Below are 52291 nucleotides of genomic sequence, written 5' to 3' on the forward strand. Positions count from 1 at the left end.
GAGAAAAAGCAAGAAATCCAAAGAATAAGCTAAAAGAGATAAAAGTATCGCCATACGGATGGCGTAGTCGGCACAGACCTTGCCCACTGGAAAGGATCATCCAGTGTTGTTCGCCCAAGTTTCCCCTCTGCACCCTCCCTGGAGGTTTGTAAGGGAAATGTTTGCGAAAAAGAATCCCATGTTCTTTAGACATGGGAGTGGTCAATCTAGGTAAATTGGAGGTGTCGTAAATGATCCCTTCTCCAACCGGCACTTCCCCAAATATCACTTGTGTTTTCTTTACAATGAGTGAGATAATGAATCATATTCCTAAGCTAGAGGATAAGAAATGAGTGTAATAAACAATGGCTAAAAATTCTAGCTCAAGCAAGTAAAGTTTATCGCATGGTCGCTCGAAAATAGTGATTTTAAAGAATGTACTTTTCAAAAATGACAATTTGATAAATGCAAGATCAATGAAGCTAACTTTGCAAATACATCTTTAAAAGGAATCGATTTGAGCAATAGTATCTTTGAACAGTTAAACGTTAAAGCAATAGATCTAAAAGGATGCGAAGTTTCATCTGATCAAGCGCTTGGCTTTTCTCGTTAATTGGGTTTGATTATTAAAGAATAACTTATAAAGGAGTGCATCCTATGAAGCAGCCCACCCGTTTTATTAGATTCCTTGGTGGACGCGATCTTATTTTCGCCTTAGTTATCTTAATCTTCATTGGAATTACTATTTTTATTTACAACAAGATTTCCTTTATTTTTCATCCAGTGATTGTCATATTGTCAACAATCTCGGCGCCGATTATTCTTGCCTTTATTGCTTACTATATAATGAATCCGATTGTAAATCTTCTAGAAAGACTACATATTAAGCGGATATGGGGAATTGTCATTATTATTTTGGGGATCGGCGGACTAATAACCGGTCTTGTTTTTCTCATCGCCCCATCTATAGAAAAACAGATTAATGATTTGATTGTCGACATTCCAATCTATTTGAAGCAGATGGGAGAAGAAATAAATGATTTGGTCGACCATTCTTTTTTTGGACCTTATTATGATGAAGGATACAAATGGGTTACATCGACCTTAAGTGATTTGCCAAATAAAATCAGTGGGTATTTAGGTGGTGCTTACGAAGGTATCTTGAGTGTAGCCAGTACACTGACACATGTGTTTGTTGCACTGTTTACCTTCCCATTTGTTCTGTTCTTCCTATTAAAGGACAGCGCGAAATTCAAGTCCTATTTCTTGCAGTTGCTTCCGCCGAAATATAGGGGGGATGCGGAACAGGTACTTAAAAATATGGATGTACAAGTAGGGTCTTATGTACGTGGTCAAATTATCGTCGCCACTTGCATTGGTATCCTATTGTACATTGGCTATTTGATCATCGGTTTGGATTATGCAATCACATTAGCCATTGTAGCTGCTGTAACAAGTGTTGTTCCTTATCTTGGGCCAATGATTGCTGTTTCCCCAGCCATCATTATCGCTTTGGTGGACTCGCCATTTATGCTTGTAAAACTAGCAATCGTATGGGCGGCAGTTCAGTTTTTGGAGGGTCACTTTATTTCACCTAATATTATGGGACATACGATGAAAATCCATCCGATTACCATCATGTTCATATTACTCGTCGGAGGAAATCTATTTGGGATTGTTGGTGTCATTCTCGGTATTCCTGGTTATGCAATCTTAAAAGTAATTGTCGTCCATTTTTTTGGTAAGTTTAAACAACGATATAACAAATATTATGGAGAAGATGCTGGAGCTTATCAAATGGATGAACAAGTTCATAAATAACAAGTATTTTTCAATTCCTTTGATTAAAAAAAACTCGCTCATCTCCAGATAACATGAATTGAATCAAACGTTTGATTAAGAGGAATAGAAAAAATCCGCCAGATCACCTTTCTAGCGGATTTTTCTTTTTTTCATTAAAAATTAAAATCAACCTCTTTTTGTTCTTGTTCCTCCACGCCTTTCATATAGTTAATCCGGCGCTGGGCAGCAGCTTGGCTTACTTGCTCATCTGCATGATAGGAAGAACGGACAAGCGGCCCGGATTCGCAATGGCTAAAGCCTTTCGAAAGTGCAATTTCTTTTAGTTCCATAAACTCGTCAGGATGATAGTACCGAACCACATTCAAATGTTTTTTCGTTGGTTGTAGGTATTGACCAATCGTCATAATATCGACATTGTGAGCTAGCAAATCATCCATTGCTTGAATAATTTCTTCTTTCGTTTCACCAAGTCCGACCATGATGCTCGATTTTGTCGGTGTATTAGGGGAAATCTCTTTCACCCGTTGTAAAAGCTGTAAAGAGCGGCGGTATGTTGCCTTTGCACGAACCCTTGGCGTTAAGCGCTCCACCGTTTCAATATTATGGTTAAAAATATCGGGTCCACTCGACATTAAGGTATGTAGGCTTTCATAGTCACCTTTCATATCAGATGGCAAAATTTCGATCGTACAACCTGGGTTTTTGCGGCGAATCGCACGAACCGTTTCAGCAAAAACAGCGGCCCCGCCATCATTGAGATCATCGCGGGCAACAGCCGTAACTACGACATGTTTGAGTCCCATAATCTTTACGGAATCAGCAACCCTTTCCGGCTCTCCCCAATCTAATTCATTAGGAAGCCCTGTCTTGACGGCACAGAAACGGCAGCCCCTTGTACATGTATCCCCAAGGATCATAAAGGTGGCAGTTTTTCTTTCACTCCAGCATTCGTGGATATTAGGGCAACGCGCTTCCTCACAGACTGTATTTAATCGTTGCCCGCGCATTAATTTCTTTAAGCCCATATACGATTCATTCGTATTAATTTTCGTTTTCAACCATTCTGGTTTTCTGATGTATTCTTGTTTATCGATTGCCATTATGCGTGCACCTTCTTTTGAAATTTTAAATTCCATTCATCTGACCGATATTTTGATTCTGCCAACTTCCGTACTTCTTCCCATTGCGAAGGGGTAAGCTCGAATCGGGTAAATTCGAGATTTAATCCTATTTCAAAACCCTTTGTAAAAGCAGCAACGGCTTGGTCATACGTAATGGCTCTTCCGGCAGCCTCATTCATAGAGATGGCTTTGTTTGAAAAAGCTTGCCGTTTTCGCGCTCGCATTTCTTCACTTGAAAAAGCAAATAAATCAAACAGCATCTCTTGATTCATCGTAAAGGGAAGCGAGCCATGTTGCAATAAAACGCCCATCTTTCTCGTTTGCGCATGTCCGGAAATCTTTTTCCCATCGACAAGCATCTCATAATCAGATGGTCTTTCAAAACAAACGGCAGAACGCTCTTTGATAAAATGCTCTTCAGGCATGGAAAATTGTGCATCAATCCCTAATTCCTTGAAGCCAGCAAAAATCCCCTGGGCAAGTGTATGGTACGCTTTGCGTATGGAATCCTCTATGTATGGTTTTTGTTCGGAAACGACGAGGCTGTAAGTCAATTCATCATCATGGAGGACAGCACTGCCTCCGGTAAGTCGCCGGACAAATTGACACCCATGCTGCTCTATTCCTGGAAAATAAATCGTTCTTTCTTTTTGAAAATGGCCAATGGAAAGAGTGGGGGTTGCCCAACCATAAAAACGGAGAACAGGCGGAATCTTCTCCGCACTATGCCAAAGGAGTAAGCATTCATCCAATGCCATATTTATGGCAGCATCCTGATGTCCTGTATCGATAAGTCCCCAAGTGTCTTTCATTCTTTTCAACTCCTAGGATGAAATTAGAAAAGCGGAAGGTGTTCAAAAAAAGGATGAACGGCTAAGTTGCCACGTCGCATGTATTCACCGTCCCTGCCCCGTATCCTGCGGGTCTGCCAATATCTGGAGCTAGGCTTAAAAAAATTGCACCCTATGTAGGAGTGCAGTTTAATTATTGAAAATTCAGGGTAACCACACTTTTCATAATTGAACATCGAGTATGTAAAGTACAATATTCACTAAAAGTATGGTACCAAACGCCAATATAAAAGTACAGCTTTGTGATCGGGATGACAGGAATTGGTGGCTTTTTAACTATAGAGTAATCGCTCCGCTTATGGGGAAAACGATCAGATCAGAATTTAGAAATAATATTCATTTTCTTTATTCTTTTCCTTTGAAAATTTTGTTTTATACAGGAACAGGAATGAATCTTTGTTTTTATAGATCAAAATGGTCAACTTATTATACAATATCTAAGCGAATACAAATCAGTATCCTTTGCATAAATCGAAAAAATGTGTTTATTCATCATATGCCTATGCCTTATATGCCGACTCAATGAGAATATAATCGCTATTTCCAGCCAAAAATAAACCGCAAAACCCTATACGAATTAAAAGTGGCTTCATCTGCACCAATATAAAAAGCGCCATCCCCTTGATATAAAAGGGCTAGGCGCTTTTCTGTTAGATCGGGATGACAGGAATTGAACCTGCGACCCCTTGCACCCCATGCAAGTGCTCTACCAAGCTGAGCTACATCCCGAAAACGATTCACTAGCTATTAGTATAATGGATGTGCTCGCCGAAAACAATCCCCAAATGCTCAAGATTCACCTTCAATGCTTTTCCTATACTGATTCAGGACCTTTGGCAGGATGTTAGCAATGACGTCCTCTTCCAATAGAGACAATACGCCGTCTTCTTCATTTTCCTTTTTGATCGAAGCAACTTCTTTATGCAATTTCTCCATTTTTTTATCGAGTTCTGCTGCAATAAAAGCGGTACTTTGAAGCTCCTTCGCCATATGGGCAGGAATTTCTCTATCATATTTATAATAGATTTTATGCTCTAGGCTTGCCCAAAAGTCCATGGCAATGGTGCGAATTTGAATTTCAACATACGTATGTTCCGTACGATCTGTCATAAAAATTGGAACTTGCACGATCAAATGCAGGCTTTGGTAGCCATTTGGCTTGGGATTTTGAATATAATCCTTGTACTCCACCACCGTAATATCTTTTTGTTTTCTAAGCATTTCGGCTATGACATAAATATCGGAAAGAAAAGAACAGGTAATCCGAACACCGGCAATATCACGGATATTTTCCTTAATCGAGGCAAGCGAAAATTCATATCCCTTTCGTTTAATTTTACTAAAAATACTTTCCGGTGATTTCACTCGCGATTTCACATGTTCAATTGGATTATAGTCATGAAGATAATTAAATTCATCTGATAATATATTTATTTTTGTATTTATTTCGTCACAAGCAAATTGATAGGCCATCATAAAGCGAGTAAGCTCGACTTTCATTTCTTTCAACAGTTGAATATCCAGTATTTGATCATTTTTCATTGAAGGGTCTTCCTTTCTGGCTGAACATCACAGGGCAATAGTTTTGTGAGCCTATGGATGTGTTACAAAAGAGCGAATAAAACCATTTATACAATCATAACATAATTGCTGTTCTTTTTTTAATGAAGAAATTTTGTCACTTGTTCATTTTTAAAATATAATATATACTACATTACAACACTAATGCACTAATTTTGAAGGGGGGTCCCTGGATGCTTCTCCATCATGATGGCTCCAAACCGATTTATGTGCAGATTGCGGAGTGGCTTGAAAATGAGATCATTGCTGAAGTCTTTAAAAATGATGAAAAAGTTTATTCGCAATATCAGTTGGCTGAGATGTTTAATATTAATCCGGCTACAGCCGCAAAGGGGTTGAATCTTTTGGCAGATGAGCAAATTCTTTATAAAAAACGCGGGCTTGGGATGTTTGTGTCAAAGGGGGCAAAGGAAAAAATATGGAATAAACGGAAGAGTGAGACATTAACGGGACTCGTTCGCGAGCTTGTCTTAGAAGCTAAGCGGTTAGAAGTAGCGGAAATAGATTTGATACAAATGATTAAAGAGGCAATCAGGGAAGAGGGGAGGGAACAGAAATGAACGTGATTGAGTGCCAAAACTTGGTCAAAAATTATGGGAGAAAACAAGTTTTAGAGGATCTATCATTTAATGTAACTGAAAATAAAATAACCGGGTTAATCGGCAGAAATGGAGTAGGAAAAACGACCCTATTAAAAATCATTGCAGGCTTTATTCGGGAAACGGATGGGGAGATAAAGGTGTTTTCTCAGAAGCCATTTAACAGTTTGTTTGTTTCTGCAAATAGCGTCATGATTGATGACCATATGACCTTCCCGCCATCTTTTAATCTGGCGGATATTTTAAAAGAAGCTGAACAATTTTACGAAAACTTTAATATCGAGTTAGCAAGAGATTTGCTGAATTATTTTTCACTATCGAATCATTTAAACCATGACAAACTTTCAAAAGGGATGAAAAGCACATTCAATATGATTCTCGGTCTTTCTTCTAGATGTGCTTTGACGATTTATGATGAGCCCACAACAGGAATGGATGCGGCGGTGCGCAAGGATTTTTATCGTGCCTTATTGAAGGATTATTTGGCTCACCCAAGGTCGATCCTTCTTTCCAGTCATCATTTACAAGAAATCGAGGATTTATTAGAGGATGTGCTGCTCATTCATGAGGGGAAGGTAAAGCTTCATCTATCGATTTCCGATTTCAAAGAATGGGCGATCGGTCTCCAAGGGAAAAAGTCGGCTGTTTCTCGTTGGACAGATGGGCAGCAAGTGATTTATGAAAAAGAAATTGGTCCAGGGCTTCTATATACTGTTATTCGAAATGAAGGGATAGAAGGGATGCTCCACGAGGCGAGGCAGGAAGGGATCGATGTCATACCTGTTTCCGCCAATGATCTTTGTATTTATTTGACCGATAGACAGAAGGGAGGAATTGATGATGTCTTTAACAGAAACCACTCTCTTTGATGTTGTAATGAAACAATACGCTTTTAAACGGCGAGCTTTTTTTACGACATTTGGGACATTGGCGCTTCTACAATTATTGGGGCTATTGTTTTCGATAGGTGGGAGTGGGGGATCTGGATTTCTTAGTGAGAATATGTCGATCGATCTTACTTACTATTCTGGGGATATTGTCATTGTTTTCACCATTTTATGGACCTTTATTGCGGCGATATTTATGACAACAAAGGCAGCAAGATATGATGATTATACCTTTGTCGCTAATCTCCTGAGCAGCCATTTGGCCAATCTGCTATTTCTTCTGACCGCCTGCATCATTGGAGGGATTTCCGCTGTTTTATGTGGGTATCTTGTTCGAATCTTTGGTTATTTTTCTGATGGGCTTACGATGGGAGTTGGATTGTTTTCCGCCCCATTAGAATTTGTTCTCTCTGTGTCCGCTGTGACATTGTACGGATTGCTTTTCGCAACATTAGGCTATCTGTTTGGCACGACCATTCAATTGCATAGAAGCTTTATGTTTTTATTGCCCGCACTCTTTGTGGGAGCGATGATTGCCGGAGTAGTGAGTGGTCATGATGATAAGGTGAAGGCCATTTTTGATTTTATTTTTCTAGAATCTCATTTTTGGCTCTTTTTTGTGAAAGTGATTCTTGTTTCTGGGGTGTTCTTTACAGTAGCGGTTGGACTTTCGAATAAAATGGAGGTGAGGAAATGAGTAATGTCGGCCTACTAGTGCTCCTTATCCCTCTTTTTATCATTGGCTTTTTATATTGGCTGATGGTGAAAAAGTCATTATCAGGGAGAGGGGGACCTTTCCAAAACAAAAGGATCGTAAAAGCCTTACTTCCCCTCTATGCGGTTGTTCTCATTCTCTCTCCATTTGTCTATGAACTGTTGCCAAAGGGGAATGATGATCTTCCACTAGCGAACGAGAAAGACCTTGAGCGAAAAACAATGGAGCTTGAGCAGGCGATATACGATGGACGGCTTAAAGATATTGATCCTCAAGTTATTCGAGAAGAATGGGAAGAATCGTATGATGGTACGGAGCTATCCTTTCGGCAAGAGGAAGGGGAGCCACTGCCCATTGTCGTTGAGCGAAAGCCGGAAAATGATGGAGTCGTTGAAGGGAAATACATTGCCAGTGTCATCTATCACGGAATAGATTTCTCCGACCAATTAAGTAAGGTACGATTTCAGTTGGAGGATGATGCGCTCCAATTTGCGGAGATAGGTAATCCTCTGGTTTACAGAGGGGTTGTATATAAAAGCGATTTCGTCCTTGCTCAATTTAGAGAAGAAAGAAATTCAATCTTTGAACCTTCATTTGTCAGTAATGCCCGTTATATTTACTTGCGCATACCGAAAGATTTAGAAATTCAAGAAAAAGATGAGGTTTATTTCAATTATACAGGTGAAGTGCAAATCGACTGGAATTCGGATAACGAATGATAATAGCTGACCTCCTGTTTTAAAATTCTCTTGTATGGCAATCATACTAAGGATTTTAACTACGAGGAGGTTTTAACTTGAAAAAATTGTGGTTTTTGTTGTTGGTTACTGGGATGATGATGGGGGCTTGCGGCAGCGGAGAAGAAGCGATTCCCCAAGTAGATGAAGAAGCAATTCCCGTTAGTGGCCAGGCAGATGTCCATGTAAAGATGATGAATACAGAAGAAAAGGAAGTTGGCAAAGCAACCTTAAAGGAAACAGAAGAAGGGGTTAAAATCCATTTACAAGCTGAAGGGTTAGAGCCTGGAACGAAGGCGATTCATATTCATGAAACCGGCGTGTGTGAGGCACCTGATTTCCAATCGGCTGGAGGACATTTTAACCCTGGCGGAAAAGAACATGGCTTTCAAAATCCAAAAGGCTTTCATGCGGGAGACCTGCCCAATATTGAAATCGAAGAAGATGGGACTATAAACGTCGTGATCACGGCTCCTAATCTGACTTTGAAGCAAGGAGAAAAGAATTCCTTACTTGATGAAGATGGAAGCGCCCTCGTCATCCATGAAAAGGCGGATGATTATAAAACAGATCCAGCGGGGAATGCAGGAGACAGGATTGTATGTGGCGTGATTAGTGGAGAATAAAAAAGGAATGTTGAAAGACAATCAGCACATTTTTTCAGTCAATCGCCATGATTGAATCGGAAAAATGTGCTGATTTTAAATACAAAGAACAAAACAAATCACAAATCTTTGGGATTTTTACTTTAAAATTATAACTTATATGTTATAATTTAATTATGAAATGGGAAACAATCGAGTATACTAAACCAAATGGAGTTGCGCCAGTAATTGAGTATTTGCAGTCCCTTTCCCCAAAACATGAAACGAAAGTGCTCCGATCGATTCAATTATTAGAGGAGTTTGGCCCTGAGATTGGAATGCCTCATGTGAGACATTTGAACGATGGAATTTATGAATTAAGAACAAGTTTCAGTTCTAACATCTTTAGAACTTTATTTTTCCATTGGCATGAAAATAAACTTGTCCTTACTCATGGGTTTACAAAGAAAACTCAAAAAACTCCTGCTCGTGAAATTAGACGTGCTGAAATGTATCGACGTGATTATCTTGAAAGAAAGGGTGACAAAGAATGAGTTTTTTAAACAGATATGTATCTGACCGCATGAAGGATTCGGAGTTCAAGAGAGAATGGGAAAATAGCCAAGTGGAATATGAAATCGCCCGCCAAATTATTAAAATCAGAAAAGAAAAAGGTCTCACCCAAGCAGGATTAGCCGAGTTAATCCATTCGAAACAAAGCGCCATTTCGCGAATTGAAAATGGGGATCAAAATGTTACACTGGGAACTTTAAAAAAGATTGCGAGTGTCTTAAACACAAAAATTCAACTTGAAATAGATCCAGACTTTCATGAACCGATGAATCAATCTGATCTAATAAAAAATTAAACTTTTGGGACAAGTAAATGGGGGACTATTTTCTCCATCAAACCAAAGCTAGATACACCCCTTCCAGTTTATTTGGGAAGGGGGGATCAATGTTACTCACTAAACATATTAAACAATCCCTCGATTCCAGATCCTTTGACACCATAATTTATCATATAAAATTACTAACTTTCTGATGGTGCTAAATTTATGAATATGAAAAGTCTCGCTTTAATTTATGCTCGTAGCGTTCTTGATATTTTCTCCACCTGATGAGGATTTCTCGTTTTTCCTTCATCTTCATCCGAGCTTGAAGAGGGGGTAACGAATAACCGAAGCCTTGCTGGTTAAGAGGTTCCTTTCAACTCAATATGGATCAGCGGATACCTATTAGGTTGAAAGTATCATAGCTTTCATGATTTTGATTGTTGACAAAAACCAGCTAATATCATGACAAGATATTAGCTGGTGTAGTTGAATTAGACGTGTAGCTTTGAAATAAAGTTTGATTAAAATGATGCTAATAACCTTGATAAAAGGACATAAGTAAGAATTTGAAAAAAGATTGATCAAAACACGTTTTTTCTATATTCAATTGAATCATCCTCTTATAAAAAAGTTTGATCATTTTTGTAATCCTTGTTGGATTAACAATTACCTTGAAAAGTGTAAGGTGATGAAGAGTTTAATAAGCTTTCTACCCCACCTGGATGATATGGCATTAAATTATTGGCAGTATCTATGTCCACCCATTTTACTTCAGAGATTTCATTATTATCTTTAATTGTAATTTCTCCATCAATAACACTTGCTCCAATTGTAATGATTAAACCATGATGTCCCTGTTTTGAGAAAAACGCTTCATTAACTGCAATAATACTTCCTATTTCAATTACTAAGCCCGTTTCTTCTTTTGTTTCGCGAATAACTGCCTGTTCCAAGGTCTCAAGTAGGTGAGTATGTAAAGCAACACTTGATGAGTGCCGGAGCGCAAAGAGACATTTTTACGGAGGTGGCTATTGATGAAATCTATCAATTTTCCAATGGGACTGCAAGATTGATTAATAAAGTTTGTACACATTCCCTGATCTATGGATTTCAAAATGAACAACGTATCATTGATGATCATATGGTCAAAAGGGTTATTGATGGAGAATTGTCATGAGGAGCCATGTAGAAATGATATATGATGTTGCAAGACCGTTGGATCATTATTTAAACGAGCGTATTTATGGTCTTCATTGTGGGAAAGGGGTTAAGTTGCACATTGATTCAATGTGCATTCCTCGGCGAATTGAATTGGATAGCCATGGTATATTGTGATTGATTGAGAAAGCGCGTTTGTATTTACGTCCTCAGTATACCTTCACAGTGATCATTTAACAGAATAGAAACCTAATAACCTCGTCATCAAGTGATGGAAAAGCTTTTCCTCCATCACTTGATGACGAGGCAACCAAGCGATAGCGCGGTAGCTTTAGTACGACTATACCTAGTAAAATATTTATCAAAAACAAGAAGGGATAGCTTAGCTAGTCATTATTCCTTCTTTTCATTTTTGTTATTACGGTCAATAAAACTGTCAATTGAGGGACATTATAGATTGTCAATCTTAGGTCTGTTTAAAGTATCAGTAACAGGATGTGCAAAAACACCCAAAATAAAGTTGACCAAAACGATTAAATAAACTATTTCACTTTAATTAGCACGTCTTCACTCTTATTATCCCAATTAATGGTTATATGAATCGGCATGTTCTTATAAATGGGCTCAGTATCACCATGAGCAAACAAAGACATTTCATCTTGGTTCTCCAATGATCCTTCATCTACAGAAGAAGCAGGAGAATTAGGATCTATTTCGTAATAAAAAACTTTTGGTTTAATACCTTCTCCAATATAAGAAAACGTGTATACTAAACTACTTCCAGGAGTTTCAAGTTGTTCTACTTCTAATACAACACGCCAATTTTCACTTTCTCCTTTAAAAATAAGCTCATCTGTACCCTCTGTATCCTCATTATTCGTACAAGCTACAGAAGAAAAAATAAAGATAATTAAAGTGGATAATAAATAAATTTTAAGTTTAATCACAATCACCACCACAAAAAATTTTAAAGTATAAAAAATCTTCAAAAAAAATGAAGGTTTTTTCTCCCCTTTGTCTAATATTATAATATGACAACACACAAAAAAGGAGGAATTATTTATGAATGTAAGCGTCAAATAGACCCCACCTATATTTTTAGATGGGGTCTATTTGACGCTTACAATGCTAAGACTCGATCTTAGCATTTACTTATTCAACTAGGGGGATTACTAAATGTTAAGATTTAATTTAATTCCAATCCTTTTATCTTTAATTATTTTTATTATATTATCTTTTTATTTATATAAAAGAAAAAATAAAACACTAACATATTTATTATTTTGGAGTATTTTTTATTTTTATTTAGTTAATGTAGTTAGGATAACGCAATTTCCACTTTTTATACTTGAATATCCATTTGAATATAACTTTTCAGATTATATTAATCTCATACCTACTAATCCTTTTAGGAATGGTTTGTATACCAGTGTCCTAAATGTAATACTTACAATACCATTTGGTTTTGGTCTTCCTTTTTTAATTAAAATGAATTGGAAAAAAACTATTCTATTAACAATGCTTTTTTCACTTTTATTGGAATCACTACAATTAACTGCTCATTTAATATTGCCAGGTCACAATAGAATGGTAGATATTAATGATATTATTTTTAATACACTTGGTGGAATAATAGGTTATGTACTATATAAACTATTCGCTAAAGTGGTTAAAATCATAATTTCTAAATATGATATAGAGATGAACCCTATTTTATCATATATACAAAAAACTGTTTCAACAGATTAATTTTAAATTTTATACCAAAGGGATATTAAAAAACGATGCCTATAAAATGGAGGGCCTTCCCTTTTTTGACAACTATTATTTTCGATCTACTGTCTAAAGGGCTATTCAAAGTAGTTCACAGGGCATTATTCAATAAACGACTAAGACAGAGGGAATACAATGCTTGTCATCATGTACAACAGAACCACTAAATTCTTCGTTTATAGAGTAGACGCAATGCAGGCTACAACAAAGGTTTTGTGGACATCAATTCCACAACAGATAGGATAAACAATTTTCAGACCCATAGGGATCTCCTTTCCAAGATATATAGGGGGACTGATTACCCAGCTATAAACGAGTTTTGTTTATACAAAGTAAGTCTGCGTGCTCAAAATCACACTTAAAAATACCAACAATTGCAATGATGCCCATAGCTGCGGCCAAAACAAATCCATTCACATTCGGGTTACGAAAAATAAAAAAAGACAAAAATATTAATCGCCATTGCTGCTATTGATAGAAAGTCATATTTATTCATTTGTCAAAAAGATGTAGTGTAAACCAGTCTAAAGTTTCTTCTCAATATTTTCAATGGAATTCCTACCTGTCTTAACCAATTCTGTTATTAGTTTCTATCATAACAACCTTCACAAACATACCTAAAAAGTTCCCTTTTCCCTTCATAATCGGCAATCCTTGTCTCCCTAACTTCTGCCGAATTTGCCGATCGGGGCTTTTTGCTGAAGAGATTGAACATTATGGTTGGTTTCATATGGGAAAAGTTTTAACCTATATTTGACATATTTAGAGCAATTTGAGTCAATAATAGTATGGATTTGGGCATGTGGAGGTAATGAAAATGGATCAAAAATCTTTATTATATAAGGTAAGCCCTTTCAACATGCGAGGTGGAAAGATGGAAAAATGGTTAAGACCGGATTATCGGATGAAATCATTAGGGGAACAGGACTTTGCTTTTCATTCTCATGCACAATATGAAATATACTTTTTTCATCGAGGAGATTGTAAATACCTTATTCACCATTCCATTTACGAACTGCAGCCAGGGGATATCATCATAATGGATGGTTTAACAGCGCATCGAGCCAATCCCTCCAAATGCGAAATATATGAACGCAGTGTTGTTCATTTTTCGCCGGATTGGATTAAGCCTGTCATTGAGGAGTTGCGAATGCCAGAACTGCTTTCACCTTTCAAAGAAATGAGTAATTGTCTGCTTCGTGGGGAAGATGAAGGGGAAAGGGAGCTGATTTTACAATCGATCAAAGCGATGGATCGACTTAAAAATGATGCCCTTTCTTTTCATAGCAAACCTGTGCATGAGGCAGAATTGAAGATTTTGCTGTTAACGATCTTAATGCAAATTTACAAGTTGAGTAAAAAGGAAAATCAACAATTGGCAATGCCGAAAAGTGAAAAGGTTTTACATGTAGAAAATATTGCTCATTTTATTCAGGATCATTTTAAAAATAGTATGAGTTTAGAAGATATTTCAGCTGAATTAAATTTGAGTAAGTTTTATCTTTCGCGGATTTTTAAAGAAGTGACAGGCACAACTGTAATGGATTACGTCATGACCTGTCGCTTAAATCAAGTGAAATTTGATCTGGAAATGTATCCGGATCGAACCTTAATGGAATTGGCAACAGAATCAGGTTTTGAAAGCCCGGCTCATTTCAGTCGCTTTTTCAAACAAAGGGTAGGAATGACACCTTCTGAATATCGCAAACAAAAACTAAAATCATAGAGTAGGAGAGTGGCAAAATGGAAGAGAAGTTTGCAGCACAATTATTCACAGTACGAGAAGAATTGGCTAAAGGGATAGCACCTGTTTTTCGGGAGATTAAAAAGATGGGGTGGGCAGGTGTGCAAATTTCTGCTCTTCCTCAAGGATATGATCCTCAAGAGGTGGCAGACGCTTTACAGGAAAATCAGCTTAGAACCGCTGGTATGCATATTTCATTAGATCGTTTGGAAAATGATTTAGACAATGTCGTGAAGGAAGCGGACTTATACGGAACAAAGGATATCGTCTGCCCCTATCTACCAGGAGAATATCAAACAGAAGAAGGGTATAAAAAGGTTCGACAAAAATTAAATGAGATTGCAAGCAAAGTCCCCGATTACCGGATTAGCTATCATAATCATGCCTTTGAATTTGAGACAGAAATAAATGGTGTTTCTGCACTAGAATATTTATTAGAACCAGTGGAGGATAACAAAGTTTTAGCAGAAGTGGACGTGTACTGGGTGAAAAAAGGCGGCCAGGATCCACTGACCTTTATTCAGCCGTATGCGAACCGAATGCCGATCATCCACTTGAAGGATATGACAGATGATGCAGAGGAAAAGTTCGCCGAAATCGGAACCGGGAAAATTGATTTCATTCCTATTTTGCAATGGGGGGAGAAATCAGGTGTGGAATGGTATGCGGTCGAACAGGATGTCTGTCCAGGAAATCCGCTTGATAGTTTGAGCTTGAGTTTAGAGAATTTGCTTAAGTTAAAAGAAAAATTATAAACCAAAGGACATAGAATGAGATTTTAAAAATATATATGACTCGATATAGAAGAAAGGAAGGTTTTCGAAATGACGATTGTGAAAGTAGGCATTATCGGATTAGGAAATATGGGGACAAGCCATGCCAAGCGTTTGTACAATCGAGAAATCGAGGATGCGATTTTAACAGCGGTTTGTGATGTGCGTGAAGAAAGAATGGTAAAGGCAAGGGAAGAATTTGGAGATCGAGTAAAACGGTACTTATCGATTGATGATTTTTTTGAGCATGCAGAGGTGGATGGCATTATTATTGCGACTCCTCATTATGAACACCCAGATGTAGCAATTCGGGCATTTGCAAAGGGCTGGCATGTGCTCTGCGAAAAGCCTGCAGGGGTTTATACAAAGAATGTTCGCTTGATGAATGAAGCGGCGGCGAAAAGTGGAAAAGTGTTCAGTATGATGTTTAATCAGCGAACCAATCCCCTGTATCAAAAAATGCGCGAACTGATCCAATCAGGAGAATTAGGGGAAATAAAACGAACAAACTGGATTATAACAGACTGGTATCGTCCTCAAAGTTATTATGATTCAGGTGGCTGGCGAGCAACTTGGAAAGGGGAAGGTGGCGGTGTGATGCTGAATCAATCCCCCCATCAGCTCGATTTATGGCAATGGATCACGGGGATGATGCCAACAAGAATTCGTTCTTTCTGTGGGTTTGGAAAATACCATGATATTGAGGTCGAAGATGATGTCACCGCTTATGTTGAATATGAAAATGGGGCAACAGGTCTATTTGTCACTTCGACTGGAGAAGCACCTGGAACGAACCGCTTTGAAGTGGCAGGAAATCGTGGGAAGCTTGTGATCGAGAACGGAAAATTGACTTTCTGGAGATTACGGCAATCAGAGCGTGAATTTAATCAAACCTTCAAAGGGGGATTCGGTGCACCAGAATGTTGGAAAATCGATATTCCGGTGAGGGGTCGTAATGACCAACATACAGGAATTTTAAAAAATTGGGTAGACGCCATTGTAAATGATGCGGAGCTTTTAGCGCCAGGTGAGGAAGGGATTAAAAGTCTGGCGATCGCAAACGGGGTCTATTTATCAAGTTGGTTGGATGATTGGGTAGATATGCCATTGGATGAGGATCTCTTTTATGAAAAATTACAGGAGGAAATTGCTGCCTCCACATTTCGGAAGACAGAAACGGAGGATGTCACACTGGACGTAAGTGGCACACATTAAAATGATAAGAGACTTTGAGAAAGGAGAAATACAGTGGGAAAAGACGGAATGAATTATGCTCCAAAGGGCAAAGCGAATCGTGTTGTGGCAGAAGGTGAATTTGTGATCGCTGCGATGGCGCTTGATCATGGTCATATTTATGGGATGTGTAATGGGCTTGTGGAAGCAGGAGCAACATTAAAATGGGTATATGATCCTGATCCTAAAAAGGTTGAGAAGTTTTTGGAAAGCTATCCGAATGTTCGAGCGGCTGCTAGCGAGGAAGAGATTTTTCAGGATCCTGAGGTGAAACTTGTGGCCGCAGCAGCCATCCCTTGTGAGCGCGGACCGCTTGGTGTGCGGGTGATGGAAAACGGTAAGGATTATTTTACAGACAAGACACCTTTTACAACCTTGGAACAATTGGAAGAGGCGAAGCGAACCGTTGAGAAAACGGGTCGTAAATATATGGTGTATTATTCAGAACGGATTCATGTGGAGAGTGCGGTGTTTGCTGGGGATCTGATCGAACAAGGAGCGATTGGCCGCGTATTACAGGTGACGAATTTGGCACCGCATCGTCTCAATGCCCCTTCAAGACCGGATTGGTTTTTTGAAAAAGAAAAGTATGGTGGTATTCTTTGCGATATCGGCAGCCATCAAATTGAACAGTTTTTATTTTATACAGGCAATAAGGATGCGAAGGTTGTACGGAGTCAAGTTGGTAACTATGCGAATAAAGACTATCCTGAATTAGAGGACTTTGGGGATTGCATGATTGTGGGTGAAAATGGGGCGAGTCATTACTTCCGTGTAGATTGGCTCACACCGGACGGTTCGGATGTCTGGGGAGATGGTCGCGCCATCATTCTTGGTACAGATGGATATATCGAAATCCGCAAATATATTGATGTAGGTCGTGAACGTGAAGGAAATCAAGTATATCTTGTCAACCAAGAAGGGACTTTCCATTATTCGGTACAAGGGAAGGTCGGTTATCCTTTCTTCGGTGAATTGATTTTGGATTGCTTAAATCGAACCGAAAATGCGATGACACAGGCACACGCCTTTAAAGCGGCGGAGCTTTGTTTACTAGCTCAGAAACAGGCCGTGCGGTTAGAATAGAAAAATGAAAACTCTGTTGGCGAAATGCTGACAGGGTTTTTTTATTTGCATTTAATAATGTTAAACATTTAATTAATTTTATTAATACAACTTGAATAAATTATTAATATATACTATTATAATATTGATAAATTTAAAAAGGAGGAAAGTATGAGTTATCCAGTCATTACATCCTGTCCGGTCTGCTCACAAAAATTAAAGGTTACAAAGCTTCAATGCAGCCATTGTCATACAACGATTGAAAATGATTTTGAGTTATCGAGCTGGGCTACGCTTACTTCAGAACAATTGCATTTTATTGAAATTTTTTTAAAAAGCCGCGGAAATATTAAAGAAGTTGAGAAAGAGCTAGGCATTTCTTACCCAACCGTCCGTGGAAAATTGAATGATGTGATTTCAGCCCTTGGTTATACCGAAAAGAAAGAAATGAAAAGCAAAACAGAGGAGAAACAAGTGATCTCCATGCTGGAAAAAGGCGAAATCACAGCAGACGAGGCTTTACGCTTACTAAAGGATGAATAAAGGGAGGAAGGTTAGTATGAAAGAAGAAATCAAAAAAATCTTAGCGATGATGGAAGAAGGAAAATTGGATTCGGAGGAGGCGACGGCTTTGATCCAAGCCTTACAAGAAAAAGAAGTGGTGGAAGAGAAAGTAGAGGGTAAGGAGTATTTAAATAAATTTCTTAAGATCCGCATCATGGACCAGGAGGAGAAAGTGAATGTAAACTTGCCATTGCGATTGGTGAAGGTAGCTTTACAGTCCGGATTAAGTATTGCTTCTAAAATCCCAGGGTCAGCGAAATATGTAGATGGGATCGACAAAGTAGACGTAGACCTCATTTTAGAGGCGATTGAGCATGAAGCGGAAGGTCAAATTGTGGATATCACGGGTAAAAGTGGCGAGACGGTTTCGATTGTTATTGAGTGAGATTACCTATGTTGAAAATGACGATTAGACAAGAAAACCAAAAACCAAGGACAATCCGGTTGCCCTATTTTTTTATAGGATCTGCTGGTCGAATCGCTACATTTAAATCTTTTTGGAAAATAATCGGTTCTAGAAGAAAACAGAACCAGGAGGAAGTAGAATATAACGAAAAGCTTTCCTTTGAACAAATTGATTGGCGAGACATCAAGCCCGTATTAAAAGAAATAAAAAAGTATAAAGGGTTGACCATCGTAGAGGTGCATGACAAAAATGGGCAAAATGTGAAAATTGAACTTTGAATCCCTCACCCTTTTTTTAAAAAGAGGGGAGAAGGATAGTGGCTAATAGCTAACAGTGTAGTATCGAAGTGGCACGGTCCATATTGAGGTGAAATGGCCTATTTAGCTTAGCGTTTCGCCAATAGGAAACACAAGAAAAAGAGCCTCTATTTGGGATAGCTCTTTTTCTTTCATATTTATTCTGCTTTATTTTGCGATAAGGATAACGGGTATTTTCCTTACGACCACTTTCACAACGCTGTATAGGATGTACCCAATCACGGCACCCGATGTATTAAAAACTAAATCATCAAGAGTTCCTCTTCTTGTCATGGTCAAAAATGTTTGGGTTAATTCAATCATTAGGGAAGAAGCAAAACCCAGTAGGAGGACTATCCATAAACGTCTACAATGTTGAAACAAAAGCGGGATAAATAGTCCAAAGGGAATGAATAGAGCAATGTTTCCAACGGAATACAGCATTTGCAGTTTGGGATTGGACATATTTTTCAATTCATAAAAGAGGTGAAAATCGAAATGATACGTCGATTTTCCACCCCATAGGCCAAAAGGGAGATTCCATTCGAATGGTTGCATGGTCAGGAATATGACAGATACGATATAGACAAAAAAGAGATTGAGGATGCCTTCTCTATATGGATTCACAATTTTTTTCTTGTATCTGCTATTCCGGTACATGATCCAAAAAATGCTAAAGATACCGAAAATGATGATTCCCTGCCACACTTCTTACCGCTCCCTTACAGCATGATGTCTTTTTTCTTTTCCTGTTTCCATAATAGCATAATCAACGTGATACTGGCTACTAGAAAAAAGCTATAACAAAGAGGGACAAGCCACTGCGGTAAGTAGAAGCTTGTGATCCAATTGAGTAAATAGCGTATACCGAAAGCAAGTAATCCAAAGATAATCGGGACTTGGACACCAATAAGCGAAATATAGCTGGGTACAATATGTGAAACAGATAGGCTAATCAGTACCAAAATAAATCCCAATACATAAATGGCGATGACTGTGAGAATGATATAATGAAAGAATGTAAGTTCGTACCATTGGTGTTCAATGACATTAAAGATGTTTAATTTACAACAAGGTTGTTTTCAAAAAGCACACTTATCGATTACAACTAAAGTAAACAAACGTGTACTTTTTGTCGCGATTAAGAATACAAATACGAATATGGAAAATTGAAACTCTTTGGTTAATAAATCGTAAACAAATTGAGATTTAAAATGGATGCGGTTTCATGTGTAAAGGTAGGGTATTTACCTGTTACGAAGCGTACCAAAAAAAGCCGCCGAATTTTCGGCAGCTTTTGTGGGGTCTTACTTTTCTAGCATCCAAAGATGTTGACGATCTCTTACTTTTTCCTCGCCTTTATGCTCGATGGTGACTGTATAAGTTTTAAGATCAGGGAGTTTATCTCCTTGCTGAAGCTCTACTCGTTCAGGGTTCTTCACTTTACCGCCGCCGTGTCCGACTTCAACATAAGTGCCTGTAACGGGTGCTGCGTCACCTGATTTGTAAAATTGGTTCATAATGGATTTACCTCACTTTAGATAGATTACACAATATAAAGTCATTATAACAAAGATTGGATGTAAAATGCTAATCCAATGAAAAGATTAAATTTTACAAAAAGTATGGCTTCCATTTTCTTTTTTCATTGTAGATCGACTAAATCTTTATAGGATCTTACTCAAAAATTCCTGGGTTCGTTCATTTTGCGGATGATCAAAAATCTGTTCAGGGTCACCTTGTTCCATAATAATCCCTTCGTCCATAAAAACGACTCGATCGCCGACTTCACGGGCAAATCCCATTTCATGGGTTACAACGACCATAGTCATCCCGTCGTCAGCCAAATCCTTCATTACCTGCAGGACATCGCCAACAAGCTCAGGATCTAGCGCAGAAGTAGGTTCGTCAAAAAGCATTACTTTAGGGTTCATGGCAAGTGATCGAGCAATCGCCACCCGTTGTTTTTGGCCGCCAGATAAGCTCTGAGGATAGACGTGGGCTTTATCAGAAAGTCCTACCTTATCCAATAAAGGAAGTGCCACCTTCTCGGCATCTGATTCGGACAATCCCTTCACTTTTTGCGGACCCAAAGTGATATTTTCTAAGACCGATTTATGAGGAAAGAGATTGAAATGTTGAAACACCATTCCTACTTGGGAACGAAGCTCATTGATGTCCACTGCAGGATAGACGATATTATCGCCATCAATGATCACATCACCTGAGGTGATATCCTCTAATAAATTTAGGCAACGAAGAAAGGTGCTTTTTCCAGAACCAGACGGTCCAATCACACAAACGACCTCATTTTCTTTCACTTCCATATCAATGCCTTTTAATACTTCCAATTCACCAAAACGTTTATGCAAATTATTCACCGTAATCATATTAGACATCCAACTTCCTTTCTAGTTTTTGTAGGTAATAGGAGGTAGGGATGGTAATGAGAAGATAAAGAACACAAACCATAAGTAATGTTTGGAAAGCGGAGAAAGTCGCATTATAATATTGCTTTCCCATATAGAGAAGCTCGCCTACAGCAATAACGGAAAACAGGGAAGTATCTTTCAAACTAATAATAAATTGGTTCCCAAGGGGAGGGATCATGCGTTTGAATGCTTGAGGCCATATAATATAACGCATCGTTTGCTTTTGAGTTAGACCGATGGAACGTCCTGCTTCATGCTGTCCTTTATCAATGGATTTTACGGCTCCTCGAACAATTTCAGAGATATAAGCACCCGCATTAATTGTAATCGCAATAATAGAGGCAGTGATCTTATCAATATTAAACCCGATTAAATCCTCTGAAAGCCCAACATAAATAAATAAAATTTGTACAAGGATCGGGGTTCCCCGAACAACTTCCACATAAAAAGTGCATATCCCGCGAATAATTTTACTTTTTGACAAGCGGCCCAATCCGGTTAGGGCCCCAAGGATAAAGCCAAGAATAAGTCCAGAAATCGTGATGATCAGCGTCCAAATCAATCCCTTAAAGAGAAAGGGGAGGCTATGAATATAGTGACTATCCATGATTGTTTCTATCATTCTCTGTTTCTCTCCCTTATCGAATACATATTTTTCATTAGTGGAAAAATCGCAACAAGTTAAAGAACCTGTTGCGACTGACGAAGCAGTTGTGACAAATTCAGGCCTGCGGGAAGCAGGTTACAAAGTTATAATTTTTAAGCTTTGACCTTTCGCAGCGGGGTAAAGGATGGTTTATCCTATAGGCTTAACCCAACCTCAACTGAGCGAAGTTTCATTCTATTCTTCTCCTAGCCATTTATCAGCTGGTTTTTCACCGAAGTACTTTTCGTATATCTCAGCATAGGTACCGTCTTTAATCATGCTTGCGAGCGCTTCATTCGTATCATCTACCAATTCAGACCCCTTTTTGAAGGCAATCCCGTATGATTCACCTTGAAGGATGTCACCTGTTGTTTTTAGTTTGCCCTTTCCTTCTTGTGCAATGTAATATTGTACATTCGGGACATCATACAGAGCACCATCCAGCTTGCCCTTAGCTAGGTTCATATAAGCTGTAACAATTTCGGGATAAGCCTCAACTTGAGCTTTTGTATTTTTGTTTAAGTAGCTTTCACTTGTGGACCCTTGACGAGAGCCAATCTTTTTCCCATCTACATCATCAATCGACTTAATATCACTATCTGTGGGTACCATCAAAATGATTCCGGAATCATAATAAGGATCAGAGAAATCAAGTGTTTCTTTCCGTTCATCCGTGATCGACATCCCCGCGACCCCGATTTCATAACGGCCACCTTGCATCCCCGCGAGTAAGCCATCAAAGTCCATCTGTTCAAATTCGACTTTGAAGCCGGCCCGGTCTGCAATTTCCTTTATTAAATCAATATCAAATCCTTCTAACTCTCCTGTATCTGTATTCAAGTATTCAAACGGCTTGAAGTTTGAATCGGTTGCAACCGTATATGTTTTTCCTTTTGAATCATTGCCTCCGTTACTACCTTTTTCTCCATCACCGTCCGCGCTTTCACCTTTTCCACATGCTGCGAGCGCTAGCATTATGGAAAGCACTACTATAAGAAATCCGAATTTTTTCTTCAAAATTATGTGCACTCCTCCTGTTTTTTTTCATTCGTCTTTTATTATCTAATAAAGCTGGAATAAAAGAAAAATTCTTGAAACTGTATGAGGATGGATATGCAAGGATAGGAGCCTATATAACCATTGTATGTTACCAATCTTGCAATAATCCTCTCTATATGTCTTGATAACTCTTCCATACCCTGATGAAAACGAAGATAAACATTTTTTTACAGAGAGGAATAACGGAGACTTTTCCTTGCATATCAAGTAAAAAACAAATCATCCCATACCACATTAGCAGTGATATGGGATTCATTATAAATTCGGAAAATTAACATTTAGTTATTTTCTCCTATATGTGCGTGTTCAAAAAGGAGGATAAAAAGGACCAAGAAGTTCGAGGCGGCGTAGCTTTGAGCAGCGGAGCGTATGCAGTTAATACGTGAGCAGCGGAAAAGCAAGCCAACGAAGAAATTCGCTTATGTCTTTTTACCGGACTTTTTGAACATCCTCTATATGATTGAAATATGCACCTTATTTAGATCCGCATCTATCTGGAAAACCATGTTGTTAGAAAAAACGAACGACCACGGTTGGGATGACATGGCTTGAATGTGCAAAGGGATTGTGAAAGTCTCTTCGGCAATCGTTTTATGGGTACGATCTAAAACTCTAACCCATTGTTTTGTTACATGTAAATCATTATCAAAACCGTTGTGAAGCAAAACTGTTGCGACAAGCCCGCCATTTTTCTTGTATTTCGTCATGATGGGAGTGACTGTAAAGGCATCTTTTGTAATAGGAAGTGATTTTGCCTTTTGGATATATTTGTCTTTTTCCTTTTCCGTTAATTGTTCTTCCCAAACAGGGTGAAAATGAATAGTCAACATTTGATGATCATTCCTTTATAAGATGAAGCGATTTTAAACCATTAAAAATTCCTGATTCCAGCACACTGGTTGTTTTGTGTTTTGCATATTGGAATAGATCCGGATGAGCATTTCCCATCGCAAACCCTTCGCCAACTGTTTGCAGCATTTCTTTATCATTCATGCCATCTCCAAAGGCAATCGCCTTTTCTTTTGGAACTTGTAAAACATCCAATATTTTGCTAATAGCTCCGCCTTTATTGACTCGATCCCGAATGACATCATAACAATGGAGTAAAGCCTCCACATTTACTTGAGATAGATGGTAGGTTGGATCAAATTGGTATAGCTGTCGATCTTCTTCCGTTAAATTAATTAAAGTAGCCCCAAGGATTTGATCAGCAACTTTTTCCGTAAAAATGTTATTTTCCTTGAGCTGAAACATTTTGATAAAATGCTTCACAACGGATTTATCTAAAGAAGTAAAATAATTTTTTTCACTTGTATATAAAACCATTTCATGGCCATTTTTCTTGGCAATTTCCAAGAAGTTTAAAACCGTTTCTTCCGCCATTGGCTCATTGACCACTGGTTCTTCTTTGTAGAGGGCGAGTGCTCCATTATAGCCAATAAAGGAGTCAACATTCAATTCTTTTGCCAAATCTCTAATTTCATGCAAGGGTCTTCCTGTAGCTAAAAAAACTTCCAGTCCGATTTCTTGCACCTGTTTGATCGCCTTTTTCGTCGAAGCATCATAGGTATGATCCGGTTTTAAGATCGTACCGTCAATATCTAAAAACAATACTTGATAAGTAGACATTCTATTCTCTCCTGAACCTTTGATTTTTAGATAGTTTATCATATTCAGGAAGGATAAACATACAAATGATCTTACTCCTTTACACTGAAATAAACGAAAATTTTGTCAAAGAGATTCTAAGGACGATTGCTTGACAGGCTCAAGGAAATAAGGAATTATTAAAACAAAGCCTCTACATTTTTATCAAAAATTAAGCGGGGAGAGATCGAGATGAAGTATCGTAGATTAGGAAGAACAGGATTAAAAGTGAGTGAGATTAGTCTCGGTAGTTGGTTAACATATGGAAAGTCTGTTGAAGACAATACGGCAACAAAGACGATACATAAAGCGTATGATTTAGGGATTAATTTTTTTGACTCTGCAAACGTTTACGAACAGGGTGAAGGAGAAAGAGTCCTATCCAAAGCGTTGAAGGAATTTCCACGTGAATCCTATGTGGTTACAACAAAAGCCTTTTGGCCAATGGGAGACGGACCAAATGACAGAGGGTTATCTCGGAAACATATATATGAACAAGTTCATAATAGTTTGAAGCGTATGGAACTTGATTATGTCGACATTTTCTATTGTCATCGCTATGATCCTGAAACACCTGTAGAGGAAACTTTGCGTGTGATTGATGACTTAATCCGCCAGGGGAAAATTTTATATGCTGGTGTCAGTGAATGGACGGCAGCCCAAATTGAAGAAGCCGTGGGAATAGCTGATCGAAAATTATTAGATCGCATTGTTGTCAATCAACCCGTTTATAATATGCTGAACCGGTATATTGAAAAGGAAGTTTTGCCTGTATCGAGTAAATATGGGATTGGCCAAGTTGTATTTTCCCCACTCGCGCAAGGAATTTTAACTGGAAAGTATCTAGGCGGCAAAATTCCTGAAACAAGCCGTGCAGCGAATGACGAAATCAATAATGGTGTGAAAGGCTTGTTAACAGACGATGTTCTAGATAAAGTAGGAAAATTGGATCAAGTGGCGAAAGAATTGGACACGACATTACCGGCCTTGGCCCTTGCTTGGATTTTGCGTCAGCCTCATGTGGCGAGTGCCTTAGTGGGTGCAAGCAGACCAGAACAAATCGAGGCGAACGTGAAGGGCAGTGAATTAGAATTAACAGCTGATGTTCTTGATAAAATAGAAGAAATTCTTGCCTAAAGCGAAGTTCCGATTTCTTAAGTGAAATCGGGACTTTTTGAAAAGGTAAGAAACCATAAAAATTGGCTAATGTTTGGATCTAGCTCCAGCGCCCAGCGACTAGCAAACTTTCGGTGCCTGCTTGCGTAAGTCAACATCGATTCACCCTTCGGGTTCATCGTGTTTCCTTTATCTCGTCAGGCCCCTAAAAAGTTTGTACGTCGCTAAACGGGCGCTTGCGCTTTTCTTACTTCCTTTGCAAGGCGGCGTCCGAAAAATGAGGATTGAGGTGATCGTATGCTCGTTCATCCTGTTGATGAGGAGATCTATTTACGTGTGATGGGGGAACAGGATGCCGAGGCGCTGTTCTACCTGATTGATCAATCGAGAGATGATTTTCGAAAATGGTTACCATGGATAGATGACACAAAAAGGATAGCCGATACAAAAGCATTCATTGAAACGAGTCAAAAAGGATTTGCGGAATTTACTTCTTTGAATATGGTTATTCTATATAAGGGAGCAATTGTTGGAATATCCGGGTTCAATGAAATGGACTGGACGAATAAAATCGCTTCAATCGGCTATTGGTTGGGCGGCGACTTTCAAGGGAAAGGGATTATGAAAAGAGTTGTACACTCATTGATCGATTATGCCTTTTATACACTTCATTATAATCGGATTGAAATTCGCGTGGCGGTTGGAAATAAGAGAAGTCAAGCGATTCCCGAAAAATTAGGGTTTAAAAAAGAGGGAACCATTCGTGAAGCGGAATGGTTATATGATCATTATGTCGATCATCTGATCTATGGTTTACTTGCGAAGGATTGGCAGAAACATATCCATATGTAGAGGTTTTTTACTTACTAAATTTCTCCAATTGTTAAATCTTTGTTCATAGTTTATTCATATCTTGTGAGTATGATAAAGATACATTATTCGCAGGGAGGAAATAAAAATGACGGATAGAGATGATTATGAAGTATCCAATATTACGGAACATCCTAAAAAACGTTGGAAAAAAGGAAAAACGGTCGTAAAAAGAGTTGTATCAACGGTGAGTGCAGGTGTGATTGGGTCTGTCTTAACTTTGGCTGTTGTCATCAACACACCGCTTTTAAAAGAAACGGAAAATAAGGAGGCGGCCGTGCCTGCAGCTGCGGCAGAATCAGAGCATCATTCCTCTCAGGATGTTCAGCAACTTTCGGCGAACACGACATCCCTTGCTGATATGGTCGAAAAGGCATCCAAAACGGTTGTGGGTATTGTGAGTACGAGCAAAACAGAGGAAAACCCATTTTCCTCTATGAATGCAAACCCAAGTGAAAAGTCAGGTTCAGGCGTTCTCTTTAAAAAGGAAGGGAAGAACGCATTTATTGTCACCAATAATCACGTGATTGAAGGTGCCGATCAAATCGAGGTCAACCTAGAAAATGGTGATAAGCTAGAGGCTGAGCTAATTGGAGCTGATGCCTTGACCGATTTAGCTGTATTAAAAATAGATGGAAAAAAAGTTGACTCTGTCATGAAATTTGGCGATTCTGATCAACTTCGTGCAGGAGAGCAGGTCGTGGCCATTGGTAATCCACTTGGGTTGGAATTCTCGCGGACCGTTACACAAGGGATTGTTAGTGCGGTTAACCGTTCGATTGAAGTTGAAACCTCTGCAGGTAAATGGGAGCTAAATGTCATTCAGACGGATGCAGCGATTAACAATGGGAATAGTGGAGGAGCCTTAGTCAATACAAATGGTGAACTGATCGGAATTAACAGTTTAAAAATTTCCGGGAACGGTGTTGAAGGTCTAGGATTTGCGATTCCCATTAATGATGCCAAACCACTTATTGAGGAAATGATTCAGCATGGAAAAATTGAACGTCCTTATATGGGCATAAGCATGGTCGACTTTGACCAGGTAGCTCCCCAATATTTACAGAAATTGCCTAAAAGCATTGAAGGCGGCGTTATCATCACTTCTGTAGATCCTGATTCCGCAGCCGGAAAAGCAGGCTTACAAATGGAAGATATTTTAGTCGCCATTAATGATCATAAAATTAAAGATGCAAGTGATTTAAGAAGGCTTTTATACACAGAACTAAAGGTTGGCGATAAAGCTTCCCTTCAAGTGTATCGTGATGGGAAAGAGAAAACGTTTTTCATCACGTTAACGGCCAATCCAGAAGGTTAATCTTTTTGCAAACACCTCTTGCTCTTGTAAGAGGTGTTTTGTAGTCCAGTCCGGTGCCTAGCCCCGAGAGTCCTTCGGCGTAGCGATTGACGTCGCGTCTTTAGCCGTTCTTCCCTATTTCAAGGCGCTTGTGCTTTTGTAGTTGCGCAAGGCTCTATTTTTCTTTACATTTATGGAGAGGGGGTCTCCAATTTGAAAATATTAGTGATTGAAGATAACGAAAATGTGGCGTCCATGATTGAAATGTTCTTTTTGAAGGAAGGGATTCAAGGAGAATTTATCCAAGATGGCCAAACCGGTTATGAACGAGCCCAACAGGAACAATGGGATTGCTTGATTATTGACTGGATGCTGCCGGGCATGGATGGCCTTAGGATATGTAGAAAGATTCGGCAAGAGAATAAGACTGTGCCGATTATCATGCTGACTGCAAAAGATACGGAATCAGACCAGGTGCTTGGGTTAGAAATGGGAGCCGATGATTATGTGACCAAACCTTTCAGTCCATTAGCTTTAATGGCAAGAATTAAAGCTGTAACACGTCGCTATCAAACGCAATCTATTGTGGTGAACGAGACTGATACGTTGGAAACACCCCATTTTAAAGTGAATAAAAAGACACGTGAGGTTTCACTTGATGGAGAGCCTATTACAAATTTAACCCCAAAAGAATTTGATTTACTATATCATTTCTTGCAACATCCAAAGCAGGTCTTTTCTCGAGAACAACTATTGGATAAAGTATGGGGCTATGACTTTTATGGAGATGATCGAACGGTTGATGTTCATATAAAACGTCTACGCAACAAATTAGGACCTTCGGATCAACCATTTTTTAAAACCGTTTGGGGCGTTGGTTATAAATTTGAGGAGCCAGATGAGGGAAATACAAAATCAGAAGGAAATCGTAAATGAAATTAAAAATCAAGTACTTTTATCAACAGCTGGGAAGCCATGTGAGTGTCATTATCATTGCTATCTTAATTCTAAGTTTGTTGTTTTCGCATTTTATTGAAAACCTCATCTATCAGGATAAAATGGACGAACTCACAGCCTACGGTAAAAATATTCTTGCTGACCTTGAACAAAGCTATGAATCCAAGCCAGTCTTACAAGAATACGGACATGTTTTAGCTGGGCGTGATATTCAATATAGCTTATTTGATACTAGTTCAACCATTATTTATTCGACTGGGAGAGGAGCTAGGATCAAGCTGGAGGAAGAGGAGTGGCAGAAAATCCAAAATGGCTATACCGTGGTGGTGAAACAAGATTATAAACGATTTAATGAAGCGATGACCTTTGTATTACTTCCTTATTTTCACCAAGGTCAATTTGTGGGTGGCATTTTATTAGCTTCACCTATTAAGGGTTCAAGAGAAATTATATCGCAAATTCATCGATATTTATTTTATACCGTTTTAATCGCTGCAGCAGTGGCTTTAGTTTTAAGTTGGATTTTATCGGCCGTTCATGTAAAAAGGATTAAACGTTTGCAAGAAGCCACTTCATTGATTGCCAATGGTGATTATTCTGTGCGTATTCCTTCTGCTGATTTCGATGAAATCGGGGAATTATCCAAGGATTTTAACCAAATGGTGGAAAAATTAGAATTAGCTAAGGAAGAGATTGAAAGCTTAGAAAACCGCCGCAGGCAATTTATGGCAGATGTTTCTCATGAATTAAGAACCCCCTTAACAACCATTCGTGGTGTCATAGAAGGAATTCGCAATCATATGATTCCTGAATCTGAAAAGGAGAGAGGCATGTTGATGGCTAGCCAAGAGACAATGCGATTGATCAGGTTAGTCAATGAAAATCTTGATTACGAAAAAATACGTTCCAACCAAATTAAACTGAATAAGGAGAAAATCCTGCTTTCCGAAGTGATGGAAATTATTAAGGACCAGCTTGAAATTCAGGCACAGGAAAAACAGAATAAGATTGTTCTCGATGTTGAAAAAGATACGATGGTTTATGCCGATTATGATCGCCTGACACAAGTTCTGATCAATATTACGAAAAACAGTATTCAGTTTACAGAAAATGGAATCATTACTTTGCGTGGTAGGATGGAGCAGCAAACGACCGTAATTGAAATAGAAGACAATGGAATGGGGATGGATCCTCAAGAAATAGAAAAGATCTGGCATCGCTTTTATAAAGCAATGGTGTCGCGGACAAATAATCCATATGGAGAATTCGGCCTAGGTTTATCGATTGTGAAGCAGCTTGTCCAATTACATCAAGGTCAAATTGATGTAAAAAGTGAAAAAGGGAAAGGAACCATTTTTATAATAAAATTTCCATTTGAAAAATAAGTATCGAAGTTTTTAGCGTTTTCATATAAAATATTGTTAATAGTTTATTCATATTTATCGTATATCCTAAGGATCGAAGGCTAAATTCGCGACAACAATCGCCACGCCTTTGTGACCTGCATCCTGCAGGCCTAAGAGAAAATAGTATTTAGGGGAGGAAAAAAATGAGTCAAAATCAACAGAGTATTACATCTAGCAAAAAGTTTACGATTTCAGTGATTGTCCTAATTTTAATTGGAGCCGCCGCTATTTTTACAGCAGCTTTTGTGAAAAGGGAGATAGTGGCGAATGTCGGGGATGTCAAAATTACGAAAGACGAGTTGCAGGATGAACTTGTGGAAAACTATGGTGATCAGACGCTTGATGCGATGATTAATGATAAAATTGTCGACATGGAAATAAAAAAGGCGAAAGTATCGGTTTCTGATAAGGATATTAAGAAGGAAATGGATCAATATATCGAACAAAGCGGGGGTGAGGAAGCTTTTAATTCAGCCTTACAACAACAAGGGTTGAAGAAGAAAGATGTAGAGAAAAATATTGTGAAAATGTTATCTATCAAAAAAATCCTCGAACCACGGATTGAAATAAAGGATGAAGAGATCAAGGACTATTTTGAACAAAATAAAGCTTCTTTTGACCAAGAAGAACAAGTAGAAGCGAGTCACATCTTAGTGGATGATGAAAAAACAGCAAAAGAAGTGAAAAAGAAATTGGATGAAGGAGAAGATTTTGCTACATTAGCCAAGGAATATTCAAAAGATAAAGCCAATGCTGAATCTGGCGGAGAATTAGGCTTCTTTGGTAAAGGGAAAATGGAAAAGGAATTTGAAGACAAGGCCTTTTCCACAAAGGTCGGCGACATCAGTGATCCAGTGAAAACGAAGCACGGTTATCATATTATCAAAGTAACCGATAAGAAAGAAGCCAAAAAAGCAAAATTAGAAGATCATAAAGACGAAATTAAGGACACGCTATTTGATCAAAAATTACAAACCGAATACCAAACATGGCTGAACGAGAAAAAAGAAGACTATAAGATCAAGAAATCGTTAGGTCAGAAATAAGATAGGTTTAACAGGAAGCTTCTATTGCGGAAGCTTCCTTTTTGATGGAAGAAAAGAGTCTTAAAGTGAACTGGGATCTCAATTAGACAATGTAGAACCTCAAAAAGGTTGAGGAATTTAAATAAGAAAAGGGGATCGGCGTCTATCCGTTATCGTGAAATAACCCTTAGGAGGTGAAGGTAACCTCCCAAGGTCACAGATCAGCCACAAGCTTTTTTAATGAGGCCTATTTTTATGCTTTGCTCTCTTTGTTAAAATGTTTTTAAGTAATAGTCCTACTAGCACTCCTGGGATCACGCTAATGATCGGTAACCAAATGGGTCCGAGTAGTATTCCAAAAATGGTCACTTTGGTAGAAAAAATTGTGCCTACAGTAACAAAATACGCAGAAAAGACAAATGGCATAAAAGAATAGGGTTCCTTTCCCCCGCCTCCATCTTTAAAAGCGTCCCACATGGCAAAGAAATATAAACAAGGATAAAAGAGGAGCCATTGAAAATTTGCCTGTTCGATGGCTTTTGCAATGTCACCATGAAAACTGGCAATAATCATTTCATTAAATCGGGCGTTTACATTAATGACAAATTCTAATAAGATCAACACAAGGCCTTTTACGTATTTTCCATTTAATAATTGTCCAAATCCGGGAAGGGCAATGCTCCAAAATAACTTTTCTTTTGCGTCCACATCATTCTAACCCTTTGTCAATTCTCTGCGATCAGGTGCAGAGGGAGGTTTCTCGAACCAACCATTATCAATCATAATATTTGCCCCATCCAGTGAATATTCTCCGGCTTCCATTATTAGTCGCCCATAAGCGGCAGTAAGATCTTTTCTTTGGCTTCCTCCCATACTTTCTCCGTAAAAGCCAATTCCTGCATTCTGTAAAGCACTTGTGTGATACATAATCAGTTTATCTGAAAAAATAGGATCTGTTGTTGTCATAACAGTGAAATTACCTGAAGTAGGTGCCGGTATATTACTTTCACTTAAAAATTTGGCAAATACGGCACTATGATGCTTGGAAATTTCGGCTCCCCTTGTCATATGTTTCTGTACCTTTTGCGATTGTGCCACTTGGGCAAAGCCAGTTAATAAGGCACTCCCAAGCGAATTCCGGTATAGATTCATAAAAAGTAAGGATATTTCAATACTTGTCAGTGGCCTTTGCTCTCCCATCCAACCCGCTAAAAAATGCTGCTTCTGTACAAATTCATTTTGTTGTGGATAGGGAATCATTGGGGGACGTACATAGGCCCCTTTTTGTATGGAAAGTTCGGTCGTTCGGTTATACAATTCGGCTGATGATTGAAGGCAATGAGTAAACTGCTCCCGTAAACTTTTTCGACTTGCTTTAGGAAGAGCTATACTGTAAGACCTTAATCCCATTATCCCAAGGTTTTGCACATAATTAAGAATGAGTTCATCACTGTACAGCCTTGGGGCCGTGATATTCACATCTTGTTCGGTGAACGCTTCAGGGATTGGAAGCTCCTCCTTTTTAAAAATATCCCTATCGATTTCGACATGCATCTTTGATAATTCTAATCCATATTCAACACAAGCTTTGATCTCCGGATCCTCTACATGCTCGGCAAAATAGGACAGCATACAAATGGCTAGAGCGTCATCTGTGTAAGAACCAAACAGAACAGCCAATTCACTCGCTGTTAATTTAGTATGATCAAAATAAGTTGTCATGCTTTTTCCTCCTCTTTAGACAGAAGTAAGTATAGTATCTCCTAAAATGGAAAATGTATAATTTAAAAACAATGATGTATTTAAAAGTCTAAAAAATATTGATAATCAACATAATAGAGGTAGAAAGAGCCCTGAAGTGTAAGAAAAGCGCAAGCGCCCGTTTAGCGACGTACAAACTTTTTAGGGGCCTGACGAGATAAAGGAAACACGATGAACCCGAAGGGTGAATCGATGTTGACTTACGCAAGCAGGCACCGAAAGTTTGCTAGTCGCTGGGCGCTGGAGCTAGATCCAACATTAGCCAAAATTTATACTTTCCTCTCGTGTAAAAAAGCCGCTTAGAAAAAATAACGGCTAATAAAACGTGTGCAATGACTAATAACAAGGTATTAATGGCTAATAAAGCTTATGCAACGGCTAATAAAAAAATAAAGGCCAATAGAATACCTCCATTGGCTAATAAAGAAATACGCCATCACTCAAAAAACTGTTTCGTAATCGGATTAAAATAAAGAATTCTCTCCGAAATAGTAGCTCTAAATTCAAGCGATATATGAAATTCAAGTAAAGGAATAAAATATAAAATCCCATTGTCGATATTTATTTCAATCTGTCCGTTATATTTATTGCGAATTTCCTGTAATTGCTTATCTCTTTCCAGTTTTATAGCTTCCGATTTAGAACGGTACTCCTTTTGCTTTTCTTCACTTAATCCTTTCCGATTTGCTCGCTTGTCATTTTCTTCAACAAGTTCTTTATAATAATTTGTGATCCGATCCACATCTTTTGCCATTAATTCCGAGTTTGATCCATCCTTTTTTTGTCGTTCCGTTATTTCCTTTACATAGGTTGTTGCAATGGTGAAGGCATGATTCACATCAAACGTAGCGGGAAGCGGATAGGTATAAATCGGATTCTGCTGATAGATAATCCTGTTTTGTTCCTGTTTCATTGTTGGGCTAACTTGATTCGTTAAAAGATTGACCCATACTTGTTCAGAAGCTTCCGTTTTTTCATCAGCAATATAAGAAACATTATATTGAAATACAGCCCATGCGCCCATTGCCGGTTTTTCATCTATAATCGTAATTCTTCCGGATTCTTCTTTCAGAAACTCGCTTATTTTTTTCAAAGGCTTCCCGAGTTCTAATCGATCTATTTCCACAAATCTGATCGTACTAATCGCATTTTGCTGGATAATTTCTAATAATTGTTCCAAAATATAGCTCCCGAAAGTAACGAACTCAGCATCAGGGTTTTCCTCTGCGACTTCAAAGTCGAAAGCGATCATAAGTTCTGTTTTATTTTGAAAATAAGGTGCATATCTTTCCGGAATTAATACTTGGCATAACGCATATTCCACCGGTATGACGACCCCGCCTAATTCCTCCACGACTTCTCCCACAAATTGTTGCAACTGCATCTATCCACTACCCCCTATTAAAATAAGGTATCATCCAGTTCTTTTTGCTTGGCTAGTTTTTGTTTATTATTCAAAAGGACTTCCCCAATTTGTTCCAATTCTGCTTCTACTTCTTCATTCGTTTTTGCCTCTACCCAAGCTTTCATCACCAATTCGGAGAAATCTTCTTTCTCTTCCAAATCGCCAAGAATAGCATCAACTTCACCCACAACAAGCTCGAACATATTTATTTTACGATCAAGCAAATCGAGGATGTAATATTCAATCGTATCCTTTGCGGCAAGATTATAAACAACCACATCATTTTCTTGGCCAATTCGATGGATCCGGCCAATCCGTTGTTCTATCGCCATTGGATTCCAAGGAAGATCGAAATTCACCATGCCATGGCAAAATTGGAGATTGCGTCCTTCCCCTCCAACCTCCGTACTAACCAATACATCTGCCTTCTCTTTAAAAAAGGTCACTTGTTCTTCCTTTTCCTTTCTACGCATTCCGCCGTGAAATTCAGCCACTTGAAAACCCTGCTCTTTCAGCATTTTGCTAATATATTGCTGGGTTGATGCGAATTTAGTAAAAACAATCATCTTGTCTTTAAATTCATTTAAAATGGAGACAAGCTCATCTATCTTTGTACGGGAACCGGTCTCTTCTTCTATAATCGTTTGAGCCTCTTTTAAAAACTTTTGCATCGCTTTTTGCTCAAATTCTGTTAACTTTTCATTTACAGCCAGTCGTTCAAGGGAAGGGATCACTGAAAAAACAGAACTTCCAATCTGTTCTTGCAGACGTTTTAGCTGAAATCGATTTAATACAGGGTGTTTGATGTTATATCTTTCTCTTACAAATGTACTAAGATTATTGTACAAGGCCTTTTCTTTATCTGAAATTTCAATGGTTCTTGTATAGGCTGTTCTTTTTGTGAAAATCACATCTACATTACTACGTTTATTGCGAATCATGACATCATTTAGGAGATTCTTCAGTTTATCCACATTTTTTGCCTCAATGCCATCCTTGCTGTCAACGAAGTTTTTCCTGAAATAGCTATATGTTCTAAGCTGTCCGGGTTTTAATAGGGTAATGAGGTTGTACAATTCTTCTAAATGATTTTGGACAGGTGTTGCCGTTAAAAGAAAAATATACTTTTTGTTGATTCCATTGACAAATTGCCATTTTTGCGTTGACCGATTCTTTAAGTGATGGGCTTCATCGACAATAATCAAATCGTATTGTTCGTTGAAGATCGCCTCTCGATTATTTTTGCGTTTCGCTGTATCGATTGAGGCAATCACTTTTGGAAAATGAGCCCAAGCGCTATCCTCCAGTTTTTTAAAATCGGGGTGGTCTGCCCGGACGAAATCTTGGTTGAATTTCCTTTTCATCTCGTTCTCCCATTGTCCTACAAGTGAGGGAGGCACAAGAATAAGTATTTTTCTAGCTAGTCCGCGCATAATATATTCAAGCATAGCCATACCAGCTTCAACCGTTTTTCCAAGTCCGACTTCATCACTTAACATCACGCGGCCTTTAAATCGATTGAGCACGGATTGAACTGTTTTTATTTGATAATCAAATGTTTCCAATTCACGTACATATGGTAAACAAAGCAATTCGTTTCCATTAGGATGAACCCGAAATTGTTGTGCTGTTTGGTATAACTGAAACCAATTTTCTGGATTGGACGTGAAGCTAGTTAAAGCTTTCATGACTGTATGAGCCCGTTCTTTGTGATGCAGCATACTTTCTACACTTTCAAGTGACGAATGGTGCTGATTCGAAACGATGATTCTCTGATCTTCTGTTTTTTCTATGAATAAAAACCCTTCAGCATAAGGAGCAAAAAAACCCTTTATTCCTTTACCTTGAAGCAATCTTTCATCCCAATCAATTGTAAACTTTCTTTGCAATCCTCTGCCATTCTCCATCATAAATGCTTCATCAGCAATCTGAATCTCACGAAAAAATTGAATGAGCGTCTCATCCATTTCCATCGACTGAAGATCAAATAACTCCTTATTTACCCTAAATAGATACTTAGACAATTTTATTCACCGCCGTTTCATTAACCCAAGTTTTCTATCATTCTACCATATTTCGGCATGTCATCCCCCGGATTTTGCCGAAAAATAGCTTGGAAATTAAGAAAGGCGCAAGCGCCCGTTTAGCGACGTACAAACTTAAATATATAGCGCAACGCCGTTCTGACCAACATCCTGTTGGCCTGAGATAAAGGAAACACGATGAACCCGAAGGGTGAATCGATGTTGACTTACGCAAGCAGGCACCGAAAGTTTGCTAGTCGCTGGGCGCTGGAGCTAGATCCAAACAATAGCCAATTTTTATACTTTACCTTTTGAAAAAGGGAAAGCTGATCGATTCAGCTTTCCCTGGTAGGTAATTTTTCTTGTGCGTTCGTTTGAGCTCCAGCTTGGTTTTGAAATTGTTGTAGTTGTTGTTGATTTTGTTGTGCCAAAATTATAACCTCCTAAGTATCCGTGCTTGTCGCTATAAAGCTCAACGTCTATTAAGGCTTCCCATTTTTTCGTATTTATACAAAAAATTCCCTTTGTAACGATTTTTGCTTATTTTTCCTTTTCAATTTCAGGTATAATGAAAAAAGCGGAAAAATTTGATTAACCTGGCTGGCCTCAAAGAGTTAATAATTTCATAAAGTCAGTATGGATGATCATAGATTGGTAGGGGAAATATCGTGAAAAAAGAAACAAAACAGAAATATGTTGTGGCTGCTTTACTAATTGCGACTTTTCTAACAGCGATTGAGGGGACGATTGTGAGTACGGCGATGCCGAAAATCGTCGATGATTTGGGTGGCAGTCATTTGTATACATGGGTCATATCGGTCTATTTATTGGCAACCGTGATTAGTACACCGATTTTTGGGAAATTGGCTGATTTATATGGTAGAAAGCTAATGTTTACCATTGGGGTAATCATTTTTTTGGTAGGATCGATGCTTTCAGGGTTATCCGAATCCATGCAGCAACTTGTTGTGTACCGAATCATCCAAGGTATTGGTGCTGGAGCTTTAACTACGATTCCTCTTACGATTATTGGGGATGTGTTTTCGTTTGAAATGCGCGCGAAAATTCAAGGGCTCATTAGTAGTGTATGGGGAATATCTGGCATTATCGGACCTCTCGTCGGTGGGTTTATCGTTGACTCTATCTCCTGGCATTGGATTTTCTTTATGAATCTTCCGTTTGGCATTATTTCCCTGATTTTGATTGGGACTTCCCTTCATGAACAAATTGAAAAGAAAAAGAGGACGATTGATTATGCAGGAATCTTTACTTTTGCAGCCAGTATGACGTCATTTTTATATGCTTTGAATTTATGGAAAGAAGAGAGGCAAATGACGGGTAGTATCGTAACCCTGTTTATAGTTGCCTTTATTGGAATCATCTTATTCATTTGGATTGAGTCCAAAGGGAAGGAGCCTATGCTTCCGCTAGCTTTATTCAACATTCGGCTGATTGTTGTTTCAAATGCAGTCTCCTTTTTAATTGGCTTTATTTTAATCGCCATGACCTTTTATATTCCTTTATGGGTGGTACAAGGTGTGACAGGCTTAAACGCGACTTTGTCGGGGATTGCCATGCTGCCATTATCCCTGACATGGCCAATTGGAGCCATGCTCACTGGAAAGTGGATGAATAAAATAGCTGTAGGGCGGATTGCTCTTCTTGGGATTATGGTTTTAATAGTAGGCTGTACTGGCATGAGTTTTTTTCAAGCAGATACCACTTTACCATGGATGATGGTCATTACCGCCATTTCAGGGATGGGTTTTGGCTTGTCCACCACATTGTTTACAGTTGTCGTTCAATCAGCTGTTGGCTGGAATATGAGAGGAGCAGCAATGGGCTCGATGAACCTATTTCGAAATTTAGGGCAAACCATTGGCATTGCCGTATCTGGACTCTGGCTAACTGATCAATTAAAAGGAGCTGAGCTGGCTGCAAATTTACATACGGTATTTATTTTGCTTATCGTATTAGCCGTCATTGCCTTTGTGATTACAACCATGCTCCTAGGTAAAAGAGGGCGGGAACTTTCAACCGAATAGGCCCATATAAAAAGCTTGAAGGCTCGATTATATGTTTTGTATAAGAAAAAAAGATAGCTGTCATTGCGCCACAGCTATCTATTTTTTTCTAATAAAGAAATTTTCACTTGTCCCCGATGAACGATATAAAGGTGGGCGGGCTGATTTCCAGCCCCATAAATAATAAAAAATGACAACGAAAAGCTAATGGCCGCAATGTACCTGTGTTGGGGGATAAACAGTGAGGACCTTGATCCAAATCCAGAATGGAACGTTTCTGTCAATTTATGCAGAAAAATATTTTATACATAACTGTGAGGTGGGACAGCATCGACTTTTACAGAAATTACTTGTAGAAAAATAGAAAGGAGCACTGGACATTTTTATAAAAAGAGTTATAATGTCTTAGTACTTTTTTAAAAGAAAAAGAGTGTCTAGTTTTTTATATTGGTAGCAAGTTAGAGAGGAGCGTTTAAGTTGAATAAGCTTAAAAAATTCTCGTTCAACATTGATAGTAAAAGTGTGCAATTTTTTCTCATTGCGATTGTGTTATTTTGGCTAAAAACGTATGTGGCTTATAGAATTGAATTTAATTTGGGGATTGATAATTCTGTACAAAAGTTTTTACTGTTTATTAATCCACTTAGCTCAGCCTTTCTTTTCTTAGGGGCTGCCTTGGTATTTAAAAAACATTGGGGAGCTGTGTTGATCGGCATCCAATTTGTATTATCCTTTTTGCTTTATGCCAATGTGGTCTATTATCGCTTTTTTGATGACTTCATCACTTGGCCAACGATTTTACAGTTGAAGGTCAATGGGGGACAAACAGATAGTGCGTTATCTTTGATGACGCCATACGATATTTTTTATTTCACAGATACGATTCTTTTAGTTTTACTGCTAGCTTTAAAGGTGTACCAGTTAAAATCTGTTTCGACGAGGAAAATCGCTTTGATTCCAATGGTGGTAGCAGTAGGGATTTTCTTATTTAATTTATCTTTAGCTGAAGCGGATCGTCCTGAGCTACTCACAAGATCGTTTGACCGAAATTATCTTGTAAAATATTTAGGAACGTACAATTTTACAATCTATGATGCTGTTCAAACGGCAAGATCTTCGATGCAACGTACCTTTGCCAGCAGTGATGATGTGACGGAAATCGAAAATAACCTAAAGGCCAATTTTGCGAAGCCCAACGCAGATTATTTTGGACAGGCAAAAGGGATGAATGTCATGTATATATCCCTGGAATCTTTACAGACCTTTTTGATTGATTACAAATTAGATGGTCAAGAAGTGACGCCGTTCTTAAATTCTCTGGCCCATGACGGAAAAACCTTTTATTTTGATAACTTTTTTCATCAAACTGGACAAGGGAAAACATCTGATGCGGAGTTTATGATGGATAATTCATTATTCCCACTGTCACAAGGATCTGTTTTTATCAATAAAGCACAGAACACGTATCATGCAGCCCCTGCGATTTTGAAATCAAGAGGCTATACATCAGCCGCATTCCATGGAAACTATAAAACTTTCTGGAACCGGAATGAGATCTATAAAGCATTCGGATATGATCAATTTTTTGATGCGACGTATTATAATATGACACCGGAAAATGTGAAAAATTATGGGTTGAAGGATAAGCCGTTTTTAGAGGAGTCCATGCCACTCTTAGAATCCTTGCCACAACCTTTTTATTCAAAAATGATTTTACTATCCAATCATTTTCCTTTTGCAATGGATGAAGGAGATACAGACTTTCCAGCAGGGGATTTTGGGGATAAAGTCGTCAATCAATATTTCCAATCAGCGAATTATATGGACCAAGCTTTGGAAGAATTCTTTCATAATCTAAAAGAAGCTGGTTTGTATGATAATACAATTATTGTGATGTATGGGGACCATTATGGTATTTCTGAAAATCATAATAGCGCAATGGAGCGAGTGACAGGAGAAGAAATAACACCATTTAAAAATGCCCAATTACAAAGAGTGCCTCTTTTCATTCATGTTCCTGGTGTAAAGGGTGGAGTTGTGCATAAATATAGTGGAGAAGTGGATGTTCAACCAACCATTCTTCATTTATTGGGAGTGGATACTCGAAATTATCTACATGTAGGGAATGATATTTTATCACCTGAATATAAAGAGGTTGTCCCATTCCGTAATGGAGATTTTGTGACACCGGAAGTAACCCAAGTAAATGGGGTTTGTTATGACAATGAGACTGGTGAGGAAATAGAAGACCAGCAATGTTCTTCAGATGATCAGGTGGTAAAAGAAAAACTAGAAATTTCGGATCGAATTGTAACGAAAGATTTGCTTCGTTTCTACCAACCAGAAGGCTATGTGCCGATTGATCCAAACGATTATCAGTATACAAATGGAACAAAGGAATAAGAAATAGCGGAAGCACCTGAAGCTGTGGCGAGCCACTAAAAAGCTCCTTCTCATTTGAAAGAATGGGAAGGAGCTTTTTGGTGTCAAGAATTTAATGGAGATATGCCTCTAATTGTTGATATTAAAGGGATTGAAACTGTTTTTCTTGTAAGGTAGGAAAGTATAAATTTGGCTAGTGTGAGATCCAGCTCCAGCGCCTAGCCCCTCGAGGTCAAATAACCTGAGCCAATAAAAGTCAAACCCGGACTTTTCTTGTCTCAGAACATTTGCTTGTCGGGGCTGACCAAGGCGCTTGCGCTTTTCTTACAGGATAGGAAAGTATAAATTTTGGCTAATGTTGGATCTAGCTCCAGCGCCCAGCGACTAGCAAACTTTCGGTGCTGCTTGCGTAAGTCAACATCGATTCACCCTTCGGGTTCATCGTGTTTCCTTTATCTCGTCAGGCCCCTAAAAAGTTTGTACGTCGCTAAACGGGCGCTTGCGCTTTTCTTACTATGATTATCGCTATAAAAAGTCGGATGATATCTATTTGGAGAATATTATTAGGGATGTCAAGAAATATAAACGAGAAGAAAATCTTGTGATTGTCAATATGCATTGGGGTATCGAATATATGGAAGGACCGGCTGCTTATCAAACGAAATTCGGACATGCAACATTGGATGCCGGAGCGGATATCATTATCGGTTGTCACCCACATCGTTTACAAAGTGTAGAAAAGTATAATGGCAAATATATTATCTACAGCATGGGCGATTATGCTTTTGGCGCCGACCCAACATTCCTTTCACGACAAACAGCGATGTTTCGGCTTCATTTTGCTAAAGAAAATGGCACTGTTGTCATGAAAGGAATGCGGATCGTCCCAGCATTCGAAAATTCAAATGGCAGTGAAACAGAAAATAACTATCAACCAATGCCGTTGTTTGGAAAAGATGCCAAGGATGTTGTTGATGAATTGATCAGGATTAGCAACATGATCCCGAATGGTGTTTCCGAGTATGACTATTTTGATCCTTTTCGTGAGGACTAAAGAAAAGATCTTTATTGCTTGTATAACAGATTAGTATTAGCAGAAGGGGAGAATTAATCAGTTAAAATGGTTAGCTACTCCTCTATATAAAGGAATTGTCCTTCCGAAAAAGAGTAAGATGAAGCAAAAAACCGGCAAGCTTTCAGCTTTTGCCCGGTTTTTTGCTGAAGGCAATTATTGTAATGATAAACGTGAATAAGGCGATATTTTTTTACTCCATTTGTTCGACGCTCCTCTAAAGAATCATTCTAGTAAGTCTTTATATAAATCTCTTCGGTTGCGAACCTTTGATTTAATTGGCGAGCAAAGTCTAAAGCAGAGGAGCTGTCTCCGTGCAGGCAAATGGTATCGGCTTGGACGGAAATGTCGATACCATCAACAGAGCGGACCTTTTCTTCTTTCACCATACGAACAGCTTGAGAGACAGCTTGTTTAGCATCTTGGATTAAGGCATTTGGTTGGCTTCTGGGTGTTAATGTTCCATCGCTTTGATAAGTGCGGTCGGCAAAAACCTCGCTTGCTGTTGACAATCCGAGTTTTTCTCCTGCTTTGATCAATTCGCTGCCAGCTAAGCCATATAAAATAAGTTGTGGATGAAAATGATAAGCAGCCTCGGCAATCGCCTCGGCAAGTGCAAAGTCTGTTGCCGCCATATTATAAAGGGCTCCATGGGGCTTTACATGGTGTAGCTTTGCTCCATGGGCAACCACAAATCCATGGAGAGCGCCAATTTGATAGAGAACCATTTCAAAGGCTTCTCTTGGAGAAACAGCCATCCTTCTTCTGCCAAATCCTTGCAGATCAGGTAAACTTGGATGGGCACCAATCGCTACATGATGTTCCAAGGCTAGTTCAACCGTCTGATTCATTGTTGAAAAATCTCCTGCATGAAAGCCACATGCGATATTGGCAGATGAGATATAGGGCATGATGTCGGTATCCAATCCTGAGTGATAAGTGCCAAATCCCTCGCCGATATCGCAATTCAGGTCAATTTGCTTCATATCAAAACATCTCCTTAATCTTTCCATTTCAACTGACAAGCGGTTCTTATTTTTTTCAATAACTGTTGTTGTTCTTGTGTACGTTGCTGGGCCTCCTGCAATGAAATTTCTTGGAAGCGAACTCGATCACCAGGTCGCATTTGACTTAAGCGGGGGAGATCACAGGTCATAACCTCCCCGATTTTCGGGTATCCACCTGTTGGTTGTCGATCCGCCATTAAAATAATTGGTTGTCCTTTCGGTGGGACCTGAATGGAGCCAAAGGCAGTGCCTTCCGTGATCAGTTCCTGTGAATCTTTCCAATTTAGCACAGGCCCAGATAATCGATACCCCATTCGATCAGAATGAGGTTCAATGGTAAAAGATTCAGACTCAAAAAGTAGCAGGGACTCCTTTGTAAACCAATCATATTGCCGGCCTTTTATAAAATGAATGGGTATGATATTTTCTCTTATATAATTCCTTGCATGACTAGGTAAACCCCAGAGCGCATGATGAAAATCCGAGCTCTCTTTTACAGGAAGAATATCTCCTTTTTTTAAGGCTCTCCCGCAAATTCCTCCCATTCCAGTCCTCATATCTGTGCTATAGCTATTAAGGACTTTTTCGATAAAAAAACCACCTTTTACGGCAAGATAAGTCCTTGTCCCATCCTTAGCATAGCTGAATGTGAGAATATCGCCTTTTTGAACAAAAATCGGCTTTCCTATCTCCATTCTCCGGCCATTCCACTCTGCCCCCATATCAGCGCCGAAAATAGCAAGGATAAGATTCTTCTGAATTTTCAATGTAGGGCCGCGGAAAGCCATTTCTATGACTGCTTCATTTTCATCATTGTCAAGAACGAAGTTGGCAAGTCTTGCTGCCCAATGATCCATGGCACCGCAAACAGAAATGCCATAACTTTGCCATCCATGTCTCCCAAGGTCTTGTATCGTTGTTTGCATTCCCGCTTTGATCACTTGAATCGTCATGGTCTCCCCTCCAAATCGTGAAATTCCTTCTTACTGATAGCGATAAATCGAATGTAATCACCAGGTAGTAGAAAAGTGGGAGGCTGTTGATCCTGATTAAAAAGCTTGTAAGGTGTCCTGCCAATAATTTGCCAGCCACCTGGGGAAGCTAAGGGATAGATTCCAGTTTGTCCCCCTGCAATGCCAACGGAGCCAGCAGGAATTTTTGTGCGTGGAGAAGACCGTCTACGTACCGCTATTCTTGAATCCATGCCACCAAGAAAGGGAAACCCCGGTGTAAACCCTAAGAAATAGACAGGATACTCTCTATTTGTATGAATATGAACCACTTCTTGGACGGAAAGTCCCCTAAAATCAGCTACATATTTGAGATCCATCGCATACGGCTCCTCATAGCAAACAGGAATTTCTTTTACCTGTTTCTTTTCCAATCTAAGGGAAAAAGTGGGGTGAAGTTGTTGGATGTACCTTTTCAATGTTTCATATGGATTGGAAGATGCGATAGACCTTAGATTATAAAAAATAGTAAGTGTCGTGTAGGCTGGGACAATGTCCATTACGCCGGGAAGAGCTGCCGCTTCAATCGCTTTTTTCCAACTAAGAATCTTCCGGTTCGTATCCAGATTAATGGAATCTCCAAATTCCATGACTAAAGCTTCCTCACCCAATGGAGAAAATTTTATAGAGTCCATGCTTTCACCCTTTCAACGCGGTCTATATCTACTATACCAAGAGTAGCAATGCTTTTATAGGGAGATGGAGCCAAAAATAGATGTCAATACTTTTAATTTATGACACTTTACCAAATGTGGGAGGGAAATTCATAAAAAAAATGGCTCTTCGCTATTTAATGTTGTAAACAGCTTACTAGCGCGTATTTATTCCGATGATTTTTATTATTGTGCATTGCACCGAGAAACGAGTGGGTTAAGGGGAAAGGGCGAGTTACGATACTCACTCCCCATTCACCCTGTAACATAGATAAACCTAAAAGAGGTGACAGCGGGCCGATTGGCTGTGCCCGAAATCGAAGAAAAAGAAGCAAGAGGTAACAGCGGACTGGTTGGCTGTGCCCGAAACCGGAGAAAAACGTGAACAAAGTAACAGCGAACAGAATAGCTGGCTCTTCGCTATTTAGTCCTTGATAAACAGTTAACTAGCCATCATTTATTTCTATGATTTTCCTGTTCGTCTCCATGTTGTTACATTGCTGCTGACTAGAGCAAAATCAAAGCGGACAAGGGATAAGTTCGATTACTCGCTCTAAAATTCAACTCCTGTAACATAAATAACCGCCCAGAATTTAATGCCTTTATGAAAATTGATCCTAAACAATAAATAATGAGGAAGCAAAAATATTATTGCAGTCCACGTATCCTTCTTTCAACTTACTGAAAATATAATCTTTTTAACTTTTTTCAAAAAGAGAGAAACTTTTTTATTTGTATGACGTCTATAGTTATATAGTCGAAAAAAGGAGGGAAGGAAGATTAGTTAGATTTTTGTTTTTTCACTTATTTTAGCTAATTATCAATGGATAAAGTGAAAACTTTTAAATTATTAGGAGGGAATAGTAAAAATGAGATCACTAAAAATACCATTTATATTGTCGCTAATCCTATCTATGTTTGCGTTTTCCGGTGTATCCGCTTTCGCAGAATCAGAGAATTTGAATTCCATTGATATGGGAAACAATGGTTTTTCTGAAGACTGCAATATTCACGATTTTATATCGGAAGCTGACGAAAAACAAGCACAAATTAATGAAGATGGATCTAAAACTATTAAGATTACAGATTCGAAAACTTTGGAAGAGATAGAATCTACCAGAGGGAAAAAATACCCAGATAAGAAATTAAGAGAAATCGAAATTAAACTCTTTCCGGAAGCTGAGATACAAGACCACGGTGATCTAGTTACTCCACAAGCCCTTGCATCAGTTAAGCAAACAGGTCTTAGAGATGCTTGTGGTGCTAATCTTCTTAGAAAATCAACTGGAACAGGTACATTTTCAATGTCTATATCGGAATCGGTCACAACGCAAGTTAGTGGTGGACTTGGTGTTAATATAAAAGTTATAAATGCAAGTTTAGGAACAAGCATAAGTAGCACAGTTACCGTTACAGATAGTACATCTTATACTGCTCCAAAAGGTGAGATTGGTGTAATAGAAGCATATCCTAGTTTAAAAATTTTAGATTATGATGCGTACTATGCAGGGGTAAAAACTGGAAGTGGTAATGTCACGTATGCCGTAGGAGTATGTTGGAATAAATATTACTAAGTTTAATAAAAAAGAAACTATCATGTATGTTATTGTGATAGTTTCTTTTTTTCACTTTTATAAAGGAAAATTATAGTGATTATGATTAGGGCTATAGAAAAAACAATGGATATTCGTAAAAGTTTTATGATGTATTCAAAAATAGAAAGGGTATTAAATATCTTAGTATCTTGTGGAGTATTAACAATTTCTGTTTGCGAAGTGAAAAGAATTCCAATAAACAATCCTAAAACAAAACCATAGATGCCTGATTTTATTAATCTATTTTCGATTTTCTTTAAAAAATTCATAAATTCCTTCCTTTCCCTTTCTTAATGTAAAAAACACTTTTTTTTGTCTAAAATCTTTTTAACACAACTAAAAAGTCACATAAGTTTTCTACTATTATAGAACAAAAAGATGAGAATACACAATAGTTTACTGCCATTTCCTTTTTACCTGGAGTATTCGCATATTCGCAATTCCTTTTAGACGACCAATTTAGGTATCTTTTCACGGCTTCTTTTGAGGTATCATCAACATCCAGAAGAATATCTTCTTTAGAGAAACACATAAATATAATTACTTGCAAGAGTTAAGTTAATCACTTAATTTCCGGTCCAGTCTTTTCAACATCCGAATATCACATAAGTTTTGACACATTTAGATTTAGGGCACAGAAGAGAGGCTGGGACATTACCAAATGCTCACCAGCCTTCCACTTAGGACTTTATAAATTACATGTGACGCATGTAATATTGTCAACATACTGAATGTCAATCCACACTATAGGTTGAATTTAACCAACAGAATAATACACAATCGCTAATACAATGGCTAAAATAATCCGGTAAATCGCAAACGGACGCAATTTCACTCGGTTAATGAGGGCGAGGAAAAAACGAATGGAGACCCAGGCAAAGACAAAAGCACTGATAAATCCGACGATAAAAAAGGGCAAGACATCCAGTGTCAACACATCCCACTTTTTCAAAAGGGAAACCGCACTGGCACCAAACATGATCGGAACAGCCATGATGAAAGTGAAATCTGCTGCTGCACGATGGTTTAACCCCATTAAGACACCACCCGAAATCGTAGCGCCTGATCGGGAAAATCCTGGCCATAGGGCAATACACTGAAATAGACCAATAAAGAAAGCTTGCCGATATGTAATTTCATCTAGGGAAGCTCCATGAAAATCTCGATTTTTCTTTGCCTTCCAATCGGCTGCCATCATAAGAATAGCCCCTGCTATTAAGGCCAATAGGACGGGTCCGATCCGAAACAAATGGTGGTCAATGAAATCTTCAAAAGCAAACCCAATAACAGCGGCGGGAATAAGACCGACAATGACGTGAGAAAGCTTTAAGCGCGAATGATTTGGAACGGGGCTTGTCCGTCCAATATTGACTCCCACCAAACTCCATAAACGCGACCAAAAAACAATGACAACGGCCATAATAGACCCTAATTGAATGACAACTTTAAATGTATTGGCCACTTCCTGTGAACCTAATAATCTAGCCGATTTAAAAAGCATATCATCTACAATGATCATATGACCCGTAGATGAGACAGGGGCGAATTCTGTCATCCCTTCCACGAATCCTAGAATAAGTGCGACAATCCAATCACGAATATCCATGGGCAACTCCCCTCATTATAATTTTAGATATAAACAAATATAGTTTTTATCTCTACCTGAATTCCCAATCTTTCATGGGCGTCCTTTATTCAGTTTACACGACCTTAAGGAAAAAAAGAACATATTTATCAATGAGGTAATTGCGATGTCTCACACCTCAAGTGAGACAAGGGGTTAAGGAGAGACCAGAATTTATTTTCCCCCAAAATGTGACGGTATAATGCACTTTTAAGAGAAGGGAATGGAAAAAATTCGAAAATCCACCCCAAAATGCAAAAAAACAGATGAAACCTTGCCCTATAAGGTTTAAAATAGTTAGTAACCACAAAAACCATTAAACCTTTTTAACTCCCGAAGACCTTGTTGGTGGCTAACATCTATCCCATATACAAGCACAAGACGGATGGGACGCTTTCCCGCTGTGATCTTCACATTGAGGTGGCTTACGTAAATGTTTTCTTTTTGACTTTCCCGTTTTCCTTAAAGTTTGAGCGTCGTTTTGATCTTTCCCTTCCGTGAATCACGCAGCACTGTGGATTTAAACCATTTCCTTTTCCAAAAGATCTTGCGATTCTCGGTTTATCGGACGATATACTGCTGCTTTTTTTGATGCATAAAGTCAAATAGAGCATTCATGTCGTACCCTCGGTCAAAGACAAATGTTGCGTTCCTTTTGGGCTGTTTCTGGTTGGCACTCAACCCGACGATTTCTGTGACGTGGTATCCTTTTTCTATCTTGTGGTCTTTGCTGGAGCCATCCCTGACTTTCCCCAGTACTTCGAATGCCCGCCCATGTGGTTTAATGACATCCGAATCATCCACCATAATGAGGGATCTTTTCCCAATGCCTTCACCGATTTTTGTGTGTAGCGAGAAAGGATAGTTGAAGACAGTGAACGCCCTAAATTCCGGCTTAATCGTTCAATGGTATTTTTAACCTGGACGGACTTATTTAAAGCGCCGGCAATGTCTTTGAGGATGATACTACCGGACTTTAATATACCCTAGATGGGGCTGGATCACGAATTCGGATTCCACCTGACTCGCTTTTGATACGATACTTTTCGCGAATTGAACGGATTTACGTTTTACTCGGTACACATCTGTGAAGGATGGAACATAAGGCCTCCTTAAAGTTGTTTAGTAACGTTTTAGCTGGTACTAAAATTATACCAAACAACTAGGGGCCTTTTTGTTGTTTCCACCCCGAGTTTCGCCCCATTTCCGTGTTTTTATTGAAAAATCACCTCTTGAAATGAAGCCTACTCAGTCACCTCTTGATTTTTTGCTGAAACTCAAAAACCCTTTTTAAGCCGCTTTTAACGTTATCCCTTTTCCCAATTGCTTTATATGAGTTCGATCTATATTCTAAGCCGCATCTAAAATTTTGCACTGACTAGAGGACTACACGGTCGATCTGCTTGGATATAATGTCAACAACTGATCCTCCTATATTAAGAAGATGTAAATCTATTTCCTCGCTAACATTTGCTTTTTCTCCCTTTGACGGACCAATAAAAGTATTGCAGCTATTAATATAACAGCAAACACACTAAGAAAGAAAACACCATTCTCAAAGGTGATACTTGGGTTATCCGACTGATATGCCATTAAGTTTGTGACCACATCCGCACCTGATAAATAGGTAAAAGGATTAAGATGAATCATCGAATTCAACACATCTAATGATTTGAGCACCATTGAGGAACCTATAATAAAGACAACTGTTATAAGTAGCGTAATCAATTTGTTCTTTGCAAAATAACTAATAATCGAAACAAGTAAAACAATGTTAAGTATACTTAGAGCATGTAAAGTCAATGTTTTGGCAATGATAATCCATACAGGAACAGTTGCTACTGTATCAAGTGAATAAAGTAGAATCGGGTATCGGAAACTTCCTGTTCCAGTGATAATACTAGCTAATACAAAACTTATAAACAACGTAATTATATATACGCATACAGCAAACAATGTACAATACAAGATTTTTCTCAATGTGGTTCTTATATAACCACTTGGAAGAAGTAAATCAATATTAAATCCTTGTTTATACGTATTCACAAAAATCTCTGATAAAAAAACGGATAAGATAAGCGCGAAAAAAACCGGAAAGATAGAATCCATGATTCGATACACATAATTAAAACCAAATCTTTCATATCCTTCTGTATCAGGTTCATGATCAAGGGCTGCTAATTGCTCATATAACACTTTTTCTTGTTTTAGGGCAAATACATGGTCTTCTGGAAACAAATCTCCTCCTGCCTTTTCGTTTACATGTAAATGTCTATTAATAATTTCAATAGAATAACTTAAAGCTTTTGACCATTCCTTTTGATCAGCTAACTCCAGAATTTTTTCGTTCCATTCCTTTTGTTCCAATGCATCTTGTAATCCCCCTTTAAAACTCTCAATGTCGTCTTCAGAATATTTCACGTCATCATTTAATATATTCTCATAATATTCTTCTAACTCAATTGTTGTGTTATGATGATCTTTTACTTGACCTAAATAACTATAAAAATCTCCTGTATTGAGGTTTAAAATATATAACCCAACAATTCCTAAAAATAAAAGCAATAATAAAAGTACATTATTTCGATTTTTAAATGTTTTATTTAATAGAAGTTTATAATAATACAATGTTTTAATCCTCCATCTCCTTGTTGATCAGCTTCAAAGATCTATCCTCCATCTCATAGATATAATCACAAACAGAGTATACGCTATCATTTTGATGAGAAGAGAATAAAACACATGCGCCATTATTTTTAGCCCTTATTATGAATTTTTCAAATAGTTTTAAGCTTTTTGTATCTAAACCTATTGTTGGTTCATCTAAGAGTAAGTACGCTGCACCGCTGATACCATACATGGAAAGAAGTACCTTCTGTTTCATTCCCAGAGAGTATTTTCTAATTGGTAGTTTTATATAGTTATCCATTTCCCAAAAAGCAATAAGCTCGTTTATAGTCATATAAGGATTATTCTTCCAAGTAAATTCAATAAATTTTAAATAATCCCATCCTGATATATTTAAATCTAACCATTCGGAAGTCTCATAATAGAATAACTGTCTTTTACTTTCTACTAAATCAAGCGTCTTATCTTCCTCTTGAATAGAAATAGATCCCGTAGATTCACTTCGAAGACCACTTATTGTTCTTAAAAGAGTTGTTTTTCCACTACCGTTTCTAGCAGACAAACCGTAAACGACACCCTTTTCTAGGTCCATATTTGCCCCATATAGCAATCTTTCCCTCGTAATTAGGTCTAAATTTTGTATTTTTAGCATTGCCCACTACTCATTCCTTTAGAATTCTTTATTTACAAAAAAATGTCATTTCTGTTACATTTCCCCTCAATTAATAGTATAATCTAACTAATTAGGTAGATAGGTAAATGAATATATACTTTACTTTTATCTACTATTTGTGTCAAAAAACATAGTAAAGGAGGGGTAGATCAATGGAAAAATTCAAAAGATTTTTTCACGTTTTTGTGGTATGTAGCCTGTTAATAACTGGTGGCATTGCTGTCGGTGCCGAAACAGCTTCTGCTAAAGAAGTTATTAAAACTTCTGACCAGAAAAAGAATAAAATTACAGGTAAATATGGAAACGCTTTTAACTACGTTTATTTCAATGTTCCAAGTAGTGCGTATCTGTGTACTAGAACTGAAGTAAAAATTGATACTGGCATTATAAATGACACCTATAGATCATACTGGATTTACTATAGTTCTTCTACAGGAAAATATTACCTTAATACATCACTCCAAGTGCCGCTGTCAAAAATGGCAGTAGCACTTGACTATAATCTAAAAATTATAGTTATCTAGAAGGTGATCGTAATGATTAAGGAAACTAATTTTCCCTTTTCCTCAAAAAATCCCCAAGTTAAACTAATCCCCATCCCATTGACGGATATAATTTTATAAAAGATATAGACAGAAGAGGAATCTACGTTGGCTTATGCAAGCGGGTGCCAGTTTAGCTAAAACTTTCTTACACTTTTTTATATTCGTTTTACTTATACGACCACCTTCTCGAAGCAGGAGGCTTTTGACATAAGTGTCGACGACTCAAGTCTTATCTAAGGCTGAAGTCCAGCTCAAAGTATGAAGGCTAATGCATACTCAATATTTAGACTAAACTCATTCATCAATCTTGATGATTTCATTAATCGGAATTTTCCTTCAACAAACTTTTCACAAAAAATCCTTTATAATGGTTTGGTGGTAGTAAACTATCCAAATCCAATATAAAGAACATGTCAATGAATAAGTTTACACAAAAAACATCATTTGAACAATGGCTTTCACCCATTTCTAACGATTTATTTAAGGAACAAGTGAAGACCTTAAACTACTATACAAAGAAACTTTAATATGGACTCGTTCTGAAAATTACAGATCTTTCCGAACGGGAAAGCCCACTTCTTCAGAGGTGGGATGAAAGTGAGGATGAATTAGCAAGGCTTTAGAATGTAAATAAATTCAACAGTTGGGTTGTGGAGGAATACACGTTCCGGTATAATGGAACTATAAAGTAAACAGAAAGGAGGTTAGCCAATATGATCGTCACGCACT

At 38.3% G+C, this 52291-nt stretch carries 51 protein-coding genes, 1 tRNA gene and 1 pseudogene; 29 read left to right on the forward strand and 24 right to left on the reverse strand.

The features are described from left to right. Positions 1-451: 451 nt before the first annotated feature. Both MUB24_RS16965 and MUB24_RS16970 read left to right on the forward strand, forming a co-directional pair. The gene (locus tag MUB24_RS16965) at positions 452-592 is read left to right on the forward strand and encodes a pentapeptide repeat-containing protein (RefSeq protein WP_313898471.1); all 141 of its coding nucleotides are present in this window, start codon (positions 452-454) and stop codon (positions 590-592) included. 44 nt (positions 593-636) lie between these two features. Further along, positions 637-1800: an AI-2E family transporter gene (locus MUB24_RS16970; protein WP_244706176.1), complete on the forward strand. Its 1164-nt coding sequence runs from the start codon at positions 637-639 to the stop codon at positions 1798-1800. A gap of 134 nt (positions 1801-1934) precedes the next feature. On the opposite strand, the gene lipA is transcribed toward MUB24_RS16970, so the two are convergent. The 4 genes from lipA to MUB24_RS16990 all read right to left on the reverse strand — a co-directional run bounded on the left by lipA (position 1935) and on the right by MUB24_RS16990 (position 5296). Further along, the gene (lipA, locus tag MUB24_RS16975; RefSeq protein WP_244706177.1) at positions 1935-2882 is read right to left on the reverse strand and encodes a lipoyl synthase; all 948 of its coding nucleotides are present in this window, start codon (positions 2880-2882) and stop codon (positions 1935-1937) included. Then, complete coding sequence (locus tag MUB24_RS16980) at positions 2882-3715, reverse strand: lipoate--protein ligase family protein (RefSeq protein WP_244706179.1); 834 nt, start codon at positions 3713-3715, stop codon at positions 2882-2884. Before MUB24_RS16980 ends, lipA begins: the two co-directional genes overlap by 1 nt. A gap of 694 nt (positions 3716-4409) precedes the next feature. Continuing rightward, positions 4410-4483 (reverse strand) — tRNA-Pro (locus MUB24_RS16985). Between the two features lie 60 nt (positions 4484-4543). Further along, positions 4544-5296, reverse strand: coding sequence for a GTP pyrophosphokinase (locus MUB24_RS16990; protein ID WP_244706181.1), 753 nt, complete (start codon positions 5294-5296; stop codon positions 4544-4546). 212 nt (positions 5297-5508) lie between these two features. Between MUB24_RS16990 and MUB24_RS16995 the strand changes: the two genes are divergently transcribed. The 7 genes from MUB24_RS16995 (at position 5509) to MUB24_RS17025 (ending at position 9725) form a co-directional block, all read left to right on the forward strand. Further along, positions 5509-5895: a GntR family transcriptional regulator gene (locus MUB24_RS16995; RefSeq protein WP_244706183.1), complete on the forward strand. Its 387-nt coding sequence runs from the start codon at positions 5509-5511 to the stop codon at positions 5893-5895. Beyond that, positions 5892-6803, forward strand: a complete 912-nt coding sequence (locus MUB24_RS17000; RefSeq protein ID WP_244706185.1) for an ATP-binding cassette domain-containing protein — start codon at positions 5892-5894, stop codon at positions 6801-6803. The genes MUB24_RS16995 and MUB24_RS17000 overlap by 4 nt, the downstream gene beginning before the upstream one ends. Further along, positions 6775-7518 carry a hypothetical protein gene (locus MUB24_RS17005; protein ID WP_244706187.1) on the forward strand — a complete coding sequence of 248 codons (744 nt, stop codon included), beginning with the start codon at positions 6775-6777 and terminating at the stop codon, positions 7516-7518. The genes MUB24_RS17000 and MUB24_RS17005 overlap by 29 nt, the downstream gene beginning before the upstream one ends. Continuing rightward, positions 7515-8255, forward strand: a complete 741-nt coding sequence (locus tag MUB24_RS17010) for a hypothetical protein (protein WP_244706189.1) — start codon at positions 7515-7517, stop codon at positions 8253-8255. The genes MUB24_RS17005 and MUB24_RS17010 overlap by 4 nt, the downstream gene beginning before the upstream one ends. Before the next feature lie 77 nt (positions 8256-8332). Further along, complete coding sequence (locus MUB24_RS17015) at positions 8333-8899, forward strand: superoxide dismutase family protein (protein WP_244706191.1); 567 nt, start codon at positions 8333-8335, stop codon at positions 8897-8899. Between the two features lie 155 nt (positions 8900-9054). Further along, positions 9055-9411: a type II toxin-antitoxin system RelE/ParE family toxin gene (locus tag MUB24_RS17020; protein ID WP_244706193.1), complete on the forward strand. Its 357-nt coding sequence runs from the start codon at positions 9055-9057 to the stop codon at positions 9409-9411. Then, positions 9408-9725, forward strand: coding sequence for a helix-turn-helix domain-containing protein (locus MUB24_RS17025; RefSeq protein ID WP_244706195.1), 318 nt, complete (start codon positions 9408-9410; stop codon positions 9723-9725). Before MUB24_RS17020 ends, MUB24_RS17025 begins: the two co-directional genes overlap by 4 nt. A 626-nt stretch (positions 9726-10351) precedes the next feature. Here the strand turns inward: MUB24_RS17025 and MUB24_RS17030 are convergent. Further along, positions 10352-10645: an NUDIX hydrolase gene (locus tag MUB24_RS17030; RefSeq protein ID WP_244706196.1), complete on the reverse strand. Its 294-nt coding sequence runs from the start codon at positions 10643-10645 to the stop codon at positions 10352-10354. 35 nt (positions 10646-10680) lie between these two features. On the opposite strand from MUB24_RS17030, the gene MUB24_RS17035 reads away from it, so the two are divergent. After that, entirely contained in the window at positions 10681-10869 is a 189-nt protein-coding gene (locus MUB24_RS17035; protein WP_244706198.1) for a general secretion pathway protein, read from the forward strand. 523 nt (positions 10870-11392) lie between these two features. Here the strand turns inward: MUB24_RS17035 and MUB24_RS17040 are convergent. Beyond that, entirely contained in the window at positions 11393-11797 is a 405-nt protein-coding gene (locus MUB24_RS17040) for a hypothetical protein (RefSeq protein WP_244706200.1), read from the reverse strand. Positions 11798-12026: 229 nt separating this feature from the next. Between MUB24_RS17040 and MUB24_RS17045 the strand changes: the two genes are divergently transcribed. From MUB24_RS17045 to MUB24_RS17080, 8 genes are all read left to right on the forward strand, one after another. Continuing rightward, positions 12027-12599: a VanZ family protein gene (locus MUB24_RS17045; protein ID WP_244706202.1), complete on the forward strand. Its 573-nt coding sequence runs from the start codon at positions 12027-12029 to the stop codon at positions 12597-12599. 841 nt (positions 12600-13440) lie between these two features. Further along, positions 13441-14349 carry an AraC family transcriptional regulator gene (locus tag MUB24_RS17050; RefSeq protein WP_244706204.1) on the forward strand — a complete coding sequence of 303 codons (909 nt, stop codon included), beginning with the start codon at positions 13441-13443 and terminating at the stop codon, positions 14347-14349. A 17-nt stretch (positions 14350-14366) separates the two neighbouring features. Further along, positions 14367-15122: a sugar phosphate isomerase/epimerase family protein gene (locus MUB24_RS17055; RefSeq protein ID WP_244706206.1), complete on the forward strand. Its 756-nt coding sequence runs from the start codon at positions 14367-14369 to the stop codon at positions 15120-15122. Between the two features lie 69 nt (positions 15123-15191). Further along, entirely contained in the window at positions 15192-16355 is a 1164-nt protein-coding gene (locus MUB24_RS17060; RefSeq protein ID WP_244706208.1) for a Gfo/Idh/MocA family protein, read from the forward strand. A gap of 48 nt (positions 16356-16403) precedes the next feature. Then, the gene (locus MUB24_RS17065; RefSeq protein ID WP_280517049.1) at positions 16404-17459 is read left to right on the forward strand and encodes a Gfo/Idh/MocA family protein; all 1056 of its coding nucleotides are present in this window, start codon (positions 16404-16406) and stop codon (positions 17457-17459) included. 150 nt (positions 17460-17609) lie between these two features. Continuing rightward, complete coding sequence (locus tag MUB24_RS17070; RefSeq protein WP_244706212.1) at positions 17610-17981, forward strand: DUF2089 domain-containing protein; 372 nt, start codon at positions 17610-17612, stop codon at positions 17979-17981. 16 nt (positions 17982-17997) lie between these two features. Continuing rightward, positions 17998-18387, forward strand: a complete 390-nt coding sequence (locus tag MUB24_RS17075; RefSeq protein ID WP_244706214.1) for a hypothetical protein — start codon at positions 17998-18000, stop codon at positions 18385-18387. Between the two features lie 8 nt (positions 18388-18395). Then, a complete protein-coding gene (locus MUB24_RS17080; protein ID WP_244706216.1) occupies positions 18396-18686 on the forward strand; it encodes a hypothetical protein in 291 nt (96 codons plus the stop codon). A 186-nt stretch (positions 18687-18872) separates the two neighbouring features. Here MUB24_RS17080 and MUB24_RS17085 read toward each other — a convergent pair whose 3' ends face one another. The 8 genes from MUB24_RS17085 to MUB24_RS17120 all read right to left on the reverse strand — a co-directional run bounded on the left by MUB24_RS17085 (position 18873) and on the right by MUB24_RS17120 (position 24470). Continuing rightward, a complete protein-coding gene (locus MUB24_RS17085) occupies positions 18873-19412 on the reverse strand; it encodes a VanZ family protein (RefSeq protein WP_244706218.1) in 540 nt (179 codons plus the stop codon). 14 nt (positions 19413-19426) lie between these two features. Then, a complete protein-coding gene (locus MUB24_RS17090; RefSeq protein WP_244706220.1) occupies positions 19427-19669 on the reverse strand; it encodes a hypothetical protein in 243 nt (80 codons plus the stop codon). Positions 19670-20011: 342 nt separating this feature from the next. Next, positions 20012-20224: a YjzC family protein gene (locus MUB24_RS17095; RefSeq protein WP_244706222.1), complete on the reverse strand. Its 213-nt coding sequence runs from the start codon at positions 20222-20224 to the stop codon at positions 20012-20014. Positions 20225-20371: 147 nt separating this feature from the next. Further along, complete coding sequence (locus MUB24_RS17100; RefSeq protein WP_244706267.1) at positions 20372-21094, reverse strand: amino acid ABC transporter ATP-binding protein; 723 nt, start codon at positions 21092-21094, stop codon at positions 20372-20374. Position 21095: 1 nt separating this feature from the next. Further along, positions 21096-21758 (reverse strand): amino acid ABC transporter permease, encoded by a 663-nt coding sequence (locus MUB24_RS17105; protein WP_244706224.1) that lies wholly within the window; start codon positions 21756-21758, stop codon positions 21096-21098. A gap of 219 nt (positions 21759-21977) precedes the next feature. Then, a complete protein-coding gene (locus MUB24_RS17110) occupies positions 21978-22757 on the reverse strand; it encodes a transporter substrate-binding domain-containing protein (protein ID WP_483869170.1) in 780 nt (259 codons plus the stop codon). A gap of 536 nt (positions 22758-23293) precedes the next feature. After that, entirely contained in the window at positions 23294-23671 is a 378-nt protein-coding gene (locus MUB24_RS17115) for an SLAP domain-containing protein (protein WP_244706228.1), read from the reverse strand. A 7-nt stretch (positions 23672-23678) separates the two neighbouring features. After that, positions 23679-24470 (reverse strand): HAD family hydrolase, encoded by a 792-nt coding sequence (locus MUB24_RS17120; protein WP_244706230.1) that lies wholly within the window; start codon positions 24468-24470, stop codon positions 23679-23681. 210 nt (positions 24471-24680) lie between these two features. On the opposite strand from MUB24_RS17120, the gene MUB24_RS17125 reads away from it, so the two are divergent. The 6 genes from MUB24_RS17125 (at position 24681) to MUB24_RS17150 (ending at position 31180) form a co-directional block, all read left to right on the forward strand. Beyond that, a complete protein-coding gene (locus tag MUB24_RS17125; protein ID WP_244706232.1) occupies positions 24681-25625 on the forward strand; it encodes an aldo/keto reductase family protein in 945 nt (314 codons plus the stop codon). Positions 25626-25901: 276 nt separating this feature from the next. Further along, positions 25902-26456 (forward strand): GNAT family N-acetyltransferase, encoded by a 555-nt coding sequence (locus tag MUB24_RS17130; protein WP_244706234.1) that lies wholly within the window; start codon positions 25902-25904, stop codon positions 26454-26456. Between the two features lie 106 nt (positions 26457-26562). After that, positions 26563-27792: a S1C family serine protease gene (locus MUB24_RS17135; RefSeq protein ID WP_244706236.1), complete on the forward strand. Its 1230-nt coding sequence runs from the start codon at positions 26563-26565 to the stop codon at positions 27790-27792. A gap of 192 nt (positions 27793-27984) precedes the next feature. Further along, complete coding sequence (locus tag MUB24_RS17140; protein ID WP_244706237.1) at positions 27985-28707, forward strand: response regulator transcription factor; 723 nt, start codon at positions 27985-27987, stop codon at positions 28705-28707. Beyond that, positions 28704-30113, forward strand: coding sequence for a sensor histidine kinase (locus MUB24_RS17145; RefSeq protein WP_244706239.1), 1410 nt, complete (start codon positions 28704-28706; stop codon positions 30111-30113). The genes MUB24_RS17140 and MUB24_RS17145 overlap by 4 nt, the downstream gene beginning before the upstream one ends. Positions 30114-30277: 164 nt before the next feature. After that, positions 30278-31180 carry a peptidylprolyl isomerase gene (locus MUB24_RS17150; protein ID WP_244706241.1) on the forward strand — a complete coding sequence of 301 codons (903 nt, stop codon included), beginning with the start codon at positions 30278-30280 and terminating at the stop codon, positions 31178-31180. Between the two features lie 216 nt (positions 31181-31396). Here MUB24_RS17150 and MUB24_RS17155 read toward each other — a convergent pair whose 3' ends face one another. The 4 genes from MUB24_RS17155 to MUB24_RS17170 all read right to left on the reverse strand — a co-directional run bounded on the left by MUB24_RS17155 (position 31397) and on the right by MUB24_RS17170 (position 36349). Then, complete coding sequence (locus MUB24_RS17155) at positions 31397-31867, reverse strand: hypothetical protein (RefSeq protein ID WP_244706243.1); 471 nt, start codon at positions 31865-31867, stop codon at positions 31397-31399. A gap of 6 nt (positions 31868-31873) precedes the next feature. Next, positions 31874-32881 (reverse strand): DUF3231 family protein, encoded by a 1008-nt coding sequence (locus tag MUB24_RS17160; RefSeq protein ID WP_244706245.1) that lies wholly within the window; start codon positions 32879-32881, stop codon positions 31874-31876. A 475-nt stretch (positions 32882-33356) separates the two neighbouring features. Next, on the reverse strand, positions 33357-34304 hold the full coding sequence (locus tag MUB24_RS17165; protein WP_244706247.1) for a hypothetical protein: 948 nt from the start codon (positions 34302-34304) through the stop codon (positions 33357-33359). Positions 34305-34321: 17 nt separating this feature from the next. Next, entirely contained in the window at positions 34322-36349 is a 2028-nt protein-coding gene (locus tag MUB24_RS17170) for a DEAD/DEAH box helicase (RefSeq protein WP_244706249.1), read from the reverse strand. Positions 36350-37017: 668 nt separating this feature from the next. On the opposite strand from MUB24_RS17170, the gene MUB24_RS17175 reads away from it, so the two are divergent. The 3 genes and pseudogenes from MUB24_RS17175 to MUB24_RS17185 all read left to right on the forward strand — a co-directional run. Then, complete coding sequence (locus tag MUB24_RS17175; protein WP_244706252.1) at positions 37018-38394, forward strand: MDR family MFS transporter; 1377 nt, start codon at positions 37018-37020, stop codon at positions 38392-38394. Positions 38395-38850: 456 nt separating this feature from the next. Continuing rightward, complete coding sequence (ltaS, locus tag MUB24_RS17180; protein ID WP_280517046.1) at positions 38851-40776, forward strand: lipoteichoic acid synthase; 1926 nt, start codon at positions 38851-38853, stop codon at positions 40774-40776. A 493-nt stretch (positions 40777-41269) separates the two neighbouring features. Then, positions 41270-41809: pseudogene (locus MUB24_RS17185) on the forward strand (CapA family protein); the annotation flags it as partial. A gap of 248 nt (positions 41810-42057) precedes the next feature. Here the strand turns inward: MUB24_RS17185 and MUB24_RS17190 are convergent. Genes MUB24_RS17190 through pxpB form a run of 3 tightly spaced genes read right to left on the reverse strand, consistent with a single transcriptional unit; the run spans position 42058 to position 44479 of the window. Continuing rightward, on the reverse strand, positions 42058-42813 hold the full coding sequence (locus MUB24_RS17190; RefSeq protein ID WP_244706254.1) for a LamB/YcsF family protein: 756 nt from the start codon (positions 42811-42813) through the stop codon (positions 42058-42060). Positions 42814-42827: 14 nt separating this feature from the next. Then, complete coding sequence (locus tag MUB24_RS17195; protein ID WP_244706256.1) at positions 42828-43787, reverse strand: 5-oxoprolinase subunit C family protein; 960 nt, start codon at positions 43785-43787, stop codon at positions 42828-42830. Beyond that, positions 43784-44479, reverse strand: coding sequence for a 5-oxoprolinase subunit PxpB (pxpB, locus tag MUB24_RS17200; protein ID WP_244706257.1), 696 nt, complete (start codon positions 44477-44479; stop codon positions 43784-43786). The genes MUB24_RS17195 and pxpB overlap by 4 nt, the downstream gene beginning before the upstream one ends. Before the next feature lie 887 nt (positions 44480-45366). Here pxpB and MUB24_RS17205 point away from each other — a divergent pair. Beyond that, positions 45367-46071 carry a hypothetical protein gene (locus tag MUB24_RS17205; protein WP_244706259.1) on the forward strand — a complete coding sequence of 235 codons (705 nt, stop codon included), beginning with the start codon at positions 45367-45369 and terminating at the stop codon, positions 46069-46071. Positions 46072-46849: 778 nt separating this feature from the next. Here the strand turns inward: MUB24_RS17205 and MUB24_RS17210 are convergent. The 3 genes from MUB24_RS17210 to MUB24_RS17220 form a co-directional block, all read right to left on the reverse strand. Next, positions 46850-47698: an undecaprenyl-diphosphate phosphatase gene (locus MUB24_RS17210; RefSeq protein WP_280517048.1), complete on the reverse strand. Its 849-nt coding sequence runs from the start codon at positions 47696-47698 to the stop codon at positions 46850-46852. Positions 47699-49168: 1470 nt separating this feature from the next. Then, entirely contained in the window at positions 49169-50344 is a 1176-nt protein-coding gene (locus MUB24_RS17215; protein ID WP_244706261.1) for a hypothetical protein, read from the reverse strand. Between the two features lie 4 nt (positions 50345-50348). Beyond that, positions 50349-50996, reverse strand: a complete 648-nt coding sequence (locus tag MUB24_RS17220; protein WP_244706263.1) for an ATP-binding cassette domain-containing protein — start codon at positions 50994-50996, stop codon at positions 50349-50351. A gap of 173 nt (positions 50997-51169) precedes the next feature. Here MUB24_RS17220 and MUB24_RS17225 point away from each other — a divergent pair, with 173 nt between their 5' ends. Continuing rightward, positions 51170-51541 carry a hypothetical protein gene (locus MUB24_RS17225; protein WP_244706265.1) on the forward strand — a complete coding sequence of 124 codons (372 nt, stop codon included), beginning with the start codon at positions 51170-51172 and terminating at the stop codon, positions 51539-51541. Positions 51542-52291 lie beyond the last annotated feature (750 nt).

The sequence above is a fragment of the Lederbergia sp. NSJ-179 genome, from assembly GCF_022867885.1.
Lineage (GTDB): Bacteria > Bacillota > Bacilli > Bacillales > Bacillaceae_C > Lederbergia.

What these genes read in the sequence shown, in the direction of transcription:
- MUB24_RS17195 (WP_244706256.1), bottom strand. Translation starts at nt 43,787, where the DNA reads ATGACGATTCAAGTGATCAAAGCGGGAATGCAAACAACGATACAAGAC.
- MUB24_RS17095 (WP_244706222.1), bottom strand. Translation starts at nt 20,224, where the DNA reads ATGAACCAATTTTACAAATCAGGTGACGCAGCACCCGTTACAGGCACT.
- MUB24_RS16990 (WP_244706181.1), bottom strand. Translation starts at nt 5,296, where the DNA reads ATGAAAAATGATCAAATACTGGATATTCAACTGTTGAAAGAAATGAAA.
- MUB24_RS17105 (WP_244706224.1), bottom strand. Translation starts at nt 21,758, where the DNA reads ATGATAGAAACAATCATGGATAGTCACTATATTCATAGCCTCCCCTTT.
- MUB24_RS17025 (WP_244706195.1), top strand. Translation starts at nt 9,408, where the DNA reads ATGAGTTTTTTAAACAGATATGTATCTGACCGCATGAAGGATTCGGAG.
- MUB24_RS17190 (WP_244706254.1), bottom strand. Translation starts at nt 42,813, where the DNA reads ATGAAGCAAATTGACCTGAATTGCGATATCGGCGAGGGATTTGGCACT.
- pxpB (WP_244706257.1), bottom strand. Translation starts at nt 44,479, where the DNA reads ATGGACTCTATAAAATTTTCTCCATTGGGTGAGGAAGCTTTAGTCATG.
- MUB24_RS17135 (WP_244706236.1), top strand. Translation starts at nt 26,563, where the DNA reads ATGACGGATAGAGATGATTATGAAGTATCCAATATTACGGAACATCCT.
- MUB24_RS17150 (WP_244706241.1), top strand. Translation starts at nt 30,278, where the DNA reads ATGAGTCAAAATCAACAGAGTATTACATCTAGCAAAAAGTTTACGATT.
- MUB24_RS17065 (WP_280517049.1), top strand. Translation starts at nt 16,404, where the DNA reads ATGAATTATGCTCCAAAGGGCAAAGCGAATCGTGTTGTGGCAGAAGGT.
- MUB24_RS17125 (WP_244706232.1), top strand. Translation starts at nt 24,681, where the DNA reads ATGAAGTATCGTAGATTAGGAAGAACAGGATTAAAAGTGAGTGAGATT.
- MUB24_RS17045 (WP_244706202.1), top strand. Translation starts at nt 12,027, where the DNA reads ATGTTAAGATTTAATTTAATTCCAATCCTTTTATCTTTAATTATTTTT.
- MUB24_RS17220 (WP_244706263.1), bottom strand. Translation starts at nt 50,996, where the DNA reads ATGCTAAAAATACAAAATTTAGACCTAATTACGAGGGAAAGATTGCTA.
- MUB24_RS16995 (WP_244706183.1), top strand. Translation starts at nt 5,509, where the DNA reads ATGCTTCTCCATCATGATGGCTCCAAACCGATTTATGTGCAGATTGCG.
- MUB24_RS17000 (WP_244706185.1), top strand. Translation starts at nt 5,892, where the DNA reads ATGAACGTGATTGAGTGCCAAAACTTGGTCAAAAATTATGGGAGAAAA.
- MUB24_RS17100 (WP_244706267.1), bottom strand. Translation starts at nt 21,094, where the DNA reads ATGATTACGGTGAATAATTTGCATAAACGTTTTGGTGAATTGGAAGTA.
- MUB24_RS17060 (WP_244706208.1), top strand. Translation starts at nt 15,192, where the DNA reads ATGACGATTGTGAAAGTAGGCATTATCGGATTAGGAAATATGGGGACA.
- MUB24_RS17210 (WP_280517048.1), bottom strand. Translation starts at nt 47,698, where the DNA reads ATGGATATTCGTGATTGGATTGTCGCACTTATTCTAGGATTCGTGGAA.
- MUB24_RS17160 (WP_244706245.1), bottom strand. Translation starts at nt 32,881, where the DNA reads ATGACAACTTATTTTGATCATACTAAATTAACAGCGAGTGAATTGGCT.
- MUB24_RS17145 (WP_244706239.1), top strand. Translation starts at nt 28,704, where the DNA reads ATGAAATTAAAAATCAAGTACTTTTATCAACAGCTGGGAAGCCATGTG.
- MUB24_RS17070 (WP_244706212.1), top strand. Translation starts at nt 17,610, where the DNA reads ATGAGTTATCCAGTCATTACATCCTGTCCGGTCTGCTCACAAAAATTA.
- MUB24_RS17110 (WP_483869170.1), bottom strand. Translation starts at nt 22,757, where the DNA reads ATGCTAGCGCTCGCAGCATGTGGAAAAGGTGAAAGCGCGGACGGTGAT.
- MUB24_RS17050 (WP_244706204.1), top strand. Translation starts at nt 13,441, where the DNA reads ATGGATCAAAAATCTTTATTATATAAGGTAAGCCCTTTCAACATGCGA.
- MUB24_RS17055 (WP_244706206.1), top strand. Translation starts at nt 14,367, where the DNA reads ATGGAAGAGAAGTTTGCAGCACAATTATTCACAGTACGAGAAGAATTG.
- MUB24_RS17225 (WP_244706265.1), top strand. Translation starts at nt 51,170, where the DNA reads ATGGAAAAATTCAAAAGATTTTTTCACGTTTTTGTGGTATGTAGCCTG.
- MUB24_RS17080 (WP_244706216.1), top strand. Translation starts at nt 18,396, where the DNA reads ATGTTGAAAATGACGATTAGACAAGAAAACCAAAAACCAAGGACAATC.
- MUB24_RS17120 (WP_244706230.1), bottom strand. Translation starts at nt 24,470, where the DNA reads ATGTCTACTTATCAAGTATTGTTTTTAGATATTGACGGTACGATCTTA.
- MUB24_RS17115 (WP_244706228.1), bottom strand. Translation starts at nt 23,671, where the DNA reads ATGTTGACTATTCATTTTCACCCTGTTTGGGAAGAACAATTAACGGAA.
- MUB24_RS17010 (WP_244706189.1), top strand. Translation starts at nt 7,515, where the DNA reads ATGAGTAATGTCGGCCTACTAGTGCTCCTTATCCCTCTTTTTATCATT.
- MUB24_RS17130 (WP_244706234.1), top strand. Translation starts at nt 25,902, where the DNA reads ATGCTCGTTCATCCTGTTGATGAGGAGATCTATTTACGTGTGATGGGG.
- MUB24_RS17035 (WP_244706198.1), top strand. Translation starts at nt 10,681, where the DNA reads ATGAGTGCCGGAGCGCAAAGAGACATTTTTACGGAGGTGGCTATTGAT.
- MUB24_RS17075 (WP_244706214.1), top strand. Translation starts at nt 17,998, where the DNA reads ATGAAAGAAGAAATCAAAAAAATCTTAGCGATGATGGAAGAAGGAAAA.
- MUB24_RS16980 (WP_244706179.1), bottom strand. Translation starts at nt 3,715, where the DNA reads ATGAAAGACACTTGGGGACTTATCGATACAGGACATCAGGATGCTGCC.
- lipA (WP_244706177.1), bottom strand. Translation starts at nt 2,882, where the DNA reads ATGGCAATCGATAAACAAGAATACATCAGAAAACCAGAATGGTTGAAA.
- MUB24_RS16970 (WP_244706176.1), top strand. Translation starts at nt 637, where the DNA reads ATGAAGCAGCCCACCCGTTTTATTAGATTCCTTGGTGGACGCGATCTT.
- MUB24_RS17005 (WP_244706187.1), top strand. Translation starts at nt 6,775, where the DNA reads ATGTCTTTAACAGAAACCACTCTCTTTGATGTTGTAATGAAACAATAC.
- MUB24_RS17205 (WP_244706259.1), top strand. Translation starts at nt 45,367, where the DNA reads ATGAGATCACTAAAAATACCATTTATATTGTCGCTAATCCTATCTATG.
- MUB24_RS17165 (WP_244706247.1), bottom strand. Translation starts at nt 34,304, where the DNA reads ATGCAGTTGCAACAATTTGTGGGAGAAGTCGTGGAGGAATTAGGCGGG.
- MUB24_RS17020 (WP_244706193.1), top strand. Translation starts at nt 9,055, where the DNA reads ATGAAATGGGAAACAATCGAGTATACTAAACCAAATGGAGTTGCGCCA.